Annotated in this window: 52 protein-coding genes, 4 tRNA genes and 3 pseudogenes (1 of these 59 cut by a window edge); 22 read left to right on the top strand and 37 right to left on the bottom strand. The window is 63.2% G+C overall.

What is annotated here, in order from left to right; all coding sequences use genetic code 11:
* Together pabB and B4L76_RS20085 are read left to right on the top strand one after the other, a co-directional pair.
* Window positions 1–119, top strand: the 3' end of a protein-coding gene (gene pabB / locus B4L76_RS20090) for an aminodeoxychorismate synthase component I (protein WP_296234927.1). 1225 nt of this gene lie to the left of the window's left edge; the window shows 119 of its 1344 coding nt (coding positions 1226–1344); the start codon falls outside the window, past its left edge; it ends in the stop codon at window positions 117–119.
* An 80-nt stretch (window positions 120–199) separates the two neighbouring features.
* Window positions 200–934: a phosphoadenylyl-sulfate reductase gene (locus B4L76_RS20085; RefSeq protein ID WP_296234926.1), complete on the top strand. Its 735-nt coding sequence runs from the start codon at window positions 200–202 to the stop codon at window positions 932–934.
* 120 nt (window positions 935–1054) lie between these two features.
* On the opposite strand, the gene cysB is transcribed toward B4L76_RS20085, so the two are convergent.
* The 3 genes from cysB to B4L76_RS20070 all read right to left on the bottom strand — a co-directional run bounded on the left by cysB (window position 1055) and on the right by B4L76_RS20070 (window position 3706).
* Complete coding sequence (gene cysB, locus B4L76_RS20080) at window positions 1055–2029, bottom strand: HTH-type transcriptional regulator CysB (protein WP_225777172.1); 975 nt, start codon at window positions 2027–2029, stop codon at window positions 1055–1057.
* 128 nt (window positions 2030–2157) lie between these two features.
* Window positions 2158–2655 (bottom strand): universal stress protein, encoded by a 498-nt coding sequence (locus tag B4L76_RS20075; RefSeq protein WP_225777171.1) that lies wholly within the window; start codon window positions 2653–2655, stop codon window positions 2158–2160.
* A gap of 103 nt (window positions 2656–2758) precedes the next feature.
* A complete protein-coding gene (locus B4L76_RS20070) occupies window positions 2759–3706 on the bottom strand; it encodes a putative 2-dehydropantoate 2-reductase (RefSeq protein WP_296234923.1) in 948 nt (315 codons plus the stop codon).
* Window positions 3707–3937: 231 nt separating this feature from the next.
* Here B4L76_RS20070 and B4L76_RS20065 point away from each other — a divergent pair, with 231 nt between their 5' ends.
* Window positions 3938–5014, top strand: a complete 1077-nt coding sequence (locus tag B4L76_RS20065) for a 3-deoxy-7-phosphoheptulonate synthase (protein ID WP_296234921.1) — start codon at window positions 3938–3940, stop codon at window positions 5012–5014.
* Between the two features lie 88 nt (window positions 5015–5102).
* Here the strand turns inward: B4L76_RS20065 and B4L76_RS20060 are convergent, their stop codons facing one another.
* The gene (locus B4L76_RS20060; RefSeq protein WP_025338432.1) at window positions 5103–5384 is read right to left on the bottom strand and encodes a GNAT family N-acetyltransferase; all 282 of its coding nucleotides are present in this window, start codon (window positions 5382–5384) and stop codon (window positions 5103–5105) included.
* A gap of 508 nt (window positions 5385–5892) precedes the next feature.
* Here B4L76_RS20060 and oprI point away from each other — a divergent pair.
* A complete protein-coding gene (gene oprI, locus B4L76_RS20055; protein WP_003259780.1) occupies window positions 5893–6144 on the top strand; it encodes an outer membrane lipoprotei OprI in 252 nt (83 codons plus the stop codon).
* Window positions 6145–6276: 132 nt separating this feature from the next.
* Here the strand turns inward: oprI and B4L76_RS20050 are convergent, their stop codons facing one another.
* The 3 genes from B4L76_RS20050 to B4L76_RS20040 form a co-directional block, all read right to left on the bottom strand.
* Window positions 6277–7254: a L,D-transpeptidase family protein gene (locus B4L76_RS20050; RefSeq protein ID WP_296234911.1), complete on the bottom strand. Its 978-nt coding sequence runs from the start codon at window positions 7252–7254 to the stop codon at window positions 6277–6279.
* Between the two features lie 111 nt (window positions 7255–7365).
* Window positions 7366–7656 (bottom strand): hypothetical protein, encoded by a 291-nt coding sequence (locus B4L76_RS20045; RefSeq protein WP_225777168.1) that lies wholly within the window; start codon window positions 7654–7656, stop codon window positions 7366–7368.
* A 58-nt stretch (window positions 7657–7714) separates the two neighbouring features.
* Window positions 7715–8320 (bottom strand): arylesterase, encoded by a 606-nt coding sequence (locus B4L76_RS20040; protein ID WP_296234910.1) that lies wholly within the window; start codon window positions 8318–8320, stop codon window positions 7715–7717.
* 10 nt (window positions 8321–8330) lie between these two features.
* Between B4L76_RS20040 and B4L76_RS20035 the strand changes: the two genes are divergently transcribed.
* Together B4L76_RS20035 and B4L76_RS20030 are read left to right on the top strand one after the other, a co-directional pair.
* Window positions 8331–9014, top strand: coding sequence for an ABC transporter ATP-binding protein (locus B4L76_RS20035; protein ID WP_296234909.1), 684 nt, complete (start codon window positions 8331–8333; stop codon window positions 9012–9014).
* Window positions 9014–11521 (top strand): ABC transporter permease, encoded by a 2508-nt coding sequence (locus tag B4L76_RS20030; protein ID WP_296234907.1) that lies wholly within the window; start codon window positions 9014–9016, stop codon window positions 11519–11521. Before B4L76_RS20035 ends, B4L76_RS20030 begins: the two co-directional genes overlap by 1 nt.
* A 43-nt stretch (window positions 11522–11564) precedes the next feature.
* Here B4L76_RS20030 and greB read toward each other — a convergent pair whose 3' ends face one another.
* From greB to B4L76_RS20010, 4 genes are all read right to left on the bottom strand, one after another.
* Complete coding sequence (gene greB, locus B4L76_RS20025) at window positions 11565–12038, bottom strand: transcription elongation factor GreB (RefSeq protein WP_289132577.1); 474 nt, start codon at window positions 12036–12038, stop codon at window positions 11565–11567.
* An 11-nt stretch (window positions 12039–12049) separates the two neighbouring features.
* Complete coding sequence (locus B4L76_RS20020) at window positions 12050–12358, bottom strand: hypothetical protein (protein ID WP_296234906.1); 309 nt, start codon at window positions 12356–12358, stop codon at window positions 12050–12052.
* Window positions 12359–12596: 238 nt separating this feature from the next.
* On the bottom strand, window positions 12597–13034 hold the full coding sequence (locus B4L76_RS20015) for a DoxX family protein (protein ID WP_296234904.1): 438 nt from the start codon (window positions 13032–13034) through the stop codon (window positions 12597–12599).
* A 110-nt stretch (window positions 13035–13144) separates the two neighbouring features.
* Window positions 13145–14551, bottom strand: a complete 1407-nt coding sequence (locus B4L76_RS20010; protein WP_296234903.1) for a transglycosylase SLT domain-containing protein — start codon at window positions 14549–14551, stop codon at window positions 13145–13147.
* A 152-nt stretch (window positions 14552–14703) separates the two neighbouring features.
* On the opposite strand from B4L76_RS20010, the gene B4L76_RS20005 reads away from it, so the two are divergent.
* The 3 genes from B4L76_RS20005 (at window position 14704) to B4L76_RS19995 (ending at window position 17542) form a co-directional block, all read left to right on the top strand.
* Window positions 14704–15504, top strand: coding sequence for a TatD family hydrolase (locus B4L76_RS20005; RefSeq protein WP_296234902.1), 801 nt, complete (start codon window positions 14704–14706; stop codon window positions 15502–15504).
* 116 nt (window positions 15505–15620) lie between these two features.
* Window positions 15621–17099, top strand: coding sequence for a methyl-accepting chemotaxis protein (locus B4L76_RS20000; protein WP_296234901.1), 1479 nt, complete (start codon window positions 15621–15623; stop codon window positions 17097–17099).
* A 74-nt stretch (window positions 17100–17173) separates the two neighbouring features.
* Window positions 17174–17542, top strand: coding sequence for an Mpo1-like protein (locus B4L76_RS19995; protein ID WP_296234900.1), 369 nt, complete (start codon window positions 17174–17176; stop codon window positions 17540–17542).
* 39 nt (window positions 17543–17581) lie between these two features.
* Here B4L76_RS19995 and B4L76_RS19990 read toward each other — a convergent pair whose 3' ends face one another.
* The 3 genes from B4L76_RS19990 to B4L76_RS19980 form a co-directional block, all read right to left on the bottom strand.
* The gene (locus B4L76_RS19990) at window positions 17582–18379 is read right to left on the bottom strand and encodes an acyl-CoA thioesterase (protein ID WP_296234899.1); all 798 of its coding nucleotides are present in this window, start codon (window positions 18377–18379) and stop codon (window positions 17582–17584) included.
* Window positions 18380–18454: 75 nt separating this feature from the next.
* Window positions 18455–19234: a CHAD domain-containing protein gene (locus B4L76_RS19985; RefSeq protein ID WP_296234898.1), complete on the bottom strand. Its 780-nt coding sequence runs from the start codon at window positions 19232–19234 to the stop codon at window positions 18455–18457.
* A gap of 17 nt (window positions 19235–19251) precedes the next feature.
* Window positions 19252–19530 (bottom strand): hypothetical protein, encoded by a 279-nt coding sequence (locus tag B4L76_RS19980; RefSeq protein WP_003259403.1) that lies wholly within the window; start codon window positions 19528–19530, stop codon window positions 19252–19254.
* Window positions 19531–19710: 180 nt separating this feature from the next.
* Here B4L76_RS19980 and B4L76_RS19975 point away from each other — a divergent pair, with 180 nt between their 5' ends.
* Window positions 19711–20751 carry a patatin-like phospholipase family protein gene (locus B4L76_RS19975; RefSeq protein WP_296234897.1) on the top strand — a complete coding sequence of 347 codons (1041 nt, stop codon included), beginning with the start codon at window positions 19711–19713 and terminating at the stop codon, window positions 20749–20751.
* A 67-nt stretch (window positions 20752–20818) separates the two neighbouring features.
* Here B4L76_RS19975 and B4L76_RS19970 read toward each other — a convergent pair whose 3' ends face one another.
* The 11 genes from B4L76_RS19970 to B4L76_RS19920 all read right to left on the bottom strand — a co-directional run bounded on the left by B4L76_RS19970 (window position 20819) and on the right by B4L76_RS19920 (window position 30543).
* A complete protein-coding gene (locus B4L76_RS19970; protein ID WP_296234895.1) occupies window positions 20819–22690 on the bottom strand; it encodes a SurA N-terminal domain-containing protein in 1872 nt (623 codons plus the stop codon).
* 183 nt (window positions 22691–22873) lie between these two features.
* Entirely contained in the window at window positions 22874–23146 is a 273-nt protein-coding gene (gene hupB / locus B4L76_RS19965) for a nucleoid-associated protein HU-beta (RefSeq protein WP_011533117.1), read from the bottom strand.
* A gap of 152 nt (window positions 23147–23298) precedes the next feature.
* A complete protein-coding gene (gene lon / locus B4L76_RS19960) occupies window positions 23299–25695 on the bottom strand; it encodes an endopeptidase La (protein WP_296234891.1) in 2397 nt (798 codons plus the stop codon).
* Window positions 25696–25858: 163 nt separating this feature from the next.
* Window positions 25859–27142, bottom strand: coding sequence for an ATP-dependent Clp protease ATP-binding subunit ClpX (gene clpX, locus B4L76_RS19955; RefSeq protein ID WP_003250242.1), 1284 nt, complete (start codon window positions 27140–27142; stop codon window positions 25859–25861).
* Window positions 27143–27250: 108 nt separating this feature from the next.
* Window positions 27251–27892 (bottom strand): ATP-dependent Clp endopeptidase proteolytic subunit ClpP, encoded by a 642-nt coding sequence (gene clpP / locus B4L76_RS19950; RefSeq protein ID WP_003259400.1) that lies wholly within the window; start codon window positions 27890–27892, stop codon window positions 27251–27253.
* Between the two features lie 91 nt (window positions 27893–27983).
* Window positions 27984–29297, bottom strand: coding sequence for a trigger factor (tig, locus tag B4L76_RS19945; protein ID WP_296234886.1), 1314 nt, complete (start codon window positions 29295–29297; stop codon window positions 27984–27986).
* Window positions 29298–29543: 246 nt separating this feature from the next.
* Window positions 29544–29843 (bottom strand): DUF6388 family protein, encoded by a 300-nt coding sequence (locus B4L76_RS19940; protein WP_025338418.1) that lies wholly within the window; start codon window positions 29841–29843, stop codon window positions 29544–29546.
* Between the two features lie 259 nt (window positions 29844–30102).
* Window positions 30103–30178 (bottom strand) — tRNA-His (locus B4L76_RS19935).
* Window positions 30179–30214: 36 nt separating this feature from the next.
* Window positions 30215–30299, bottom strand: a tRNA-Leu gene (locus B4L76_RS19930).
* 52 nt (window positions 30300–30351) lie between these two features.
* Window positions 30352–30427, bottom strand: a tRNA-His gene (locus B4L76_RS19925).
* Between the two features lie 39 nt (window positions 30428–30466).
* Window positions 30467–30543 (bottom strand) — tRNA-Arg (locus B4L76_RS19920).
* Between the two features lie 271 nt (window positions 30544–30814).
* Between B4L76_RS19920 and folD the strand changes: the two genes are divergently transcribed.
* Window positions 30815–31669: a bifunctional methylenetetrahydrofolate dehydrogenase/methenyltetrahydrofolate cyclohydrolase FolD gene (folD, locus tag B4L76_RS19915; protein ID WP_296234884.1), complete on the top strand. Its 855-nt coding sequence runs from the start codon at window positions 30815–30817 to the stop codon at window positions 31667–31669.
* A gap of 182 nt (window positions 31670–31851) precedes the next feature.
* On the opposite strand, the gene B4L76_RS19910 is transcribed toward folD, so the two are convergent.
* From B4L76_RS19910 to B4L76_RS19885, 6 genes are read right to left on the bottom strand one after another with little or no spacing between them, the layout of a single operon-like run.
* The gene (locus tag B4L76_RS19910) at window positions 31852–33591 is read right to left on the bottom strand and encodes an ABC transporter substrate-binding protein (RefSeq protein ID WP_296234883.1); all 1740 of its coding nucleotides are present in this window, start codon (window positions 33589–33591) and stop codon (window positions 31852–31854) included.
* A 39-nt stretch (window positions 33592–33630) separates the two neighbouring features.
* Entirely contained in the window at window positions 33631–33903 is a 273-nt protein-coding gene (locus B4L76_RS19905; protein ID WP_296234882.1) for a DUF2160 domain-containing protein, read from the bottom strand.
* A 12-nt stretch (window positions 33904–33915) separates the two neighbouring features.
* Window positions 33916–34716, bottom strand: coding sequence for a carbohydrate ABC transporter permease (locus B4L76_RS19900; RefSeq protein ID WP_296234880.1), 801 nt, complete (start codon window positions 34714–34716; stop codon window positions 33916–33918).
* Between the two features lie 3 nt (window positions 34717–34719).
* Window positions 34720–35583 carry a carbohydrate ABC transporter permease gene (locus B4L76_RS19895; protein ID WP_296234878.1) on the bottom strand — a complete coding sequence of 288 codons (864 nt, stop codon included), beginning with the start codon at window positions 35581–35583 and terminating at the stop codon, window positions 34720–34722.
* Window positions 35580–36677 (bottom strand): ABC transporter ATP-binding protein, encoded by a 1098-nt coding sequence (locus tag B4L76_RS19890; RefSeq protein WP_296234876.1) that lies wholly within the window; start codon window positions 36675–36677, stop codon window positions 35580–35582. Before B4L76_RS19890 ends, B4L76_RS19895 begins: the two co-directional genes overlap by 4 nt.
* Window positions 36677–37771, bottom strand: a complete 1095-nt coding sequence (locus tag B4L76_RS19885; RefSeq protein WP_296234874.1) for an ABC transporter ATP-binding protein — start codon at window positions 37769–37771, stop codon at window positions 36677–36679. Before B4L76_RS19885 ends, B4L76_RS19890 begins: the two co-directional genes overlap by 1 nt.
* Before the next feature lie 225 nt (window positions 37772–37996).
* Here B4L76_RS19885 and B4L76_RS19880 point away from each other — a divergent pair, with 225 nt between their 5' ends.
* Window positions 37997–39793, top strand: coding sequence for a sigma-54-dependent Fis family transcriptional regulator (locus tag B4L76_RS19880; protein WP_296234873.1), 1797 nt, complete (start codon window positions 37997–37999; stop codon window positions 39791–39793).
* 35 nt (window positions 39794–39828) lie between these two features.
* On the opposite strand, the gene B4L76_RS19875 is transcribed toward B4L76_RS19880, so the two are convergent.
* The 3 genes and pseudogenes from B4L76_RS19875 to B4L76_RS24440 all read right to left on the bottom strand — a co-directional run.
* Entirely contained in the window at window positions 39829–41517 is a 1689-nt protein-coding gene (locus tag B4L76_RS19875; protein WP_296234872.1) for a putative bifunctional diguanylate cyclase/phosphodiesterase, read from the bottom strand.
* Between the two features lie 13 nt (window positions 41518–41530).
* Complete coding sequence (locus tag B4L76_RS19870) at window positions 41531–42700, bottom strand: methyl-accepting chemotaxis protein (protein WP_414707238.1); 1170 nt, start codon at window positions 42698–42700, stop codon at window positions 41531–41533.
* Window positions 42701–42814: 114 nt separating this feature from the next.
* Window positions 42815–43096 (bottom strand): annotated as a pseudogene (locus B4L76_RS24440) (PAS domain-containing protein); the annotation flags it as partial.
* Window positions 43097–43552: 456 nt separating this feature from the next.
* Here B4L76_RS24440 and B4L76_RS19865 point away from each other — a divergent pair.
* From B4L76_RS19865 to B4L76_RS19850, 4 genes are all read left to right on the top strand, one after another.
* On the top strand, window positions 43553–44863 hold the full coding sequence (locus B4L76_RS19865) for a C4-dicarboxylate transporter DctA (RefSeq protein ID WP_296234870.1): 1311 nt from the start codon (window positions 43553–43555) through the stop codon (window positions 44861–44863).
* A 44-nt stretch (window positions 44864–44907) separates the two neighbouring features.
* Entirely contained in the window at window positions 44908–45612 is a 705-nt protein-coding gene (locus tag B4L76_RS19860; protein ID WP_296234869.1) for a FadR/GntR family transcriptional regulator, read from the top strand.
* A gap of 16 nt (window positions 45613–45628) precedes the next feature.
* Entirely contained in the window at window positions 45629–46297 is a 669-nt protein-coding gene (locus tag B4L76_RS19855; protein WP_296234868.1) for a GntR family transcriptional regulator, read from the top strand.
* Between the two features lie 91 nt (window positions 46298–46388).
* Window positions 46389–47450, top strand: a complete 1062-nt coding sequence (locus tag B4L76_RS19850) for a hypothetical protein (protein WP_296234867.1) — start codon at window positions 46389–46391, stop codon at window positions 47448–47450.
* Window positions 47451–47489: 39 nt separating this feature from the next.
* Here the strand turns inward: B4L76_RS19850 and B4L76_RS19845 are convergent, their stop codons facing one another.
* Window positions 47490–47918 (bottom strand): PACE efflux transporter, encoded by a 429-nt coding sequence (locus B4L76_RS19845; RefSeq protein ID WP_296234866.1) that lies wholly within the window; start codon window positions 47916–47918, stop codon window positions 47490–47492.
* A 103-nt stretch (window positions 47919–48021) separates the two neighbouring features.
* Between B4L76_RS19845 and B4L76_RS19840 the strand changes: the two genes are divergently transcribed.
* The 5 genes and pseudogenes from B4L76_RS19840 to B4L76_RS19830 all read left to right on the top strand — a co-directional run bounded on the left by B4L76_RS19840 (window position 48022) and on the right by B4L76_RS19830 (window position 52115).
* On the top strand, window positions 48022–48900 hold the full coding sequence (locus tag B4L76_RS19840) for a LysR family transcriptional regulator (RefSeq protein ID WP_296234865.1): 879 nt from the start codon (window positions 48022–48024) through the stop codon (window positions 48898–48900).
* A gap of 143 nt (window positions 48901–49043) precedes the next feature.
* Window positions 49044–50075 (top strand): annotated as a pseudogene (mcpA, locus tag B4L76_RS24435) (methyl-accepting chemotaxis protein McpA); the annotation flags it as partial.
* 114 nt (window positions 50076–50189) lie between these two features.
* Window positions 50190–50930: a methyl-accepting chemotaxis protein gene (locus B4L76_RS24430; protein ID WP_372241569.1), complete on the top strand. Its 741-nt coding sequence runs from the start codon at window positions 50190–50192 to the stop codon at window positions 50928–50930.
* A gap of 166 nt (window positions 50931–51096) precedes the next feature.
* A pseudogene (locus B4L76_RS24250) lies at window positions 51097–51177 on the top strand (XRE family transcriptional regulator); the annotation flags it as partial.
* Between the two features lie 152 nt (window positions 51178–51329).
* Window positions 51330–52115: a sulfite exporter TauE/SafE family protein gene (locus tag B4L76_RS19830; protein WP_296234863.1), complete on the top strand. Its 786-nt coding sequence runs from the start codon at window positions 51330–51332 to the stop codon at window positions 52113–52115.
* Between the two features lie 3 nt (window positions 52116–52118).
* Here B4L76_RS19830 and B4L76_RS19825 read toward each other — a convergent pair whose 3' ends face one another.
* A complete protein-coding gene (locus B4L76_RS19825; RefSeq protein WP_296234934.1) occupies window positions 52119–52658 on the bottom strand; it encodes a histidine phosphatase family protein in 540 nt (179 codons plus the stop codon).
* A gap of 186 nt (window positions 52659–52844) precedes the next feature.
* Between B4L76_RS19825 and B4L76_RS19820 the strand changes: the two genes are divergently transcribed.
* Entirely contained in the window at window positions 52845–54047 is a 1203-nt protein-coding gene (locus B4L76_RS19820; RefSeq protein ID WP_296234862.1) for an MFS transporter, read from the top strand.
* Window positions 54048–54088: 41 nt separating this feature from the next.
* Here B4L76_RS19820 and B4L76_RS19815 read toward each other — a convergent pair whose 3' ends face one another.
* Complete coding sequence (locus B4L76_RS19815; protein ID WP_296234861.1) at window positions 54089–55897, bottom strand: ABC transporter ATP-binding protein/permease; 1809 nt, start codon at window positions 55895–55897, stop codon at window positions 54089–54091.
* Window positions 55898–56062 lie beyond the last annotated feature (165 nt).

Raw genomic sequence — 56062 nt, 5'->3', positions numbered from 1 at the left:
GTGGCCAAGTCTGCTGCTGGGGCGGCGGAGCGGTGGTGGCCGATTCCGAGTGGCAGGCAGAATATGAAGAATCGATTGCCAAGGTCCGGGTGTTGATGGAGACGCTGCAAGGCTTGTGACCGGCGTCTACCCCGCCATTTTTTGTTACCATCAGCCTACTACGAGCGCACAGCGCCACAGCCAAGATGGAAACCGCCTGATGAGCCAACCCTTCGACGTCGCCGCCCTGGCCGCGACCTACGCCAACAAGTCCCCGCAGGACATCCTCAAGCTCGCCTTCGAGCACTTCGGAGATGACCTGTGGATTTCCTTCAGCGGTGCCGAGGACGTGGTGCTGGTCGACATGGCCTGGAAGCTGAACAAGCAGGTCAAGGTGTTCAGCCTCGACACCGGGCGCCTGCACCCGGAGACCTACCGGTTCATCGACCAGGTGCGCGAGCAGTACAACCTGCCGATCGAGATCCTCAGCCCCGACCGCGCCAAGCTCGACCCGTTCGTCAAGGAAAAGGGCCTGTTCAGCTTCTACAAGGACGGCCACGGCGAGTGCTGCGGCATCCGCAAGATTGAGCCGCTGCGGCGCAAGCTGGCGACCGTGGGCGCCTGGGCCACCGGCCAGCGGCGCGACCAGAGCCCGGGCACCCGCAGCCAGGTAGCGGCACTGGAGATCGACAGCGCCTTTTCTACCCCCGAGCGCACCTTGTACAAGTTCAACCCGCTGGCGCAGATGACCAGCGAAGAGGTGTGGGGATATATCCGCATGCTTGAACTGCCTTACAACAGCCTGCATGAGCGCGGCTTCATCAGCATCGGCTGCGAACCCTGCACCCGGCCGGTCCTGCCGAATCAGCATGAGCGCGAGGGGCGCTGGTGGTGGGAAGAGTCGACCCAGAAGGAATGCGGGCTGCACGCGGGCAACCTGATTACCAAGGCTTGAAATTGCCGGGCCGCTTCCTGCCCCTCACGACACAAGGCCACCCCTACAGGTAAACGCATGCCCCTGTAGGAGCGGCCTTGTGTCGCGAGGGGGGCGCAAAGCGGCCCCGACAGTCTCGAATCAGTGCACCGGCAGTTCGACCCCTTCGAACAGCTCTTCCAGCTCCTGCTTGTTATGGCACTGTATGGCCTTGGCCATTACTTCACGGGTCAGGTGCGGGGCGAACTTCTCGATGAAGTCGCACATGAAGCCACGCAGGAAGGTGCCACGGCGGAAGCCGATCTTGGTAATGCTGGCCTCGAACAGCTCGCTGGCATCCAGTGCGACCAGGTCATTGTCCAGCTTGGCGTCCACCGCCATGCCGGCAACGATGCCCACGCCCAGCCCCAGGCGCACATAGGTCTTGATCACGTCGGCGTCTGCTGCGGTGAACACCACTTTCGGTGTCAGGCCACGATGATTGAAGGCCTCGTCCAGCTTCGAGCGCCCGGTAAAGCCGAACACATAGGTCACGATCGGGTATTCGGCGACGGCTTCGAGGGTCAATTTGGGCAGCTTCGCCAGCGGGTGACCCTGCGGCACCACCACGCAACGGTTCCACTTGTAGCACGGCATCATGATCAGGTCGCCGAACAGCTCCAGCGCCTCGGTCGCGATGGCGAAGTCAACCGTACCGTCCGCAGCCATCTCGGCAATCTGCATGGGCGAGCCCTGATGCATGTGCAGGGACACTTCCGGGTACTGCTTGATGAAGCTGCTGATCACCGGCGGCAGGGCATAACGCGCCTGGGTGTGGGTGGTGGCGATGGACAGCGTGCCCTTCTTCTCGTTGGAGAATTCCTGGGCGATCTGCTTGATGCTTTCGACCTTGCGCAGGATCTCGCCGGCAGTATTGATGATGCGCTCACCGGCCGGGGTGACACGGGTCAGGTGCTTGCCGCTGCGGGCAAAGACTTCAACACCCAGCTCATCTTCGAGCAGGCGGATCTGCTTGCTGATACCCGGCTGGGAGGTATACAGGCTCTGCGCCGTCGCGGACACGTTGAGGTCATGGTGCGCCACTTCCCAGATGTAGCGCAGTTGTTGAAGCTTCATAGGTTCCCCTCGGTTCAGCAATGAGTCCGCGGCAGCAGGCAGCGTCGATATATAACTATATTAGTGGTTCTGGAAATAAATCTAGAACTATTTTGTTACATACCGACGGAAATGGCCTACGGCCATATTCATGCCTTCCTACGCCCCAAGTGCTGTGCCAACGGCACCATGTACACCGGCACCGGCGATAGCTGCAGCAGCCGCACCGCCGTGCGCCCCAAGGGCACGTCCACGCCCGCACCGGCGCTGTGACTGCCGAAAATCAGCAGGTCGACACTCAGCCGCTGCGCCTGGTCGAGGATCACCTGTGCCGGGTCGCCCTGGCGCACCCGCACCGCCTTGATCACCGCCAGGTCGGCCTCCTCGCCAAGCTCGTCGCGAAAGTTCTCCAGCACACGCTGCTCGATGTTGGCCATCACCGTGTTCACCCCCTGGCTGTGCAACTGGTCGAGCGTCTGCTCGTCGAGGTAGCTTTGCAACAGCGATTCGGCGAACTGCCCCATGGGCTCCACTGCATGGATCACATACAACTCGGCGCCGAAGGTACGCGCCAGCGCCAACGCGTGCTGCATGACAAAAGGGGCGTACACACCGAGGTCAGTGGCGTACAGCATGGAGCGGATCATTCGACCTCCTCGACTGCCGCTGCGGCAGAGCAAGCTTCAGCTTAGCAGCGCCCCGGACGCGCGCCTGGCCGTCCGGCGCACTGCCGGCCAGCCCGAAGCGCGCTCAGCAGGCCTGGCCACCGCGCCCCATGAAGGCCAGCGCCTGGTACAGCATCTCCATGCGTGGCAACTGGCAACCGGCCGCCCGTGCCCGTGCCAGTGGCTCGGCATAGATGGCCTGCAGTTCCAGCGGGCGCTGGTGGGCATGGTCGTGGTACATGCTGGGCCAGTAATCGGGCATGCGCTCGGTGACGTCGAACAGGTGCTCGGCATAACCCTCGGGCAACACATGACCACACGCCGCCGCACCCTGCACCACCTCGGCCATCAAGGCCCGGATCAGCGCACGGCTATTGCTGTCGGCCATCAGCGGCGTGGTACTGGCGCCGAGCAGCACCGACAGGCCGTTGTAGGGTACGTTCCATACCAGCTTCTGCCAGCGCGCCTGGGCCAGGTCGGGCATGGCCTGCGAATCGATGCCCGCAGCCTGGAACAACCCCGCCCCCTCCTTGACCAGCGCGGCACCGCCATCGCTGGCCGGCCCGCTGTGGTAGCCCAGGTTGACCGCACCCAGCGCCTGGTGACGAATCACCCCAGGTGCCTGGCGGTTGACGCAGATGAAACACAGGCCGCCAAGCAGATGGATGTCGTTGCGCAATACCGGGCGCAACTGCTCCTCCACGCCCAGGCCGTTCTGCAACAGCACCACCTTGGCGCCAGGTGCTGCCGCCTGTACGATCAGCGGTGCCAGCTGGTCATTGCTGGTGGCCTTGGCTCCCACCAGCAGCCAGTCGCAGGGCGGCAGGTCGGCGGCGCTGGCATAGGTTTGCACGTTCATCTGCAGGGTGCCGTGCACGGCACTGTCCAGGGTCAGCCCCTGCTCACGGATGACCTGGTACTCGCTGCGCAACAGAAAATGCACATCGAAGCCGGCCCGCGCCAGCATCAACCCATAGAAACCGCCGATGGCGCCACTGCCGATAATGCCAATGCGTGGTGTGTGCGTGTGCATGCCGATCTCCAGGTAAAAGTCAGCCCTCTTTATTACACAGGTTGCGTAGCGCTGGGCAGCCTGTTTGCGGCAAACCCCTGCCATCTCGGAAAAACCCCACGCGGACGGGGCCCAGCCCATTGTCCCGCCACCAGTAACGCGCTAAGGTTCGGCTCCCCGCTGCGATTATTCTTGCTGCTGGGCCGCACGGGGACAGTTGGCGGCCGGCACCGTGACCTGACGAGTAACACGATGGCTGATTTACCGATCGATGACTTGAACGTTGCCTCCAACGAGACGCTGATCACCCCCGATCAGCTCAAGAAGGAAATTCCCCTCAGCGCCAAGGCCCTGCAGACCGTGACTGCCGGCCGTGAAGTGGTGCGCAATATTCTCGACGGCAAGGACCATCGCCTGTTCGTCGTGGTCGGCCCTTGCTCCATCCACGACATCAAGGCTGCCCACGAGTACGCCGAGCGCCTCAAGGCACTGGCCGAGGAAGTGTCCGACACGCTGTATCTGGTCATGCGGGTGTATTTCGAAAAACCGCGCACCACTGTCGGCTGGAAGGGCCTGATCAACGACCCGTACCTGGATGACTCGTTCAAGATCCAGGATGGCCTTCACATCGGCCGCAAGCTGCTGCTGGACCTGGCCGAAATGGGCCTGCCAACCGCCACCGAAGCGCTCGATCCGATTTCCCCGCAGTACCTGCAGGACCTGATCAGCTGGTCGGCCATCGGCGCTCGCACCACCGAATCGCAGACCCACCGCGAAATGGCCTCAGGCCTTTCCTCGGCGGTCGGCTTCAAGAACGGCACCGATGGCGGTCTGACCGTTGCCATCAACGCCCTGCAGTCGGTGTCCAAGCCGCATCGCTTCCTCGGCATCAACCAGGAAGGCGGTGTATCGATCGTCACCACCAAGGGCAACCCGTACGGCCACGTGGTGCTGCGCGGCGGCAACGGCAAGCCGAACTACGATTCGGTCAGCGTCGCCCTGTGCGAGCAGGACCTGGCCAAGGCCCGGATCAAAGCCAACATCATGGTCGACTGCAGCCACGCCAACTCCAACAAGGACCCTGCCCTGCAGCCGCTGGTGATGGAAAACGTTGCCAACCAGATTCTCGAAGGCAACCAGTCGATCATCGGCCTGATGGTCGAGAGCCACCTGAATTGGGGCTGCCAGTCGATTCCGAAGAACCTGGATGAATTGCAGTATGGTGTGTCGATCACCGATGCCTGCATCGACTGGTCGGCTACCGAGAAGACCCTGCGCAGCATGCGTGCCAAGCTGAAGGATGTGCTGCCGCAGCGCAAGCGCGGCTGATAGCGGATATAAAAAGGCGGGGCCGCTTTGCGCCCCATCGCTGGCTTACCGGCGATGGGATGCAAAGCGGCCCCGCCTTTTTTTAGAATCAGACCTTGCTGGAATGCCGCTGCTGGCGCTCCATATAGCGCTCCACATACGAGCAGGACGGAATCACCGTGTAGCCCATCTGTTCGGCGTACTCCAGGGCCCGCTCGGTCAGCGCGGCTGCAATCCCGCGGCCGCGCAGTGCGTTGGGCACGAAGGTGCGATAGATGTCCAGCGTCTGCTTGCCCAGATCCATGTACGTCAGATAGGCACGATGACCGTCCACGTTGGTCTCGAACTGATGACCGGCCTGGTCATGGTGGATGGTCAGCGCTTCGCTCATCACTACTCCTTGCAGGTCTTCTCGGCAGACCCATACCTTAACCGATGGTGGTTTATCCGGCACAGAATCCTCTACGCCACCTGTTGCCCCTTCGACCACCGAACGATTGCAATCGTTCGGAGCCTCTGGCACTCACAAGATAGTAGGCGCCGCAACCGGGATTGCTCAAGGTGGGGCGGTTGAAAATGGCGAAAATGCAGCCACAGCGACTCTTGGCCGCATGCCGGCAGGCCCACTGGATGTACTAGGGCTTAAGACGCTGAAGGACAGTTAAAGTCACCGTTAGTTCAGCAAAAAAGTTGCCGCAGTACAAACGCTTGCGCGCCCTGCGCGTTTTTTACACAGTACCTGTCGCGAATCTTGTCAGGACGGCACCAAGCAACATTTTTTTTGCAGTTCTTGCGCTTAGTCAGTTTACTTACTACAAGTAATGGGTACTATGTACGCCGGCCAGTTTCTCTTTTCCGAGAGATGGCTATTTAATAGAAAGTCCTTGAAGGGGAACACGATGAACAACGTTCTGAAATTCTCTGCTCTGGCTCTGGCCGCAGTTCTGGCTACCGGTTGCAGCAGCGTATCCAAAGAAACCGAAGCTCGTCTGACTGCGACTGAAGACGCAGCAGCTCGCGCTCAAGCTCGTGCTGACGAAGCCTACCGTAAGGCTGACGACGCACTGGCAGCCGCTCAGAAGGCTCAGCAGACCGCTGACGAAGCCAACGAGCGCGCTCTGCGTATGCTGGACAAAGCCAGCCGCAAGTAATAATCCTCACGGATTGTTATGGAGCCGACCCACTTGTGGGTCGGCTTTTTTATTGCCCACACAAAAGGCAAACGCGGCAGACAGAAACGAAAAGGCCTGCACTAAGGCAGGCCCGGGTGTGTCGCAATTAGCCTACTGCAGTTCTGCAGGAATGCTCGACACCATTGGTGCGCCGCCCTGGTTCTGGGTGGGCACGGCAATTTCCACCGGCATGCCATCTTCCGCAGCCACCACGTCACGCACCATGTCCCAGTTCATGCGCAGGTTGTTGGCCAGGTCTTCGCGCTTGAGCAAGGCATTGATAACCGCCGTGTGTTTGTCGACTACCGACGGATTGCCCTGGTCGTCCAGCGGCGTGTGCGCCTCCAGGTAGACCTTGCCGCCACTGATACCGAACTTGTACGGCTCGTTGATGATGCGCACCGGCGTACCCACCGGCACCATCTTCGACAATTCCAGCACATTGTTGTTGAGCATACGGAAGCAACCGTGGCTGGTACGCATGCCGATGCCGAACTTCTTGTTCGAACCGTGGATCAGGTAGCCCGGTACGCCCAGGGTGAACTTGAACGGCCCCAGCGGGTTGTCCGGACCAGCCGGTACCACGCTCGGCAGGATGTCGCCGTCAGCGGCGTGTTCGGCACGGATGGACGCGGGAGGGGTCCAGGTCGGGTTCGGCGTCTTGGCGGTGATTCTGGTGTTGGCGATCGGCGAACCCCAGCCCTCGCGCCCGATGCCCAGCGGGAAGGTATGCACCACGTTCTGCCCTTTCGGGAAGTAATACATGCGGTACTCTGCCAGGTTGATGACGATACCCTCACGCGGGCCAGGCGGCAGGATGTAGCGCGTCGGCAGGATGATTTCGGTGCCTGCGCCCGGCAACCACGGGTCTACACCCGGGTTGGCAGCGATCATTTCCAGGTAGCCGAGGTCGTTGGCGGTGCCAATGTCGGCGAAGGTGTCCTCGTACTTGGCCTTGATCACCTGCACCTGGCCGACGATGTCTTCACCGGGCGGTGGCAGTGGCAGCTCCAGCGCAGCAGCGGGGCCTGCTACCAGCAGGGCGGCCAGGGACAGGCTACGGGTGACGGCAGGAAAGCGCGGCAACATCCGGTAAATCCTTCGAAAGATGGGTCAAGAGAATCGATTGTACACCTGTGCCGATGCAAGCGGGAGGCATTGCCGCGATGCAAGCGTTTCAGATGATGAAAGGTGTGACGCTCAGCCGCTCTGCAGCTCCGGCCACACCGGGCGCATGCCACGCCGCTGGGCATCGAGAATGGCGCGGCACAGGTCGCACAGGCGGCCGTCGCGGTAGATTGAGCGCGGCACCCCCGACCAGCGTGGCTGCGCCGGCAGCAGGCCACCGCACAGGGTACGGTCGACCGGCACGCCCAGCTCCAGCTGACGAGCCACCAGATGGACGCGGATTTCCTGGCAGGCGAACAGATCGAGCTGCTCATCGGGCTCGATCAGTTGGTAGGCATACAGGGACCAGGCAGGGCGCGGCATCGGGGGCACTCGAAACGGGGGGCGCAACATTAGCCGAAAGCCGGCGCCGTTTAAAGCATCACAGCAAGGGTTTTATCGCCGGCCAGGCATTTTCCAGCAGGCGCTGCTGGGCGGCCTGGGCCGGGTGGATGCCATCCGCCTGCATCATCCCCGTCACACCGCCCACCCCTTCGAGGAAGAACGGCACCAGCGGTACCTGTTTTTCCGCCGCCAGCTGTTCATACACCTGGGCGAATGCGCTGGTGTAGCGCACGCCGTAATTGGGTGGCAAGCGCATGCCCAGCAGCACCACCTTGGCGCCGGCCTCGCGCGCGCGCTCGATCATCGAAGCAAGATTTTGTTGCAATTGCGCCGTCGACTGCCCGCGCAGACCATCATTGCCGCCCAACTCCAGCACCACAAGGCTCGGCTTGTGCGCTGCAAGCAGCGCCGGCAGCCGCGCCTGACCACCTGCGCTGGTATCGCCACTGATCGAGGCATTGACTACCTGATCGTCGAAACCTTCGTCCCTGAGCCGGGTCTGCAACAGGGACACCCAACCCTGGCGGGTATCCAGGCCGAAACCGGCGCTGATACTATCGCCAACAACCAGCAACGTTCCCGCCGCCGCGCTCTGGGCCAGGCAATACAGGGCCAGACCGGCACTCAACCACCACACTCGCATCGGATTCTCCATGGGCCCCAGCATTCTCGTTGCGCAGAACCTTAGCAAAGTGGTCCCCAGCGCGGAAGGTGACCTGACTATCCTGCATGCGCTGTCCCTCGACCTGGCCCGGGGCGACAGCCTGGCCATCGTCGGCGCCTCGGGCTCGGGCAAGTCGACCCTGCTTGGCCTGCTCGCCGGGCTCGACCGGCCCAGCGCCGGCCAGGTCCTGCTCGCCGGCCACGACCTCGGGCCGCTGGATGAAGACCAGCGCGCGCGGGTGCGTGCCGAACACGTGGGCTTCGTATTCCAGTCGTTCCAGCTGCTCGACAGCCTCAACGCCCTGGAAAACGTCATGCTGCCGCTGGAGCTGGATGGCCGCCGCGATGCCAGAGAACAGGCGCGCACGCTGCTCGAACGGGTCGGCCTGGGCAAGCGCCTGAGCCATACCCCGCGCCAGCTCTCGGGTGGCGAACAGCAACGCGTGGCCATTGCCCGTGCCTTCGCCGCCCAACCGGCAGTGCTGTTCGCCGACGAGCCCACCGGCAACCTCGACAGCCACACCGGCGAACGCATCAGCGACCTGCTGTTCGAGCTGAACAAGGAACGCGGCACTACCCTGGTGCTGGTGACCCATGACGAACGCCTGGCCCGGCGCTGCCGCCGCCAGATCCGCCTGGACGCAGGCCGCCTGGTGGCGCCGGTGGAGGCCTGATGACCCACATGCCGCTGTCCCGCCTGTGCGGCCTGGCCCTGCGCCAGTTGCTGCGCGACATCCGTGCCAGTGAAGTGCGCGTGCTGTTCTTTGCCCTGCTGGTGGCCGTCGCGGCCAGCACCGCCATCGGCTATTTCGGCGCCCGCCTCAACGGCGCCATGCAACTGCGTGCCAGCGAGTTCCTCGGCGCCGACCTGGTGTTGCAGGGTAGTTCCCCGCCCCGCGAACAACAGCTCACTGCCGGCAAGGCGCTTGGCTTGCGCCATGCCCAGGTGGTCGAGTTCACCAGCGTGGTGGGCGGCGACAACGGCATCCAGTTGTCCAGCGTCAAGGCCGCCGACGGCGCCTACCCGCTACGTGGGCAGGTGCGTAGCGCCGCACAACCTTACGCCACGGAAACCCCAGGCGGTGGGCCGGCGCCGGGCGAGGCCTGGGTCGAACCGCGCCTGCTGGCAGCATTGGGGCTGCCGGTCGGCGCCAGCATCGACGTCGGCATGAAAACCCTGCGTATCAGTCGCGTGCTGACCTACGAACCGGACCGCACCAACAACTTCTACAGCCTGACTCCGCGCGTGATGATGAACCTGGCTGACCTGCAAGCCACCGGCGTGATCCAGCCAGGCAGCCGGGTGACCTACCGCGACCTGTGGCGCGGCGAACCTGAGGCGCTGGCGCGCTATCGTCAGGCCGTGGAGAAAGACCTGGCCGCCAACCAGCGCTTGCGCGATACCCGCGATGGCAACCAGCAGATCGGCGGTGCCTTGGGCAAAGCCGAGCGTTACCTGAACATGGCAAGCCTGGTAGCAGTGCTGCTGGCCGGGGTCGCCGTGGCACTGTCGGCGAGCCGCTATGCGGCACGCCGCCTGGACGCCAGCGCCCTGCTACGCTGCCTGGGCCTCTCCCGCCGCCAGGCACTGGGCCTGTATTGCTTGCAACTGGCCATGCTCGGCCTGGCCGCGGCGCTGCTGGGTGCCCTGCTCGGCTGGCTGGCGCAGCTTGGCCTGTTCCGTCTGTTGCAGGGTTTGTTGCCAAATGTGGTACCCGCCGGCGGCATCGTTCCGGCGCTGGCTGGCAGCGCCACCGGGCTGGTAGCCCTGGCAGGCTTCGCCTTGCCGCCAATTGCCGCACTGGGCAAGGTGCCGCCACTTCGCGTACTGCGCCGCGACCTGCTGCCGATACCGACCAGCAGCTGGCTGGTGTATGGCGCTGCCCTGCTCGCCCTTGGCCTGATCATGTGGCGCCTCAGCCTCGACCTGCTGCTCACCTTCACCCTGCTCGGCGGCGGCCTGGTCGCCGCACTGCTGCTTGGCGGCCTGCTGTTGCTCGGCTTGCGCAGCCTGCGCCGGTTGCTGGCCGGAGCAACGCTGACCTGGCGCCTGGGGCTGGGGCAACTGCTGCGTCACCCCATGGCTGCCGCCGGCCAGGCCCTGGCCTTCGGCCTGATACTGCTGGCCATGGCGCTGGTTGCCCTGCTTCGCGCCGAACTGCTCGACACCTGGCAAGCGCAGTTGCCCAAGGATGCGCCCAACCACTTCGCCCTGAACATCCTGCCAGATGACCGCGAACCTTTCGCCCGCCAGTTGCATCAGGTCAACGCGACCTCGGCGCCACTGTACCCGGTGACACCGGGTCGCCTGGTGCAAATCAATGCGCAGCCGGTGCAGCAGGTGGTCAGCAAGGATTCGGCCGGCGAGCGCGCCGTGCAACGTGACCTCAGCCTGACCTGGGCCGCCGACCTGCCGGAAGGTAATGAGCTGACTGCAGGCAGCTGGTGGCAGAACCTGCCCGCTGCAGAGGAAATCCCTGGTGTATCGGTGGAAGCGGAACTGGCCAGCAGCCTGAAGCTGCAGTTGGGCGACCTGCTGACCTTCGACATCGGCGGCCAGCAGCACCAGGCCAGGGTCAGCAGCCTGCGCAGCGTGCATTGGGACAGCTTCCAGCCGAACTTCTACATGATCTTCCAGCCTGGCACGCTGCAAGGGTTGCCAACCACCTACCTGACCAGTTTCTACCTGGCGCCTGGCCATGACCTGGACGTTGTGGCGCTGTCACGAGCGTTCCCGGCAGTGACGATCCTGCAGGTGGACGCCCTGCTCGATCAACTGCGCAGCATTCTCGCCCAGGTGACCTTGGCGGTGGAATACGTATTGCTGTTCGTGCTGGCGGCGGGGCTGGCGGTTTTGTTCGCGGGCCTGCAGGCGACCCTGGACGAGCGTATCCGCCAAGGCGCCTTGCTGCGCGCACTAGGTGCGGCGCGCCCATTGCTGGTCAAGGCCCGGCGGATCGAGTTCGGCTTGCTGGGTGCCGCCAGTGGGCTGTTGGCGGCGATAGGCTGCGAACTGATAACGCTGGTGCTGTATCGCTATGCGTTCGACCTGCACTGGAGCCCGCATCCGTGGCTGCTGGTGTTGCCGCTGGCGGGCGCACTGCTGGTGGGTGCAGCGGGCGTGCTGGGGACGCGACGAGCGTTGAATGCCAGCCCGTTGGCGGTGTTGCGGGAAAGTTGAGAGTTGCCTGTAGCCGTGAAGCGGCCGGCCCAGGCAACACAAATTACTGGCCGTAGCTGATGCTGTTCACATACCAGGTGGCTTCCCCAGCAGGGGTCTGTACCACCACCTCGTCACCCTCCTGCTTTTTCAGCAGGGCACGGGCCATGGGCGAATCGATCGAGATGTAGTCGTTGCGCCCATAGATCTCGTCGTAGCCGACGATGCGAAACTTCATGGCCTCGCCCTCGTCGTTCTCGATTTCCACCCAGGCACCGAAAAACACCTTGCCTTCCTGCTGTGGCGAGTAGGCCACCACCTTCACATCTTCAAGGCGCTTGCGCAGGTAGCGCACCCGGCGGTCGATCTCGCGCAACAGCTTCTTGTTGTACTGGTAGTCCGCGTTCTCACTACGGTCGCCCAGCGACGCCGCCCAGGCAACTTTCTGGGTGATCTCCGGGCGGTACACCCGCCACAGGTGATCAAGCTCTTTCTTCAGCGCCTCATGGCCTTCCGTGGTGATGATGTTGGTACTCAACAGCGCACTCCTCAGCGGCGGGTAATCAGGCCTTGGCGCGCGATGCGGGTGAGATGACCGATGACTTCGGCGGCCTCTTCCGGCACCGGGGCCTGGATCACGGCCAGGTCGAAACGGTCAGCGCCATACTGCGCGAGGTGGCAACCGGTATCGGCGAACTGGATCAGGAAGGCACGCGCCTGCCCCTTGCGCCGGGACAGGCCTTCGAGGTGACGCAAAAGAGTGGGCTGATGCTGGCCGCCGAGCAGGATGCGCGGGGTGCGGGACGCCTGGCTGGCTGGCAAAGGGCTCAAACAGACACTGGTACGTGGGCAACTCATGGAGCTTCTCTCCGCCTCGCGAATCCCGCTGGGCAGCGGTGGGAGGCGTCACCGAACCAGCGCTTTAGCGGTATTTCGGATGACCCGGAGGGGGCTGTCCCGCGCCCCGCAAGTAGCTGTTTAAATCGGCGCAGGCGGTATGCTAGAGCGAGCAGCAGTAAGTTGCAAGCCGCAGGCACAAGCAGATCGATCCCGGGCTGCTCTTGCTTGCGGCTTGCGGCTGGCAACTCGCGGCGGGTTACCGGGCGATCAGGCGGTCCAGCGAGAACCGCCCGGCGCCTTCGATCAGCACTGCGACGGTACCGGCCAGCAACGCCAAGGCGAACTCATAGCCGTTGTTGGACATGAACAGGCCGTTACCGATATGCACCGAGAAGATCGCCACCGCCAGGGTCACGGTCAACGCCAGGGCCGCCGGGCGCGCCAGCAGGCCGACCAGCAGGGCCAGACCGCCGAAGAACTCGGCGCTACCGGACAGCAAGGCCATCAGGTAACCCGGAGCCAGCCCGATGCTTTCCATCCACTGGCCGGTGCCCTCCAGGCCATAGCCGCCAAACAGACCGAACAGTTTCTGCGCGCCGTGCGCCATGAAGATGATGCCGACCAGGATACGGATGACGCTGAGGCCAGCGCCGGCACGGGTGGAGACCAGCGCGTTGAGGATGGTGTGGTTCATGTCGAAGCGTCCTTGAAAGGGAAGTTGTGTTGAGATGGCGCCATCATAATCAGTTATGCAGATATGAAAACCGCAAAAAACCCAACATAACAATCGATAAAATCGATATTCTAGCGCTTCACCACAGGCTCCAGCTGAGCACGCTCCCGGTTGAAGGCCAGAAAGTACTTGTTCACGCTGTTGACGAAGTTGACCGGCCCCATGCCCACCTGCTCCATGGCAATGCGTTCGGTCTGGAAAAACCACTGGTTGCCGTTCAGCCCACGCCGCCGCGCTTCGGCGCGCATGGCCTGGACCCGTTCGGGGCCGAGGTTGTAGGCTGCCAGCACGAACGCCATGCGTTCACGCTCGTTGATCTTCGCGCTGGCAAAGAACTTGCGCCGGATCAGCGCCAGATAACGGGCGCTGGCCTGGACATTGCCATCCACCGTGGCAGTGTTGCTCACCCCCACGCGCTGCGCTGCCGAAGGCGTGATCTGCATCAGGCCATGGGCGCCGCCGGTGCCGCGAGCCGTCGGGTTGAGCGTCGATTCCTTGAAAGCCAGCGCGGCCAGGTTAAGCCAGTCGATCTGCTGTGCCTCAGCGTGTTTCTGCAGCACCGGCCGTAGCGCGTTGAGCCGCTGGCGGTCCTTGCTGGCCAGCGGGTTGTGCACCCGGTACTGGCGGCGGTAGATGCGCTCGAACGCGGCATCCTGGTTGTCCGGCGCTCGATAGCCCTGTAAAAAGCGGTCGACCGTTGCCAGCAACTGTGGCGCATCGCGGCCTACATACCAGCGCACGGCTTGCGGCGTCCCCAGCTGTACACGACTGTCCAGGCGCAGGCGCGGCATCACCCGGGCCCAGCGCCGGGCAATCGGCTGCTCGATCACGGTCAGGTGATAGATGCCGGCCTGGACCATCTCCAGCACGTCCTCCACTGCCAGGGTCGAGTCGACCCATTCCACCTTGATCGGCGCACGTTTACGCAGTGCCAACTGCTGGTTCAGCTGCTGGATCAGCGGGCCGGCGGCGCTGGCGCTGGTCAGCGCCACGGTGCGCCCGGACAACTGCTCGACGTGGCTGAAGCTGCGTTCACCCTTGCGCCCGACCAGCACCAGCGGCACCTGGTCGAGCACCGGCGCGCTGCTGCTGACGCTACGAACCGTGCCAGGGTCGAGCAGCTCGCCCGGTACGGCCAGGTCGCCCTCGCCACGCGCCAGGGCGCCCAGCAGTTGTTCCTTGGCGCGCGGAATCAATTTCAGCTGGATCTCCTGGCCGTCAGCGGCGCGGGCATTGAGGTAATGCTCCAGCGCGCGCAGGCGATAGTATTCGATGCCGACCGGCTCGCCCTTGACCTCACCCGAGCTGTTGCGGCTCTGGTTGACCAGCACCCGCAGCACCTGACTGCTGCGAATCTGTTGCAGGTCACGCACCTTGGCAGGAGGCGTGCTCTGCTGCGGTCCCGGCAGGCGCGCATGTGCCGGCCCGGTCAAGGCCAGACCAAGCGTCAGCAGTAGGATGAGCCAGCATCGCGGCATGCAGAATGTCCGTGGTCGGTGGCGACACCATGGGAAGCGCCGCCAAGTGAGAAAGACGGCAAAAGACCATGGCAACAGCATGAAGTTCTTGGTTTTTTTCGCAAAAACATGGTTTTTGCTATGCTGGCCGCCCCGCGGCACGAGGTAGCACCATGCAACTGATCGATATTGGCGTCAACCTGACCAACAGCAGTTTCCACGACCAGCAGGCAGCTGTCGTCGAGCGCGCCCTCGAAGCCGGCGTTACACAGATGATACTCACCGGCACCAGCCTGGCAGTCAGCGAGCAGGCGCTGGAACTGTGCCAGCAGCTGGATCCGAGCGCTGCCCACCTGTTCGCCACGGCGGGTGTGCACCCGCACGATGCCAAGGCCTGGGATGCCGCCAGCGAGCACCGGTTGCGCCAATTGCTGGCTGAGCCGCGTGTGCGCGCGGTGGGCGAATGTGGCCTGGATTTCAACCGCGACTTCTCCCCTCGCCCGCAACAGGAAAAAGCCCTGGAAGCTCAACTGGCACTGGCTGCCGAGCTGCACCTGCCAGTGTTCCTGCATGAGCGCGATGCCAGCGACCGTTTGCTGGCCATCCTCAAGGGCTACCGTGACCACCTGACCGGCGCGGTGGTGCACTGCTTCACCGGCGAGCGTGATGCGCTGTTCGCCTACCTGGACATGGACCTGCATATCGGCATTACCGGCTGGATCTGCGACGAGCGCCGCGGCACCCACCTGCATGGGCTGGTGGGCAACATTGCCGAAGGGCGGTTGATGCTGGAGAGCGATGCACCTTACCTGCTGCCGCGAAGCCTGCGACCCAAACCCAAGAACGGGCGCAACGAGCCGGCGTTCCTGCCAGAGGTGCTGCGCGAGGTCGCCTTGCATCGCGGGGAGTCGACCGAGCAGACGGCCGCGCATACCACGGCGACCGCGCGAGCTTTTTTCCAGATCCAGAGCTGACGCAATGAGGGCCTCGGATTTTTCTTGATGCACATCAACACCAGGTCAGGCTGACGCAGGCACAATGATGGCACCTTGCCAATATTGTTTTCGCTCAACTCAGAGAAGACCTGCCCATGGGTGCCTGGCTTAGCAATGTTTCCCTGAAGTACAAGTTCTGGGCCGTCAACGCGGTGGCCTTTGTCACGACCTTGCTGCTGGTGCTCTATGCCGTGCACCTCGAGCAGCGCGCCCGTGCCGAAGCAGCGCAGGCCCAGGCCGCCGCACAAGCGCAATTGCTGGCTGCCTGGCCAGCGGGTCAGCCGCTGCCGCGCGCGGCCAACGTCATCAGCTGGCCGGCAGGGCAAACGCCCAGCTTCGCCGGCGAGCCCCTCGATGGCCTGCGCAATGCTCTGGGCTGGGTCGAACTGCCAAGCGCCTGGCTCCTCGGCGACAACCCGTTGCGCGGCGCGCAGGTGCTGCGCAGCGGCACTCAACAGGTGGCGGTGCTGGCCCGGTCGCCAAGCCTGCGTCAGGTGTTCTTCGACCGTTTCAGCAACTACGCCGTGTGCGTGCTGATTCTCATGCTGGCCATGCTGGGTGCCTCGCAACTGCTGATCCGCTTCCTGCTCAGCCAGCTCAACACCCTCAAGGACGTGATGCTGCACGTGGAAAAAACCGGCGATCTGGCGGCCCGCGTGCCACTGGCCTGTGGCGACGAGGTCGGCCAGATGGCCGGGGCCTTCAATGCCATGCAGGCCACTTACCACCGGGTGGTCAGCACCGTCGCCCACACCGCCGCTCAACTGGATTCCGGTGCCGCGCGCCTGGCGGCGAGCATGAGCGACGTCCGCCACGGCATGCTTGGCCAGCAGAGCGAGACCGACCAGGCGGCTACTGCCATCAACGAAATGTCGGCGACTGTGCACCACATTGCCCAGCATGCCGGCGCCACCCGCGACCTGTCACAAACGGCTGACAGCCTGGCCGGTAGCGGTCAGGAGGTGGTCAGCCGGGTGCAAGATTCGATTTCCGGGCTGTCCAGCGGCGTGCAACAGACTGCGGAGATGATTCGCCAGCTCGCTGAAGACAGCCAGAAGATCAATGGCGTGGTCAACGTGATCCACAGCATCGCCGAGCAAACCAACCTGCTGGCACTGAACGCCGCCATCGAAGCCGCGCGCGCCGGCGACCTTGGACGCGGATTTGCCGTGGTGGCCGATGAAGTGCGCAACCTGGCCAAGCGCGTGCAAACCTCCACCGACGAAATCACCACCATGGTCTCGGCCCTGCAGTCAGGCACTCGCGATGCAGTGGAATTCATGCAGGAAAGCTCGTACAAGGCCGACGATTGTGTCAGGCAGGCGCGAGAGGCCGGTGAAGCACTGGCCGAGATTACCGGGGCCGTGGCACAGATGCGCGAAAGCAACACGCAGATCGCCGTGGCCGCCGAGCAGCAAAGCCAGGTGGCAGAAGAAATGAACCGTGCGGTGGTGAGCATCCGCGATGTCACCGAGCAGACCGTACAGCAGACTGTCGGCTCGGCCACCACCAGCAGCGAACTGGCGACGCTGGCCGGCGAACTGAACAAGGCTATTGGCCAGCTCAAGCTATAGTCACCATAGCCAGCCTCGATTGGCCCCCGTTCGGGGGCCGCACTAAGCTTTGGGCACAGCGAGAGGAAATGCCCATGAGCAAACGTCTGCCCAACCTGCCCGCCTGGCAATGGCGCGGCTACCATCAGAACCACCGCCACCCGACCAACCTGGTGCTGCACCTGATCGCCGTGCCGTTATTCATCCTTGGCGCGTTGCTGGTCCTGTCCGGGCTGCTCAGCCTGGATCTCGGCCAGCTTGCCGTCGGCATCATTGCCTTGATCGCCGGCCTGGGCCTGCAACGCCAGGGCCATCGGCTGGAGGCGGAACAGCCAGAGCCGTTCGCGGACCGCAAGGACGCCGTACAGCGCCTGCTCACCGAGCAGTTCATCACCTTTCCGCGCTTCGTGCTCAGCGGCGCCTGGTGGAAGGCCTGGCGCGAGCGACATAAACATCGCCGGTGATCCGGTGCGAGGCCGCTGCCCTGCGACGGTCGAGTCTGGCTAGGCGAAAACCGTCACAGTCTGGCGGCTCAACGCCAGCAACTCGCCTTGGGCCGTCCACAGTGCCGCGGCGGCATGCCCGTAACCATCGCGCGCATATTCGGTTTCCACGCGATAACGACACCAGTCGAGGCTCGACAACTGCGGGGCGGGCTGGACGAATTCAATGGTCCATGTCAGGGTGCTGCCCGCAGCGGGCTTCTTGAGGAACGGCATCAGGCTTGGCGGCCAGGCATCGACCAACGCCAGCAGGTGCGCCTCGCTGAGCGGCACTTCAGCCAACCCACGCAAACGCACCCAGCCGCCCATATGGCGCGACGGGTTGCCACTGAACGGAAGCCCGCCGACCGCCCAGCGCAAAGCCACGTGCTGCATGAACTCAGGGGTAATGCCTTTGACATGCGGCAACTCGGGGGCCGAATCGTCGAGCGCTTTCATGTCCATCGCCGGCAACGCCGGCACATCGACCACAGACGGCCGTCCCGTACCGAAATTGCCCTGCACCAGGGTCACCACCTGGCCATTCTGAACGGCACGCCCGAGCAAGGTACTGACCGCCTTGCCTTCGCGCAGCACCTCTGCCTCGAAGCGGATTGGCACATCCGCTGCCGCCGGTGCGACAAAACTGATAGCCAGTGACCGCACAGGGCGACCATCGGTGATTTTCCGGCGCATGGTCTCATACACCAGCGCCGCCATCAGCCCGCCGAACACGGCGCGCCCCTGAGCCCAGCTCGGCGGGATGCTGACTGCATCGGGGCTGGCCCGCACGGCGTCGAGCAATTGGTTGAAGTTCATAGGCTGGCTCCTGCATGCCGCGAAAGGTCTGCCCATCCTAGCCAGCAAGCCCTTGGCGATCAGCCCGCATATCGGTCATTTTTCGGGCTTTCGCCGCGCCAACGCCTGCTGCAGGGCATCCAGGGTCACATCCGACTGGTGCTCTGCCTCATGCAGCTCCTGCTCCCAGGCTGCCTTGCAAGGCGCCAGATCGCCCTGCTCGCGCGCCTGCAATAGCCATTGCAGACGATCATGCCAGTCACCCAGGTCGCCTTGGGCCTGCTTCAGCAGGCGCCGCAGTGCGTTGCCCGCATGGTCGAGCTGGGGGTAGGCCTCGTCGCCGTAGCGCGCGCGCTTGATCAGCAAGCGCAGGCGGTGGCGATCGTGTGCCGGGTCCTGCAGCGCCTGGCGCAGTTTGCGCCACTGTTTGACCAGGCGTTTGTCGATACGCTTTTCCAGCGCTTTGGTCAGGCCTTCGCGACCGGCCGCACGCAGGAACAGCGGAAACGCGTCGACAATCGCCAGCACCCGCGCCAATTGCGGGCTGTCAGCGACACTGGCGAATGTCCTGTCGCGCCCTTCCACGCGACGTTGCCCGGCCTCGGCAAAACCACGTCCGATCAGTTCGGCCGCCAGTACTTCGCGGTCACGCAGCGGCGTCGTCAGTGCCCCCAGCGCCCTGGCGGCATCCTCCAGCTGCTCGACCCCGGGCAACCCGCGCAATGGCCGCAGCAGGCTGCGCAGGCGCCGCAGCGTGGTGCGCAGGTCGTGCAGGGCCTCGCTGTCGGTGTCGGCAGCCAGGCGTTCGCGGCAGGCCAGCAGACGCACCTGCAAGGTCAGTATCTGGGCCACTACATGGTCGAGCATGGCAGGCATTCAACGATGCTCCCTGATCAGCGCCCGGCGCGGGACTCACGGATGTAGAAGCGCGCCTTCTCGGCTTTGCGGGTACAGCTTTCATAGCCTTCGAATTGCTGCTGGGTCTTGGCCCCGGTCAACAGCGACAGGGCCTTGGAATAGCTCACGGCACCGGCAAAGCCTTCGGCCTTGGCCAGGTCCAGCTCTTTCCAGGCAGCATCCAACTGGGTTGCGCAGCTCTCACGATAGGCCGTCTTGCCCGCACAGCCAGCAAGGGCCAAGGCAATCAGTGGAAGGCAGATCCAGGCTTTCATCAGTTATGACCTCAATGGGAAAAAACAGTGGCCGTTCGACGCTCCGGATGCTCAAAAGTGCCGCTCCCGGACAGCTTTGTCTTGCCAGTTTTATTACAGTAGCTCAGCGCGGTCTACATTGAAGCACAGGCAGCGATGGGTGCATTGTAGAACCAGGGTTGCACTGGCCGGGGAACATTCATGAGCAAACGCGTGGCACTGGTACTGGGATCGGGTGGAGCCCGAGGATATGCACACATCGGGGTGATCGAGGAAATCGAGCGACGCGGCTACGACATTGCCTGTATTGCCGGCTGCTCGATGGGCGCCGTGATCGGGGGGATCTACGCCGCGGGCAAGCTGGGAGAGTACCGCAACTGGATCGAGAGCCTCGACTACCTGGATGTGCTACGCCTGGTCGATGTCAGCTTTCGTCTCGGCGCGATTCGCGGCGACAAGGTGTTCGGGCAGATTCGCAAGATTGTCGGCGAGATCAACATCGAGCAATTGCGCATCCCTTACACGGCGGTTGCAGCCGACCTCACCAACCAGCAGGAGATCTGGTTCCAGGAAGGTTGCCTGCACCAGGCCATGCGCGCCTCGGCGGCCATCCCCAGCCTGTTCACGCCGGTGATGCAAGGCAACCGCATGCTGGTCGACGGCGGCATCCTCAACCCGTTGCCGATCGTACCGGTGGTGTCCAGCCACTGCGACCTGATCATTGCCGTCAACCTCAACGCCACCAACCAGAAGCAGTACCAGTTGCCGGTGATCGAACGCCCCGCCGCATTCAAGATGCGTTTCGATGCGTTGCTCAGCTCGCTGGGGTCACGCCTGCCGTTCCGGCGCAAGCCGGCAGAAGAGTTGATCCGCATCGAACAGGAAATCATCGCCGAAGGGCTTGCACCGCCAAACCCGTGGCTGGCCGATGCCGCCGCCCCGGAAGCCCAGCAGCCGGCAGCGGCGCCAGAACGCGAGGGCGCGCCCAAGTCGGCGACCGGCTCGTTCATCATCGACAACGTGGGGCCCGCTTCGCTGCTGGACCTGATCAACCAGAGTTTCGAGGTGATGCAGACGTCGTTGGCGCAGTACAAGATCGCGGGCTATCCACCGGATGTGCTGATCAACGTGCCCAAGCGGGTATGCCGGTTTTTCGAGTTCTACAAGGCGCCTGAGCTGATTGCCCTGGGGCGAGAGATTGCGCGGGATACGCTGGATAATCATGAAGGGGTGAAGCGCTAGGCCGGAACAGGCGGCAGAGATAGAACAGGCCGCACTAGGCGGCCTGTCCGTTCATCCGTCCATCACCTTAGTAGCGGGTGATGTCGGCTTTGGCTTCCAGTTGCTTGCGGTAGGCCGCAAAGTCCTGCTGGCCAGCACGCGACGCGAGGTAGCGGCGAATCTGCTGCTTCTCTTCATCGGTAGCGGTAGCGCCTTCGTTGACGCCTTTGAGCTGCAGTACTACCAGGCTACCGTCACGCAGCACCACGCTGCCATACACCGGCTTGTCCTTGGATTGCGGCTTGGCCAGGCGGAACAGCGCTTGCAGCTCGGCCGGGTCAATGCCGTCCGCGCCGCGGGTGACCGCCTCGTAAGCCTTCCAGCCCTGCCCTTCGTGCACGCCAGCAGCGCTGACGGAACCGTCACGCAGGCCGGCAATCAGCTTGTCGGCCTTGGCCTTGAGCTCGGCAGTGGCCTTTTCTTTGGCCAGGTGTTCGCGAATGTTGTTGGCCACCGCGTCCAGCGGCAGTTGCGCCGGCTTGCGGTGCTCCTTGACGCGCAGCACCACGGTGGTTTCCGGGTCGAGTTCGATGGCAGTGCTGTTGGCACCCTCATCCAGCACTTCTTCGGAGAACGCAGCCTGCACCACCGAACGGTTGGCAGTGATGCCTTCGCCGCCCTCACGACCGAAGGCTGCAGAGGTATGCACCTTCAGGTTCAGGTCCTGGGCCGGCTGGGCCAGGTCGGAGGCCTCGTAGGCAGCATCCTGCAACTGCTTGCTGGCATCGACGTAACGCTGCTCGACCAGGGGAATCTTCAGGTCCCGGGTCAGCTTGTCCTTGAGGCTGGCAAAGCTCGGTACTTCCGGCGCCTGCACGCCCAGCAGCTTGATCAGGTGATAGCCGAACTGGGTACGCACCGGCGCGGACACCTGCCCATCCTGCAGTTTGTACAGGGCATCCTCGAACGCCGGGTCATAAACACCTGGGCCGGCGAAACCAAGGTCACCACCGCTACCGGCCGAACCAGGGTCCTGCGAGAACTCCTTGGCCAGTGCGGCAAAGTCCTCACCCTTGGCCAGGCGCTGCGCGATCTCTTCGGCACGGGCCTTGGCCTGGGCGTCGGTGACCTTGTCGTTGACCTCGATCAGGATGTGCGCAGCGTGACGCTGCTCGGCGAGGTTGGCGATTTCCTTCTCGTACTGGGCCTTGAGCTCTTCGTCGCTCACCTTGACCTGGTCGAAGAACGCCGACTTCTTCAGCTCGACGTAGTCGATCACAACCTGGTCAGGCGACATGAACTCCTTGGCGTGCTGGTCGTAGTGCGCCTTGACTTCTTCATCGCTGACCTTGACCGCAGCCGGGTCGGCCTTGAAGGTCAGGGAGGCGAAGTCACGGGTCTGCTTCTCGAGGCGGGCAAAGGCATCGACCTGCTGGTCAGTGACGAAGCTGCTGCCGGCCAGGCCGGTGCGCAACTGGCCAATGAGCATTTCCTCGGCCAGCATGTCGCGGAACTGCATGCGGCCGTAGCCCATCTGGCGGATGACCTGGTCGAAGCGGTCGGCGCTGAACTTGCCGTCCACCTGGAATTCCGGTGTCTGCAGGATGACCTGGTCCAGCGCAGCCTCGGAGAAGGCGAACTTGGCGTCTTCGGCGCCTTGCAACAGCAGCTTGCGGCTGATCAGGCCTTTGAGTGCCTCTTCACGCAGCAACTTGTCATCCAGCAACGCCGGGTCGAAATCCTTGCCCAACTGTTGCATCAGCTGGCGGCGCTGCATGTCGGCCGCCTGGCTCAACTCGTTCTGGCTGATGGTCTGGCCATTCACCTTGGCGGCGTCCTGGCTATGAGTAGCGGCCTGGAAAATGGCTTCGAAGCCGGTCAACGCCATCAAAACGACAATAAGGCCGATGATGGTCTTGGCAATCCAACCTTGTGAATTGTCCCTGATATTTTGCAGCATGCGTCCCCCAGAAACGGCTGTACCACTGCGTCGACAACCGCGGAGCGTGGGTAGAAACCTGATAAAAGAAAGGCGCATCCGAGGATGCGCCTTTTCTTAGCAAACGTGTCAGGCGGGAACGTTTGCGCCCCCGCCGTCAGCGTGCTCGGACCTGGCCAGGCCGGGTCCGGCTGAAGAGACGACTTAGTTGACGGCGTCTTTCAGGCCTTTGCCAGCCTTGAAACCTGGAACCTTGGCGGCTGCGATCTTGATTGCCTTACCGGTTTGCGGGTTGCGGCCGGTGCGCTCAGCGCGCTCCTTGACCGAGAAGGTACCGAAGCCAACCAGTACCACATCGTCACCTTGCTTCAGGGCGCCGGTGACGGATTCGATGACTGCGTCCAGCGCACGGCCGGCTACAGCTTTCGGGATGTCAGCAGATGCGGCGATAGCGTCAATCAGTTCCGACTTGTTCACTCTAAGTCCCCTTATTTCTCAATTGAGTTTGTTTCTAAGTATGTAATGAAAAGCTTATGAAACGTGCGCTGGGTGGCCTGATGACACTAGCGTGCCGCTTTATAGCAAGGCCCCGAAAAAACTGTCAAGGAACGCCCCCCAGCCAGAAACTACTAGTGCGTGCTGATTCTTTCCTTAGCATCGCCGTCGCGCTTTTCATCTTTCGCGACAATCTCCGGAGCCACATCTGGCAAGGGCTCCGGGGCGTATTGCAGCGCAATTTGCAGGACTTCGTCAATCCATTTGACCGGTTTGATCTGTAGATCCTGTTTGATATTTTCCGGAATCTCCTTCAGATCGCGAACATTCTCCTCGGGAATGATCACCGTCTTGATACCGCCACGGTGTGCCGCCAGCAGTTTTTCCTTCAAACCGCCAATCGCCAACACCTGGCCACGCAGGGTGATTTCGCCGGTCATCGCCACGTCGGCCCGAACCGGAATCTGCGTCAGCGCCGAGACCAACGCCGTGCACATGCCGATACCAGCGCTCGGGCCGTCTTTCGGCGTGGCGCCTTCAGGCATGTGGATGTGCACGTCGTGCTTCTCGTGGAAGTCGGCGGCGATCCCCAGGCTGCGGGCGCGGCTGCGCACCACGGTCTGTGCGGCGGTAATCGATTCGACCATGACATCGCCCAGCGAACCGGTCTTGATCAACTGGCCCTTGCCAGGGATGACCACGGCTTCGATGGTCAGCAGCTCGCCACCGACCTGGGTCCAGGCCAGGCCGGTGACCTGGCCGATCTGGTCCTGCTGCTCGGCCAGGCCATAGCGGAACTTGCGCACGCCCAGCAGGTGCTCCAGCTGCTCGCTGGCGACCTTGACCTTGACCTGCTTCTGCCCGGCATGTTCCTTGACCACCTTGCGGCAGACCTTGGCAATTTGCCGCTCCAGCCCACGCACACCCGCTTCGCGAGTGTAGTAGCGGATGATGTCGCGAATCGCCGAAACGTCGACCTCCAGCTCTTCCTTTTTCAGGCCGTTGGCCTTGACCTGCTTGGGCACCAGGTACTTGACCGCAATGTTGATCTTCTCGTCCTCGGTGTAGCCCGGCAGGCGGATGACTTCCATCCGGTCGAGCAGCGCCGGCGGAATGTTCATCGAGTTCGAGGTGCACAGGAACATCACGTCCGACAGGTCGTAGTCGACCTCCAGATAATGATCGTTGAAATTGTGGTTTTGCTCGGGGTCGAGCACTTCGAGCAGTGCCGAGGCCGGATCGCCACGCATGTCGCTGCCCATCTTGTCGATTTCGTCCAGCAGGAACAGCGGGTTGCGTACACCCACCTTGGTCATCTTCTGGATCAGGCGACCAGGCATGGAACCGATGTAGGTCCGGCGGTGACCGCGGATCTCGGCCTCGTCACGCACGCCACCCAGGGCCATGCGCACGAACTTGCGGTTGGTGGCCGCAGCGATCGACTCGGCCAGCGAGGTCTTGCCGACGCCAGGCGGGCCGACCAGGCACAGTACCGGGCCACGGATCTTCTTGACGCGCTTCTGCACGGCAAGATATTCGAGAATGCGGTCCTTGACCTCTTCCAGCCCATAGTGGTCGGCATCGAGGATTTCCTCGGCCTTGGCCAGGTCCAGGCGCACTTTGCTCTGGGCCTTCCACGGCACCTGCACCAGCCAGTCGAGGTAGGAGCGGACCACGGTGGCCTCGGCCGACATCGGCGACATCTGCTTGAGCTTGTTCAGCTCGGCCTGGGCCTTGGCCAGGGCATCCTTGGGCAGGCCAGCGGCTTCGATGCGCTTTTTCAGCTCTTCGACTTCGTTGTGGCCTTCGTCGCCATCGCCGAGCTCTTTTTGAATGGCTTTCATCTGCTCATTCAGGTAGTACTCGCGCTGGCTGCGCTCCATCTGCTTCTTGACCCGACCGCGAATGCGTTTCTCAACCTGCAACAGATCGATTTCGGCATCCAGCAGCGCCAGCACATGCTCGACACGGGTCGGCAGGTCGACGATTTCGAGAATTTCCTGCTTCTGCTCGATCTTCAAAGCCATGTGCGCGGCCATGGTGTCGACCAGGCGCCCAGGCTCTTCGATGCTGTTCAGCGACGACAGCACCTCGGCAGGGACTTTCTTGCCCAATTGCACGTACTGCTCGAACTGCGACAGCAGGGTGCGCACGAAGACTTCCGATTCACGCTCGGCGGCATCGGCTTCGTCGATCAGGGAAACCTCGGCACGGATGTGCCCTTCTGCTTCGCTGAAGCGCTCTACGGCGCCACGCTGCTCGCCCTCGACCAGCACCTTGACGGTGCCATCGGGCAGTTTCAACAGCTGCAGCACGGTGGCAACGGTACCGACGCGATACAGAGCGTCTTCGCCCGGGTCATCGTCGGCCGGGTTTTTCTGGGCCAGCAGGAGGATCTGCTTGTCGCCCGTCATCGCCGCCTCAAGGGCTTCGATGGACTTTTCGCGCCCCACGAACAGCGGGATGACCATGTGCGGGTAAACAACGACATCGCGCAATGGCAAAAGAGGCAAGTCGAGGGTGGTCTTCATGATTTCGCCTCTACAGCGGCCTTGTGGCCGGAAACCGGTGGAAATGATGCTTGGAGCTAATGTGGGGGCATGCCTGGGAAATTACAAGCGCTAGCGCAGGAAAAGCAGAAAGGGGCCCGTAGGCCCCCTTCTTGCTCGCAACCGTCAGCGGCCATCGCCTGGATCAGGCGTCCGGCGCAGCCTTGGCCTGCGGCTCGCTGTTTTCGTAGATCATCAGCGGCTGCGAAGTACCCTCGATGACGCTCTCGTCGATCACCACCTTGCTGACATCCTTCTTCGAAGGAATCTCGTACATGGTGTCGAGCAGCACGCCTTCGAGGATCGAACGCAGGCCACGGGCGCCGGTCTTGCGCTCCAGGGCCTTGCGCGCAACGGCCTTGAGCGCATCGCTGCGGAACTCGAGGTCGACGCTTTCCATCTCGAACAGCTTGGCATACTGCTTGGTCAGGGCGTTCTTCGGCTCGGTGAGGATCTGCATCAGCGCAGCCTCATCCAGCTCGTCGAGGGTTGCCAGTACCGGCAGACGACCGACGAATTCCGGGATCAGGCCAAACTTGACCAGATCGTCCGGCTCGACCTCACGCAGGGACTCGCCAACCTTCTTGCCTTCTTCCTTGCTGCGTACTTCGGCGCCAAAACCGATGCCACCCTTGGTGGAGCGGTTCTGGATGACCTTTTCCAGGCCCGAGAAGGCGCCACCGCAGATGAACAGGATGTTGCGGGTATCAACCTGCAGGAATTCCTGTTGCGGGTGCTTGCGGCCGCCCTGCGGCGGTACCGAGGCTACGGTGCCTTCGATCAGCTTCAGCAGTGCCTGCTGCACGCCCTCGCCCGAAACGTCACGGGTGATGGACGGGTTGTCCGACTTGCGCGAGATCTTGTCGATCTCGTCGATGTAGACGATGCCCATCTGGGCCTTTTCCACGTCGTAGTCGCACTTCTGCAACAGCTTCTGGATGATGTTCTCGACGTCCTCACCCACGTAACCGGCTTCGGTCAGGGTGGTGGCGTCAGCAATGGTGAACGGTACGTTCAACAGACGTGCAAGGGTTTCGGCGAGCAGGGTCTTGCCCGAGCCGGTCGGCCCGATGAGCAGGATGTTGCTCTTGCCGAGTTCGACTTCGTCACCCTTCTTGTCACGCTGGTTCAGGCGCTTGTAGTGGTTGTATACCGCTACGGCCAGCACCTTTTTCGCGCGCTCCTGACCAATTACGTACTGGTCCAGGATGCCGCTGATTTCTTTCGGCGATGGTAATTTGTGCGCGCTGCTTTCGGCCTGGGCTTCCTGCACCTCCTCACGGATGATGTCATTGCACAGGTCGACGCACTCGTCGCAGATAAATACCGAGGGCCCGGCAATCAATTTGCGCACTTCGTGCTGGCTTTTGCCGCAGAAGGAGCAATAGAGCAATTTGCCGCTGTCCTCGCCGTTACGGGTGTCAGTCATTCGATCGATCCAATCCGGTAGGCTTGCAACACAAGATGAAGGCAATTGCGGGCTTTTTCAAGTCCGCAGGTAGGCGCTTTCCGCACCCACCTGCTCTGGCACCCCGGTTCAGGAGGCCAGTTGCCGCTTGTCGTAGACCGAGTCGATCAGGCCGTACTCGGCCGCGCGCGAGGCGCTCATGAAGTTGTCACGCTCGGTGTCACGCTTGATGGTTTCGAGGTCCTGGCCGGTGTGATAGGCCAGCAGCTCGTTCAGACGGGCCTTGATATTGAGGATCTCCTGGGCGTGGATCTCGATATCGGTGGCCTGACCCTGGAAGCCGCCCAGCGGCTGGTGGATCATCACGCGCGAATTCGGCAGGCAGTGGCGCTTGCCCTTGGCACCTGCGGCCAGCAGGAAGGCACCCATGCTGCAGGCCTGGCCGATGCAGATGGTCGAGACGTCCGGCTTGATGAACTGCATGGTGTCGTAGATCGACATGCCGGCGGTAACGGAACCGCCCGGCGAGTTGATGTACAGATGGATATCCTTGTCCGGGTTTTCTGCTTCCAGGAACAGCAGTTGCGCCACGACGAGGTTGGCCATGTAGTCCTCTACCGGGCCAACCAGGAAGATCACACGCTCCTTCAACAGGCGCGAGTAGATGTCGTAAGCGCGTTCGCCACGGGCGGACTGCTCGATAACCATCGGGACCAGGCCGCCTGCGGCCTGGATGTCAGAGCTCTGCTGAATATAAGAATTGCGGGACATGTCCTGCGCTCACTCCCAAATAGTCATGGCTTGAATACGCACAAGCCAGCTCGAAGGCTGGCTTGTGGGGGTTTCCTACGAGAGAAGCCTGTTACTCAGCGGCGGCAGGAGCCTGTGCTGGCTTAACGGCATCTTCGTACGAGACCGACTTGTCGGTCACAGTCGCTTTCTGCAGAACAGTATCTACAACTTGCTCTTCCAGCACAACCGAACGGACTTCGTTCAGTTGCTGGTCGTTCTTGTAGTACCAGGCGATAACCTGCTCAGGCTCCTGGTAGGCTGAGGCCATTTCCTCGATCATTTCGCGAACCTTGCCTTCATCCGGCTTCAGTTCGAACTGCTTGACCACTTCGGCGACGATCAGGCCCAGGACCACGCGACGCTTGGCTTGCTCTTCGAACAGCTCGGCCGGCAGTTGCTCAGGCTTGATGTTGCCACCGAACTGCTGAACAGCCTGCACGCGCAGACGGTTGACTTCGTTTTCCAGCAGCGCTTTCGGTACTTCAATCGGGTTGGCGGCCAGCAGACCGTCCATGACCTGGTTCTTCACCTTGGCCTTGATGGCCTGGCGCAGTTCACGCTCCATGTTCTTGCGAACTTCGGCGCGGAAGCCTTCCAGGGTGGTTTCCTTGATGCCGAACTGGGCGAAGAATTCCTCGTTCAGTTCTGGCAGCACCGGGGCAGCAACGCTGTTGACGGTGATGGTGAACTCGGCGGCCTTGCCGGCCAGGTCCAGGTTCTGGTAGTCCTCGGGGAAGGTCACGTTGACAACGCGCTCTTCACCCGCCTTGGCGCCAACCAGGCCGTCTTCGAAGCCCGGGATCATGCGGCCGGAGCCCAGCACCAGCTGGGTACCCTTGGCCGAACCGCCGGCGAACACTTCACCGTCGACCTTGCCGACGAAGTCGATGTTGACCTGGTCGTCTTTCTGCGCAGCGCGCTCGACGGCCTCGAAACGGGTGTTCTGCTTGCGCAGCACTTCCAGCATGTTGTCCAGGTCGGCTTCAGCCACTTCGGCGCTCAGGCGCTCGACGCTGATCGACTCGAGGCCGGCAACGGTGAACTCAGGGAACACTTCGAAGATGGCGACGAATTCCAGGTCCTTGCCCTTCTCGAAGGACTTCGGCTCTACCGCAGGGGCACCAGCCGGGTTCAGCTTCTGCTCGACGATGGCCTCGTAGAAGGAAGCCTGGACCAGATCACCGAAAGCCTCTTGACGGGCATCGGCCTCGAAGCGCTGACGGATCACGCTCATCGGCACCTTGCCTGGGCGGAAGCCTGCAACCTTGGCGCGCTTGGCAGTCTGTTGCAGACGCTTGTTGACTTCGTTCTCGACGCGCTCGGCCGGAACGGCGATGGTCATGCGGCGCTCGAGAGCGGAAGTGTTTTCAACAGAAACTTGCATGGATATTCCTCGTTGCACAGACGTTAGCCGGCGTTAGCCCGACTCCAGAATCAAGGGCAAGCATTCTAGTGAGTCGCGCAGCAGAAGTCACCCCACCCGGGACGATGGGAAGCCACGCCGGTCGATTAGCTTTCAAGGCCCGTACGGCATGCCGCGGGGCCTGTTTCAAAAAGGGCTGCACGGCGCCTTGGGCGCCCCACAGCCGAAATACCTTGTCAAACAACTGCCGCGACGAATTCGCTTCCTTTATTCAGGATCGATCTCGTTGAACTGGCAGTACTCTTCCCATTCCATCCCCAGCGCTTCAGCCACCTCGCGGTGTGTCTCCAGGCGCATGGCCTGCAGTTGCTCAGGGGTTTCGGCGATCAGTTGCAGGGCCAGCTCCCAAGGCTGAATGCCCTGCTCCTCGGCTGCATCTTCGAAGGCCCACTCGATCTGCTGGGCCTGCTCACGCGCATCCAGCTCGCGGATCTCTTCGAGCAGTTGCGGATTGGCCTCGGCAAAACGCTGCAGCGCCAGTGCCTGACGGGCTTCTTTTGCGATCATCGGGTTGTTCCTCTGCCGGCCAGCTGGGCCGGTGCTTCAACCGGCTGAAATCTAACAGCTTTTATTGGGGTGCTACCAGAGGATTGCAAGGGGGAGATTGAGTTTAATGGCTGCGAAGCTCATGGCCTGAGCCTTGTAGCGCCCGCGGGACCGAGCGCCGCGCGGACACTTGATAACACAGCCACCAAAACCATCAAGGCACACACCCCAGAAACAACAAAGGCGCCCAGTCTCACGACCAAGGCGCCTTCGAAGAATATGGGGTGGACGATGGGAATCGAACCCACGACAACTGGAATCACAATCCAGCGCTCTACCAACTGAGCTACGCCCACCATATAGCGGTCTTGCGGTACAACCTTACAGAAGCATGGTGCGGACGAAGAGACTCGAACTCTTACAGCTTGCGCCGCTGGAACCTAAATCCAGTGTGTCTACCAATTTCACCACGTCCGCGTAACGCTTAAAACAAAGGCGCCAGATGCTATCGCGGCGCCTTTGAAGAATATGGGGTGGACGATGGGAATCGAACCCACGACAACTGGAATCACAATCCAGCGCTCTACCAACTGAGCTACGCCCACCATATTGCATTACAACCACTTGTTGCCAAAGCTGCCTAATGGCGCACCCGGCAGGACTCGAACCTGCGACCATCCGCTTAGAAGGCGGATGCTCTATCCAGCTGAGCTACGGGCGCTTAAGCTTGAAGCCTAACCGAACGAGACCTTAACAGGTAACTGTCAAACCACTCATTCTGCCCGACTTCGCCAACCAGTGCTAGGCTGTGCCCGACAAGTGCGGCGAATCTTATAGGCGAGCCTGAATGTCGTCAACACCTTTCTCAAAAAAATTTAAATTATTTAAGGGCTTAGGGGATTTGCCCGACCACCCGCCTTTGCCCTTGGCCCGTGTCGTGCGAGAATGCGCCCTCTTTAATTGTTTCCTTCTCGATGGTTAATCACGCGTCTATGACTGCACACCTAATCGATGGCAAGGCGATCGCCGCCAGCCTGCGCCAGCAGATCGCTCAACGTGTCGTGGAGCGTCGCCAGCAAGGCCTGCGTACACCCGGCCTGGCAGTGATCCTGGTCGGCACCGACCCCGCCTCCCAAGTCTATGTCTCGCACAAGCGCAAGGACTGCGAAGAGGTCGGTTTCATTTCGCAGGCGTTCGACCTGCCCAGCGACACCACGCAGCAGGCCCTGACCGAGCTGATCGACCGCCTCAATGACGACCCGGCCGTCGATGGCATCCTCCTGCAACTGCCGCTGCCGGCGCACCTGGACGCCTCGCTGCTGCTCGAACGCATTCGCCCGGACAAGGACGTGGACGGTTTCCATCCGTACAACATCGGCCGCCTGGCCCAACGCATCCCGCTGCTGCGCCCGTGCACGCCGAAGGGCATCATGACCCTGCTGGAAAGCACTGGCCAGGACCTGTACGGCATGAACGCGGTCATCGTCGGCGCATCCAACATCGTGGGCCGCCCGATGGCCATGGAACTGCTGCTGGCCGGCTGCACCGTGACGGTCTGCCACCGCTTCACCAAGGACCTGGCCGGCCATGTCGGGCGCGCCGACCTGGTGGTCGTGGCTGCCGGCAAGCCGGGCCTGGTCAAGGGCGAATGGATCAAGCAAGGGGCCATCGTCATCGACGTCGGCATCAACCGCCAGGACGACGGCAAGCTGGTCGGCGACGTGGTCTACGAGACCGCCCTGCCGCGCGCGGGCTGGATCACCCCGGTGCCGGGTGGCGTCGGGCCGATGACCCGGGCATGCCTGCTGGAGAACACCCTGTATGCGGCGGAAGAGCTGCACAAATAACACCGCGTGATATGAAAACGGCACCTCTGACAGGTGCCGTTTTTTCCTGACCTTTGTCGGTGACTGACCCGGCCTTTTCGCGGGTGAACCCGCTCCCACAGGATGCGCGCCGTCCCAGAAGATGGCGCTCGCTCTGTGGGAGCGGGTTTACCCGCGAAGAAGCCAGCGCGGTGCTCAGCCGATCATTTCCTGGCCGCCTCCCACGACTTGAGCAGTTCGCTGTAGCTGACGGTCTCGCCCTTGGGCTTCTCGTTGGCCAGTTTCGGTTTCGGTGCACCAGGCTGGTCGAACCAGTACTGGGCATCCTTCTCCGGGTTCAACTTCGGCGCGCAGGTGGCCTGGGCGTTGGAACGCTGCAAGCGCTCCATCATCCGGTCCTGGTCGCGGGCCAGGCCGTCCAGGGCCTCCTGCGGGGTTTTCTCGCCGCTCGCCACCTCGGCGATATGGCTCCACCACAACTGCGCCAGGCGCGGATAATCCGGCACGTTGGTACCGGTCGGGGTCCACTGTACCCGCGCCGGGCTGCGATAGAACTCCACCAGCCCGCCCAGCTTGGGCGCCAAGTCGGTCATCGCCTGGGAGTTGATGTCCGATTCACGAATCGGCGTGAGGCCGACGATGGTCTTTTTCAGCGACACGGTCTTGGATGTGACGAACTGGGCGTACAACCAGGCCGCCAGTCGTTGCTTCTCCGGGGTAGACTTGAAGAAGGTCCATGAACCGGTGTCCTGGTAGCCCAGCTTCATCCCCTCCTCCCAGTACGGCCCCTTCGGCGACGGCGCCATGCGCCACTTCGGCGTGCCATCGGCATTGACCACTGGCAAGCCGGGCTTGGTCATGTCGGCGGTGAACGCGGTGTACCAGAAGATCTGCTGGGCAATGTTGCCCTGGGCGGGCACCGGGCCTGCCTCGGAGAAGGTCATGCCCTGGGCTTCCTTGGGCGCATAGGCACGCATCCAGTCCACGTACTTCTGCGTGGCATAGACCGCAGCCGGGCCGTTGGTGTCGCCACCGCGAGTCACGCTGGAACCCACCGGGTGGCAGTCCTCCACACGAATGCCCCATTCGTCCACCGGCAGGCCGTTGGGCAGGCCCTTGTCGCCGCCACCGGCCATGGAGAACCAGGCGTCGGTGAAGCGCCAGCCCAGCGACGGGTCTTTCTTGCCATAGTCCATGTGGCCATAGACGCGCTTGCCGTCGATTTCCTTGACGTCTTCGGTGAAGAACCGGGCAATGTCCTCGTAGGCCGACCAGTTCACCGGTACACCCAGCTCGTAACCGTACTTTTCCTTGAACCTGGCCTTCAGCTCGGGCCGTTCGAACCAGTCGGCACGGAACCAGTACAGGTTGGCGAACTGCTGGTCGGGCAACTGGTAGACCTTGCCATCAGGCGCGGTGGTGAAGGAGATGCCGATGAAGTCCTTCAGGTCGAGGGTCGGCGAGGTGTAGTCCTTGCCCTCGTTGGCCATCAGGTCGGTGATTGATTCCACCTTGCCATAGCGAAAGTGCGTACCGATCAGGTCGGAATCGTTAACCCAGCCATCATAGATGTTCTTGTCCGACTGCATCTGGGTCTGCAGCTTTTCCACCACGTCGCCTTCCTGCAGCAGGTCGTGGGTCAGCTGGATACCGGTGATTTCACTGAAGGCCTTGGCCAGCACCTTGGACTCGTACTCATGGGTAGTGATGGTTTCGGACACTACATTGATCTTCATCCCACGGAACGGCTCGGCTGCCTTGATGAACCACTGGAGTTCGGCGAGTTGCTGTTCAGGGGTAAGGGTCGACGGCTTGAACTCGCTGCCGATCCATTTCTTCGCCGCGTCCTCGTACTGGTCGGCCCAGGCTGTGCCCTGCATGCTGGCCAGCACCAGCAACACGGCCAGGGTCAAATGTCGCCTGTTGTACTTGTTGTCGAACATTGTGATCTCCCGTTTCAGTTATCCCACAGGGCCGCTCGCTCAGCCCCAGCGCAGTACCACCAGCAGCCACACCAAAGACAGCAGCGAGGCCACCCACAATGGCCACTCGCTGACACCAACCACCAGCAGATGCAGGTAGGCGCAAGCCAGCAGGCCGATGAACAAGCGGTCGCCACGGCTGGTAACCAGTGGTAGAAAGCCGCGTCGCTCCACGCAAGGCCGGCGCAGCTCGAGCAAGGTCATGCCCAGCAGCAGTACAGCCACGGCGGCGAAGAACAACGCCGTCGGCAAGGTCCAGGCCATCCACTCCATGCCCTACCCTCCTCAGACCCGGCCAAGGGCAAAGCCCTTGGCCACATGGTTGCGAACGAACCAGATCACCAGCATGCCGGGCAGGATGGTCAGAACGCCTGCCGCTGCCAGCACACCCCAGTCGATACCCGATGCCGACACGGTACGGGTCATCACCGCGGCGATCGGCTTGGCATTCACCGAGGTCAGCGTGCGCGCCAGCAACAGTTCGACCCAGGAGAACATGAAGCAGAAGAACGCCGTGACGCCGATGCCGGAGCCGATCAGTGGAATAAAAATTTTCATAAAGAAGCGCGGGAAGCTGTACCCATCGATGTAGGCCGTTTCGTCGATTTCCTTCGGCACACCCGACATGAAGCCCTCCAGGATCCACACCGCCAGCGGCACGTTGAACAGGCAGTGGGCCAGGGCCACGGCGATGTGGGTGTCGAACAGGCCGATCGACGAGTACAGCTGGAAGAACGGCAGCAGGAACACCGCCGGCGGTGCCATGCGGTTGGTCAGCAGCCAGAAGAACAGGTGGCGGTCGCCGAGGAAGCGGTAGCGCGAGAAGGCGTACGCCGCCGGTAGCGCCACCAGCAGCGAAATCAGCGTGTTCAGGCACACGTAGTACAGCGAGTTGATATAACCGCTGTACCAGCTGGCATCGGTGAAGATCACCCGGTAGTTGTCGAGGGTGAATGCCTGCGGCCACAGGGTCAGGCTACCGAGGATCTCGGTATTGCTCTTGAACGACATGTTCAGCAGCCAGTAGATCGGCACTAGCAGGAAGAAAAAGTACAGCAGCAGGGCCAGCGATTTGCGCGTGCTCATGGCCTAGTCCTTGTCGGCATGGGTCATGGCTGTGTAGAACAGCCACGACACCAGCAGGATGATCAGGAAGTACACCAGCGAAAACGCCGCCGCCGGGCCCAGGTCGAACTGGCCCACAGCCATGCGCGTGAGGGTCTGGCTGAGGAAGGTGGTCGCGTTGCCGGGCCCGCCGCCGGTCAGCACGAAGGGCTCGGTGTAGATCATGAAGCTGTCCATGAAGCGCAGCATTACCGCGATCAGCAACACGTTCTTCAGCTTCGGCAACTGTATATGGCGGAACACCGCCCAGCCCGAGGCGCGGTCGATGCGCGCGGCCTGGTAATACACGTCGGGGATGGCGCGCAGGCCTGAATAGCACAGCAGCGCGACCAGCGAGGTCCAGTGCCAGACGTCCATCACCAGCACGGTGAGCCAGGCGTCGAACGGGTCGCCGGCGTAGTTGTAGCTGACCCCCAGCCTGGCGAGCGTGGCGCCGAGCAAACCGATGTCGGCACGGCCGAAGATCTGCCAGATGGTGCCGACCACGTTCCATGGGATCAGCAACGGGATGGCCATGACGATCAGGCACACCGACGCCATGCGCCCCTTGGTCGGCATGGTCAGGGCAATGCCGATGCCCAACGGGATCTCGATCAGCAGCACGCAGGCGGAATAAATGAACTGGCGCAGCAACGCCTCATGCAGCGCTGGGTCGCGCAGCACCTGGCGGTACCAGTCGGCACCGACGAAGTAGCGGTTGGACTGGTCGAAAATATCCTGCACCGAGTAGTTGACCACGGTCATCATCGGCACCACGGCACTGAATGCCACCAGCAGAAACACCGGCAGCACCAGCCACCAGGCCTTGTTGTTGGGCACCTTGTTCATGGCGCGACCTCCAGCAGCACATCGTCGAGGTACAGCATCAACCACTGCGTCGGCAGGCTGACCCAGGCCTGAGCCAAAGGCAGTGGGCGGTCCTCAGCCTGGCGCGCCTTGAGCGCGACGCCGCCCAGCTCTAGGGTGACAATGCGGTAGGTGCCCAGGTCCTCGACGTCCAGCACCCGTGCCGGGTAGGCATCATCGAACGGGCTGTCCCACAGCTGCACGAACTCGGGGCGGATGCCGACCTGCAAGCGCCCGCCTGCCGTCGCCGCCAGACGCTCACGCAAGCCATCCGGCAGTGGCAGGTGGATATCGCCGAAGCTCACCCCGTCCGCCTCGGCACGCACCTCGATCAGGTTCATCCCCGGGCTGCCGATGAAGTAGCCGACGAAGGTGTGCCGCGGCCGCTCGAACAGCTCGCGCGGGGTGCCGAACTGGACAATGCGCCCACCGTGCATTACCGCGATCTTGTCGGCAAAAGTCGAGGCTTCCAGCTGGTCGTGGGTGACGTAGATCATGGTGATGTTGAACTGCTCGTGGATCTGCTTGAGCTTGCGCCGCAGCTTCCACTTCAGATGCGGGTCGATCACCGTCAGTGGCTCGTCGAACAGGATCGCCGACACGTCGTCGCGCACCAGGCCACGGCCCATGGAGACTTTCTGCTTTTCGTCGGCACTGAGGTTGCGCGCCTTCTTGCGCAACGCCGCGGTCAGGTCGAGCACCTCGGCAATCTCCTCCACCCGGGTGCGCACGCGGGCTTCGTCGAGCCCCTGGTTGCGCAGGGGAAACGCCAGGTTGTCGTACACCGACAGGGTGTCGTACACCACTGGAAACTGGAACACCTGGGCGATGTTGCGCGCCTGCGGCGGCAACTGGTTGACCGGCTTGCCATCGAACAGCACCTCGCCATGGGACGGCGTCAAAAGCCCGGAGATGATATTGAGCAAAGTCGATTTGCCACAGCCCGACGGCCCCAGCAAGGCATAGGCACCGCCCTGCTCCCACACATGGTCCAGTGCGTGCAGGGCATAGTCCGTCTCGCTGGCGGGCTGCAGGCTGTAACTGTGCGCCAGTTGGCGCAGACGGATTTCGGCCATCACCCTCTCCTCGCCTGGCGCAGCCCGGGGGCCTGCACCAGCGCCCCGGCACTGTCGAATACGAACAGCTTGTGGGTGGGAATGAACACACGGATCGGCGTGTCCACCTGATATTCGTGCACCCCTGGCAAATGCAGGGTCATGCGCCAGTGGTCGTTGCGCACATGCAGGAAAGTCTCCGAGCCACTGATCTCGGCAAGCTCGACCAGCACCGCCAGCTCCAGGTCATCGTCGTGGGCCGGCACCAGGCTGATGTGGCTGGGCCGCACGCCAAAGCGGTAATCGCCCTCGGCAAGCGACTGCAGGTCGGCATTGCGGGCGAAGTGCACGGCCTGGGCCAGGCTCACCTCGTTACCGCTGATTTGGCCGGGTACCAGGTTGATCGGCGGCTCGGAAAACAGTTCGGCGGCCAGCACGCTGCCGGGGCGCTGATAGACCTCGGCGGTGGCCCCGCTCTGGACGATCCGGCCTTCGTGCACGAGGGTCGTGGTGCCGCCCAGCGCCAACGCCTCGTTGGGTTCGGTGGTGGCATACACGGCAATGCAGTGGCGCGCCGCGAACAGTTCGCGCAGTTCCTGGCGCAGGCCCTCGCGCAGCTTGTAATCGAGGTTGACCAGCGGCTCGTCGAACAGGATCAGCGAAGCATCCTTGACCAGCGCCCGGGCCATCGCGGTGCGTTGCTGCTGGCCACCCGACAGCTCCAGCGGCAGGCGTTGCAGGTAGGCTTCGATGCGCAGCATCTCGGCGGTTTCCTGCACCCGCCGGCGGATCTCCGGTTCGGCGATGCGCGCCTGGCGCAGCGGCGAGGCGATGTTCTCGTACACGCTGAGGGTAGGGTAGTTGATGAACTGCTGATACACCATCGACACATTGCGCTGGCGCACCGGCACGCCGGTCACGTCCTGGCCATCCATCAGCACCCGCCCGCAGTCCGGGCGGTCGAGCCCGGCCATCAGGCGCATCAGGCTGGTCTTGCCGGCCAGGGTGCGGCCCAGCAGTACATTGAACGAGCCGGGTTCGAAGCGCAGCGAGGCATCGACGATCCAGGCCTGGTTGTCGACGCTGCGGCTGACCTGTTCCAGCACCAGGGACATGGCGTGGCCTTCTTGTGATTGTTGTTTGCCCGGGTACAGCCAGTTTCGTGCCAGTTACGCCGGCCCCGTCTGGCCCGCGCCCTGCGCGGGAGCCTCGTCGGGGCACAGGTTCAGAATTGAACACAATCGCTGAACAACTGAACACTCGCGGGTTTGACATTGAACAACTGTGAACGACACTGAACAGCGGTCGGCTCCATTACAACAATCACACAGGACAGGCCCATGGCCGCATCCGCTTCGACCCATGCCCAACTGATCCAGGCCTCCTGGGCCCGCTGCCGCGACCACGGCCTGCAACCCCAGCACGCCCCGGATTTCGACTGCCTGACCCGCGCCGAGCTGAGCGCCCTGCTGGAGCGGCGCCAGGTCCTGCTGCGCCTGACCCGCGAGGCGGTATTGCCGCATTACGCACACCTGCTGGGCAATGCCAGCTACCTGGTGATGCTGGCCGATGCCAGTGGCTGCCTGCTCGATACCTGGGGCTCGCGGCGCTTCATCGAGCCGCGTCAGCAGCACGGCTTCAGCGCCGGCGCCCACTGGCACGAGCGTGGCGTCGGCACCCACGCCCTGGGCACCGCACTGGTCTGCGCCGAGGCAATTCACGTGGGCCAGGACGAGCACTTCTTGCGCCAGAACCGCTATATGTCCAGCGCCGCCGCGCCACTGTTCGACGCGACACGGCAGCTGGTCGGAGTGCTCGACGTCGCCAGCGACGGCTACCTGCCCGCCAGCCAGACCCTTGGCCTGGTACGCATGATGAGCCAGAGCCTGGAGAACCGCCTGATCCTCGCCGAACATGGCGGCCGGCATGCCCAGCTGATGTTCAACAGCGCTTCCGACAACCTCGACAGCCCCTGGGCCGGCCTGCTGGTGTTCGACGAACAGGGCCAGGTGCTGGCGGCCAATCACCGGGCCGACAGCCTGCTCGGCGGCAACCCGCTCGGGCAGAACGTCGAGCAGCTGTTCCAGCTGCCGCTGCGGCAACTGCTCAGCCACCCCCGGCAACAACCCTTCGCCTTGCAGGCTACCGGGCGCAACCGCTTTCATTGCCAGTGGCAGCCTGCCCCGGAGGCCGCCTGCCGCCCCACCGCCGGCAGCACCGACCCGCGCCTGGAGAGGGCCCTGGCGCAGGCCAGCCTGCTGCTGGAGAAGGACATCCCGGTGCTGGTGCAGGGGGAAACCGGCGTCGGCAAGGAAGTGTTCGTCGACACCTTGCACCGCGCCAGCAGCCGCGCAGGCCAGCCGCTGGTCGCGGTCAACTGCGCGGCAATCCCCGCCGAGCTGGTGGAGTCCGAGCTGTTCGGCTACGACAGAGGCGCGTTCACCGGTGCCCACCACAAGGGCAACCCGGGGCTGATCCGCAAGGCTGACCACGGCATCCTGTTCCTTGATGAAATCGGCGACATGCCGCTGCCGACCCAGGCCCGCCTGCTGCGCGTCCTGCAGTCACGCAGTATCCAGCCACTGGGCAGCGGCGAGCCGGTAGCCGTGGATATCCGCGTGCTGTCGGCGAGCAATCGTGACCTGGTCGAAGAGGTGCGTTCCGGGCGCTTTCGGCAGGACCTGTACTACCGCATCGCCGGGCTGGCAGTGCTGCTGCCGCCGCTGCGTGAACGCAGCGACCGGCGCCAGCTGATCGAGCAGGTGCATGCCCGATACCGCGACCCCCGGCAACCTGCACGGCTGCCGCCAGCCATTGTCGAGCTGTTCGACCAGCATCCTTGGCCAGGCAATATGCGTGAACTGGTAAGCGTGCTACAGGTCGCGCTGGCCTTGGCCGGCAGCGGCCCGGTCGGCCTGGAACACTTGCCTGCGGGTTTCCTGGCCGAAGCGCAGTTGCCAGTACCCCTGGCGCCAGCAGAAGCGGACTTGCAAGCGCTGGTGCAGCAGGCCAATGGCAATCTTTCGGCAGTGGCACGTGCCCTGGGGATCAGCCGCACCACGCTGTACAAGCGACTGCGGCAACTTCAGCCACCCGCAATGGCGCCGCAGCGCGCCACTCAACGCACCGGCCGCTGACCAGCAGACTCATGCTTGCCGCGCCGACCGACCTGTCAGGGGTCGCGCCACTGCGTTGGCTGCCGGTAGGCCTGTGCCCAGTTCCCGACCTCACTGGCCGGCATCGGCCGGGCGATGCAGTAACCCTGCGCCAGTTCGCAACCCAGGCCCATCAGCACCCGGCCGTGCTCGACGCTCTCAAGCCCTTCGGCAATTACTTCGCGGCCGAATGCCCGCGCCAGGCCGATCACCGCTCGGGTCAGGGCCAGGTCGTCCTGGTCGTGCAGGATGTCGCGCACGAACGACTGGTCGATCTTGATCGTCTGGGTCGGCAAACGTTTGAGATAGCTCAGCGACGAGTAGCCGGTACCGAAGTCATCCAGGGAAAAGCGCACGCCCAGCGCGCGGCAGGCGTCGAGGCAGCGGCCGACGTGCTCCAGGTTATCGATGGCCACCGACTCGACGATTTCCAGGTCCAGCCGCGCCGGGTCCACCTCCGGGTGCTCCGTCAGCAGCTGCCGCAGACGCTCGGCGAAGTCATTGCGCTGCAAGTGTCGCGCAGCGATGTTCACGCTCAACGACCATGGCCGTCCTTCGCGCTGCCAGGCTTGCAGCTGGCTCAGCGCCTGGTCGAGCACCCATTCGCCGATCTCGACGATCAGGTCGGTCTGCTCGACCCAGGGCAGGAAGTCGCCGGGCGGCACCAGCCCGCGCCCTGGCCGCTGCCAGCGCAGCAAAGCTTCGAAGCCCAGCACCTGACCGCTGCGCAGGTTGACCTTGGGCTGGAAATGCAGGCACAGCTCGTTGTTGTGCAGCGCACGGCGCACCCGCGCCACGGTCTGGTGAGTAGCCTTGAGCTCCTGCTCCTGGGTCACGTCGAACAGGTGGTAGCGGTTGCGCCCGCGCTGCTTGGCCACGTACATGGCCTGGTCGGCATGGCGCACCAGGGTGTCGGCATCCTCGTCGTCCTGTGGGTACAGGGTCACGCCGATACTGGCGCTGAGCGACAGGTGCTGCTCACGCACCACATAGGGCGCCGCCAATGCCCGCAGCACCCGGCCCAACGCCGCCGGCAACTGGCGACCTTCATCGACATCGCGCAGGATCAGCACGAACTCGTCTCCCGACAGGCGCGCCACGGCATCCCCTTCGCGCAGGATGTGCTTCAGGCGCTGCGCCACCTCAACCAGCAGCAAGTCACCCATGGCATGCCCGTAACCGTCGTTGACCGCTTTGAAGCCATCGAGGTCGAGCATGCACACCGCCAGCGCAAAGCCTTCGCGGCGCGAACAGGCCAAGGCCTGGTTCAGCAGGTCGGACAGATAGGCGCGGTTGGGCAGGCCGGTAAGCACGTCGTGGCCCACCCGCCATTGCAAGGTGTGCAGCAGCTGACGTTTCTCGGTGACGTCGAAGCGGATCGATACATACTTGCGCACCTGGCCGCTGAGCGGGTCGACCAGCGGCACCATGGTGCTGTCGACCCAGTACAACGAACCGTCCTTGGCGCGGTTGCAGATTTCGCCTTTCCATACACGGCCAGCGGCCAGGGCCCGCCACATGCCGACGAAGAACGCCGGTTCGTGCAAGCCGGAATTGAGGATGCGGTGGTTGGCGCCAAGCAGTTCTTCGCGGCTGTAACCCGAAATGCTGCAGAACTGCTGGTTGACGTAGGTGATGTTCCCGCGCAGGTCGGTTTCGGAAAAAATCGCGGCCGCGTCCACGGCCGCGCGATAGTTGTCATCCATAAAGCATCCTGCCTTAACGGTTGAAACGCTCCACAAGGGCACGCAATCCGGCGCACACCTGTTCCAGTTCGGCGCCGCGCGAGGCGGCGGCGTTGGCGCTGTGGGCGCTGTGCTGGGCGATGCCGGCCACGCCATTGATCTGCCGCGAGACGTCTTCGGCCACGGCCGACTGCTGCTGCGAGGCCGTGGCCATCTGCTGGCTCATGGCGCTGATGCGCTGCACCGCTTCACGGATGCCATGCAGCGCCTGGCGGGCTTCCTGCACTTGGGCGACGCCCTGCTCGGCACCGTCGATGCCTTGGCTGGCGATTGCCACGGCCTCCTCGGCACCACTGCGCAAGGCATCGATAATAGCCTGGATATGCAGGGTCGACTGCCGGGTTTTATCTGCCAGTGCCCGCACTTCATCCGCCACCACGGCAAAGCCGCGGCCCTGCTCGCCGGCACGGGCCGCCTCAATGGCGGCATTGAGCGCCAGCAGGTTGGTCTGCTCGGCGATGCCGCGGATCATCCCGGTGGCCTCGGCAATCGAGCCAGTCTGGCCAGCCAGCTGCGTGACCGCCTGGTTGATCTGCGTCACGGTACCCGCCAGGGTGCGAATCGCCGCGCCGCTGGCATCGGCCACCTGGCTGCCCTGCTCGGCCAGCAGGTGCGCGGTATGCGCTTCGGCAGCGGTCAGCTGTACATGGCTAGCCACTTCGCCGATGGAGGCTGCCATCTGGTTCATGGCGGTCGCGCTCAGGTCGGTTTCTGCACGCTGCTGCAGCAGCGCCGCCTCGGTACTGCGCGACAGTTCACCGGCATCATGGGCAGCCACGGCCATCTGTGCCGCCAGGTCGCTCAACCGGGTCAGCGCAGTCTTCAGCCGCGCCTCCTCGCTGATCAGCATCAGCTGCAGTTGCCCGGCAGCACCGGGCAAGTCGCTGTAGGTCAAGGCGGCGACCGGGTCGGCGAAAGCGCCGTCGGCGCCCTGCACGATCAACTGCAACTGGCGCCCCACGGTATTGCGTGCCAGCCACCCACAGGCCAGGAACAACCCCAGGGTCAGCCCTTGCGCTACCGGGCCAGGCCACAGCTGGTTGGCCCCCAGCGCCACCCCCCCGCCCGCAAGCGGCACGGCCAGGTCGCGCGCCAGCAACAACAGGCGCCGTGGCCACGGCAACACGGCCTGGCCGTTGCGCATGCGCGCATACAGGGCCTCGGCCCGGGCTACCTGTTCACGCGTCGGGCACACCCGTACCGACTCATAGCCCACCACACGCCCGGCCTCGAAGATCGGCGTGACGTAAGCGTTGACCCAGTAGTAATCGCCGTTGCGGCAGCGGTTCTTGACGATGCCCATCCAGCTCTTGCCGGCCTTGAGGTGCCGCCACATCAGTTCGTATACCGCAGGCGGCATGTCCGGATGGCGCACCAGGTTGTGCGGGCTGCCGATCAGTTCGGCCTCGCTGTAGCCACTGATGGCGGCGAATTCAGGGTTGCAGTAGGTGATCAGGCTGGCCGTGTCGGTTGCAGAAATCAGCCGCTGATCAGCGGGGAAACGTTGCTCGACCGGGGTGACCGGGAGATTGAGACGCACTATGAGACTCCATTCATATAAACGCCAGACGCCAGCTCGCGGCCGATTATTGGGATAACCACCCCAAGCATCGGCCGCTTCGTGACTGGCCGGTCGCGCGCGGATTCTACGAGTTCAGCGGCATAAAGCAAATAAACCTTATGAATCATGGCGTTATCGAAAAAAACGAGGTCGGCTGCAGCCTGGCAAGCGGATTGCAGCGGTGTGACAGGCACTCGCTGAGGCCTTGTCTGATTCGCGCAAATGCCTGTACGGCATGCACTGAACTAGAGCCTCGCAGGCGAGCACGTCCGAAACTGGTCAGACCGGTAAGGCCAAAAATCCTTGCAATGTGAGATTTTTCGCGCTTTTATGGCTTCGCGCTGAACAAACCGGTAAGACCACAATAATTAAGTCCTGCGCTCTTTCGCCCCGTGCGGCTACCGAAGCAAGGACACCGATCAGAGACTCCTCCCCATGCTCAAATGGTGCTCGCGTTCGATCTTCCTTCAAGTCGTGCTCGGCCTTGCCCTCGGCATCGCCTGCGGCCTCAGCTTCCCCGACCTTTCCCTGCAACTGAAACCGCTTGGCGACGGCTTCATCAAACTGATCAAGATGCTCATCGGCCTGATCGTGTTCTGTGTGGTAGTCAGCGGCATCTCTGGCGCTGGCGACCTGAAGAAGGTCGGGCGTATCGGCCTGAAGTCGGTGATCTACTTCGAAGTGCTGACCACCCTGGCGCTGGTGATAGGCCTGGTGTTTGCCTTCAGCAGCGGCATCGGCAGCGGCGCCAATATCCACCTGGACCAGCTGTCCAGTGCCGATGCCAGCAGCCTGGCCGAACGCGGCCAGCACATCCACGGTGCCACGGCGTTCTTCCTGGAGCTGATCCCCACCTCGGTAATCGGCGCCTTCGCTGACAACAACATCCTCCAGGTGCTGCTGTTCTCGGTACTGTTCGGCAGTGCGCTGAACCTGGTCGGCGATTCGGCAGCCGGCATCTCGCGGCTGATCAACGAGCTGAGCCACGTGATCTTCCGCATCATGGGCATGATCGTGCGCCTGGCGCCGCTTGGCGTGTTCGGCGCCATCGCCTTCACGACCAGCAAGTACGGCCTGGAATCGCTGCAACACCTGGGTGGGCTGGTGGCACTGTTCTACCTGACCTGTGCCGGCTTCGTGCTGATCGTGCTGGGCACGGTCATGCGCCTGTCGGGCCTGAAGCTGCTGCCGCTGATCAAGTACCTGCGCGAAGAGCTGACCATCGTCCTCGGCACGGCCTCTTCCGACGCCGTGCTGCCACAGGTCATGCGCAAGCTCGAACACCTGGGGATCGGTACTTCCACCGTCGGCCTGGTGATCCCTACGGGGTACTCGTTCAACCTCGACGGCTTCTCCATCTACCTGACCCTGGCCATTGTCTTCATCGCCAATGCCACCGGTACACCGCTGGCAATGACCGACCTGCTGACCATCCTGCTGGTGTCGCTGGTGACTTCCAAGGGCGCTCACGGCATCCCAGGCTCGGCGCTGGTGATCCTCGCCGCCACCCTGACCGCCGTGCCGGCGATACCGGTGGTCGGCCTGGTGCTGGTGTTGGCGGTGGACTGGTTCATGGGTATCGGCCGGGCGCTGACCAACCTGATCGGCAACTGCGTGGCCACCGTGGCCATTGCCCGCTGGGAGAAGGACATCGACCTGGAGCGGGCGCACAACGTGCTGGACGGCAAACCTGGTTTCGCGGCCACGCCGCGCAGGCAACCCAACAACCATCAACAGGAATTCTGAGCGAACGTGGCCGGCATTGGTGCCGGCCCTTCCAGGAGCAAACCGTGATCAGCTCATCGACCGTCGTCAACTCAGTGGTGGAAAAACTGCGCCAGGCCCTCGCCCGTGGCCAGTGGCGCAGCGGTGACATGCTGCCGGGCCAGCGCGAGCTGGCCGAACAACTGGGCATCAGCCGGCCGAGCCTGCGCGAAGCGGTGACCGTGCTGGAAACGCTGGGCCTGGTGCGCTCGCTGCCAGGCAAGGGCGTGCTGGTGCTGGACGCCGATGTCGCCGTTCAGGAGCCCATCCCGGACTCCAGCGCCGCGGCCAGCCTGGCCGACGTGCTGGAGCTGCGCTATACCCTCGAACCGTTCATCGTCGGCCTGGTGGCACAGTCGGCCAACAGCCAGGACATCGGCCAACTGCGCCTGACCCTCATGGATATGCGCGAAGCGCTGGAAGCCGCAGACAGCGAAGCCGGGGTCAGGGCCTACATTGCCTTCCATGAAGCCCTGTTCGCCCTGACCACCAACCCGATCTTCCAGAGCGTGGTGCAGCAGACCGGCAATGCCCTCAAGCAGAGCGCCGACATGCTGCGCAAGTCGCCAGAGCACCTCGCCGCCCGGCTGCAGGAAAACGAAGCGGTGGTGCGTGCCATCCGCGCACGCAATAGCGCCCAGGCCAGTGTCCAGATGCGCCAGCATATCCTCGCCGAAGGCTTGCGCATGGGCATCGCCCTGAACATTCCGGACGAACACCCGCATCCATGACCCCAGGAGAGCGACCATGAATGCCGCCCCTCACTTGCCGGCCCTGCTCGCGGCCGGCGAAACCCGCCTGTCGGCCGAGCAGATCTACCCGCGGCTGTTCGATGCCATTCTTGAACAGCGCCTGCCTCCCGGCAGCCTCCTGCCCGAACAGGCGCTGGGCCATGCGTTCGGCGTCAGCCGTACGGTAATCCGCCGCGTGCTCGGGCGCCTTTCCGACCAGCAGGTGGTGGTGCAGCGCCCCAGCCACACCGCGCACCTGGCCGCGCCCGACCCGGCGCAGGCACGCCAGGTACTGAGTGCCCGGCGTCTGGCCGAAACCACCTTGATCACCCTGGCCGCCCAGCGCGCCCGGCCGCTGCAGATACGCCAATTGCGGCAATTGGTGGAGCGCGAGCGCCAGCACCATGAAAGCGGTGAGCGCTGCGCAGCGATCCGCCTGGGCGGCGAATTTCACCTGAAGCTGGCCCAGGTGGCTGCCAATACGCCACTGGCACGCTTTCTCAATGGGCTGGTGCCGATGACCTCGCTGATCATCGCCCGCTACGAATCGCCGTGCTGCGACCACTGCGCGTGGCAAGAGCACGCGGCGATCATTGATGCCGTGGAGCAAGGTGACGCCGAAGCGGCCCTGGCGCTGATGCACCAGCACCTCGACCGCCTGGAAGAAAAACTCGACCTGGAATAAAGCCTGCAGGAGCCGATGGGCTGCACGCAGCCCCCTCCAGGCGGCCCTATACTGCAATGACCACCTCGGCCTCTACCAAGGAGGCAGTTGCGTGAGCGTTCGAGTTCTTCTGCTGCCATGCTTGCTGCTGGCCCTCGCCGGTTGCGCGGGCAAGCGTCCGCCTGCCCCGCCGCCACCAGTGGTACTCACCGTCGCCACCTGGCAACGCATCGACCAGGAACTGATCGAGGCTTCGGCCGGTGCTGCCGGTTCGGCCAACGACTATGCCCGGCGCTCGATGCGAGTATGGAAGGAACAAGTACAGCAGCGTACCGAAAGCGACTTCATCCCATGGTTTACCGGCTACTGGACCCAGCAATGGCTGACCCTCAAAGTGGCCTGGTACAAGCTCGACAGCGGCGAAGGCCGCGAGCCGGCAGAAAAACGCCTGGCGGTGTACCTGCAGGAGCAGTACCACAAACGGGTGATCGAGCCAGTGGCCGAGCAGGTCAACCCAGAGGGCATTCGCGACCGTGCCTGCGAGCTGTACCTGCAACTGCTCGGCCAGCAACTGCCAGCTATCATCGGCCGCTACAACGCCCCTCCCGAGCAGTTCAGCCAACGCCTCAACCGCATTCCGGCCATCGCACTGGGACCACCGGATGCACGCAACGCCAGCCTGTACCAACTGCTACGGGCCAAGTCACTTGCCCAGCAACCGGCCTGGCAAGCCCTGCGCCAGCACTTGCATCAACAGGCGAGCAAAGGCCCCGGCAGGACAGATGTCGGGCTGAATTCAGTGGCCACACAGGCCAGCGAGAAGCTCGGCGCAACCTTGGCCCCACGCGGTATCGCCAGCGCCGTGGCGTCGGCCGTAGGCAAGGTGGCGGGGGCGATGATTTCGCTTGCCGCAGCCGGCTACGGGATGATGACCCATGACCGCGAACACCCGCAGATGGTCGAGCAGTTGCGGGTGATCCTCAACGTGGCGTTGAACCAGGAATGGCAAGAGCTGATGGAGAACCGCCAGAGTGGTGCCATGGCGGGCGTGTACTACCTGTCCGGGCAGGTTGAGGACAGCCTGCTGGCGAGTGCGCCACGGCCAGCCGAACAAGCAGTCGAGCAGCAGGTGAAACAGCAACAGGAGCCTTTGATCATACGCCTGCCGCCTTAGAGCCCGCCTGTACCGCCCCTGTCGCTGACACAGGCGGCATCAGGCTGGCGCCATGGCCGAGCTGGGCAAGCCGAAGATCCGGTCGAACGCCCAGTTGTAGGCAAAGGTGTAGCACGGCACCAGCACAATGAAGGCCATGTCCACCAGTAACGCCTGCAACAGTGTCATGTCCAGCCACCAGGCAATCAGCGGTATCAGGTAGACCACCAGGGTCAGCTGGAAGCCGATGGCATGCGCCAGGCGTCGCGCCACGCTGCGCCCGCGCGTGGCCTGGCGGCTTTCCCAGCACTCGAACAGCGTGTTGTAGATAAGGTTCCAGAGCATGGCGATGGTGGTGATCATGACCGCCAGAGGCCCGGTATGCGAAGCCTGGGTATCCGACAGGTAGGCCAGCCCGAGGGTCGACATGCACAACCCGATCAGTTCATAGAAAGCCACGTAGACCAGTTTGCGTTTGAGTCCCTGCACGGGGTTACCTCTTGATGTCGAAAAAACGATGGGGTGCGATCATGCTTCATCGTTCTTGACAGAAAAAGTCAGCAGCTGTCAGATCCACTGAAAGGAGGCTGCCATGAACTTTTCCAGCGACAACATCCAGCTGTTTCTCGCCGTGCTCGACCGCGGTTCGTTTTCCGCCGCCGCGCGCATGCTGCAGCGCGTGCCTTCGGCGGTGAGCATGGCCATTGCAAACCTTGAGGCTGAACTGGGCTACAGCCTTTTCCAACGTGGACCGCGCGAGGTGCGTCCGACCGCACAGGCGCTGGCCCTGGAACCCCACGCCCGGCTGATCGCCGAGCAATTGGGGCTGCTGCAGGTACATGCACTGGAGCTGTCCCAGGGCCTGGAAAGCAGCCTGACCCTGGCGGTAGTGCCGGATGTCGACCACCGTCCACTGCTGGCCGCCATCGCCAGCCTCGGTGAACGCCACCCGCTGTTGGACATCGCCCTGCTCAGCGCCCCGCAGGAAGAAGCCCTGCAGCTCCTGGACAGCGGCCGTGCCGACCTCTGCGTGGCCTTTGCCGGGCTGCAGGTCGATGTCCGCCGCGGCTTCCAGCACATTGGCATGGAGTCGCTGGTAGCCACCTTGTCCCCTGCCCACCCGGCCTTGCACGATGGGCGCATCCAGTACCTCGAGGACCTGACCCGGGTGCGCCAGATCCTGGTTCGCAGCCGAGACTTGCCGCTGAGCGACCCGCGCCCGCTGATCGGTGCCACGCACTGGTCCACTGACAGCTTCGACCTCGCCCTGCAGATGGTCGAGGCCGGGCTGGGCTGGGGCGACCTGCCGCTGTCGCGGGTCGCGCCATTGCTGGCCTGCGGTCGCCTGGTGCGGCTGGATTTCCACAACACGCGCAACGAGTTGCAGTTACCGGTACACATCCTCTGGCGCAAGCAACAACCGCTGCGACAGGGCGCTCGCCTGTTGATCGAGCAGCTGTGCAGCCAGTGAATACCGCCCGTCGAAACGGCTGTCAGAAATTTCCTTAGGCGCTTCAACCTTTTACCGCGCACGCCGATATCCCTAACGATAGGTTCCGCAGTGTGTCATGAGCGCGCTGCGCTCCTCCCCTCAATGGCCCAAGGTCTCGAAACATGAACCTGAAATTTCGCCACAAGATCCTGCTCAGCGCCTGCGGTGTCGTGGTCCTGGCATTCGCCCTGTTCACGCTCTACAACGACTACCTGCAGCGCAACACCATCCGCCAGAACATCGAGGCCTCGGTACAGCAGTCCGGTGCACTGACTGCCAGCAGCGTGCAGAACTGGATGAGCGGGCGCATCCTGGTGCTGGAAAACCTGGCCCAGGATATCGCCGAGCAAGGTGCCGGTGACAACTTGGCGGGGCTGATCGAGCAACCTTCCTACACACGCAATTTCCTGTTCACCTACCTCGGCCAGGCCAACGGCGCATTCACCCAGCGCCCCGATGCGCAGATGCCCGCTGGTTATGACCCACGTCAGCGGCCCTGGTATGGCGCTGCAGCCAACGCCGGGCAGACGGTACTGACCGCCCCGTACCAAGGTGCTGTTGGTGGCCTGATGGTCACCATTGCCACGCCGGTGAAGAGCAAGGCCAGTGGCGAGCTCATGGGCGTGGTCGGCGGTGACGTGACCCTCGATACCCTGGTCGAGATCATCAACTCGGTCGATTTCGGCGGCATTGGCCATGCCTTCCTGGCCGACAGCAATGGCCAGGTGATCGTCAGCCCCGACAAAGACCAGGTGATGAAGAACCTGAAGGATATCTACCCTGGCAGCAACCTGCGGGTTGCCACCGGCATGCAGGACGTCATCCTCAATGGCCAGGACCGCATCATCTCCTTCGCCCCGGTGGCCGGCCTGCCTTCGGCGCAATGGTACATCGGCCTGTCGATCGACAAGGACAAGGCCTACGCCGCGCTCAGCCAGTTCCGCACCTCGGCGATCATCGCCATGCTGATCGCCGTGGCTGTCATCGCCGGCCTGCTCGGCTTGCTGATCCCGGTGCTGATGAGCCCGCTGACCACCATGGGCCGCGCCATGCGTGACATTGCCGAGGGCGAAGGTGACCTTACCCGTCGCCTGACCGTGCAGAACAAGGACGAATTCGGCGAGCTGGCCAGCTCGTTCAACCGCTTTGTCGAGCGCATTCACGCCTCGATCAGCGAAGTGTCCTCGGCCACCCGCCTGGTGCACGACCTGTCGGAGAAAGTGATCAACGCCTCGAACGCTTCGATCATCGGCTCTGAAGAGCAGAGCATGCGCACCAACAGCGTCGCAGCGGCAATCAACCAACTGGGGGCTGCCACCCAGGAAATCGCCCGCAACGCCGCCGATGCTTCGCAGCATGCCAGTGGTGCCAGCGAACAGGCCCATGGTGGCCGTGAGGTGGTCGAAGAGGCGATCAATGCCATGACCGCGCTGTCGCAGCGCATCAGCGAATCCTGCGCGCAGATCGAAACGCTCAACGCCAGCACCGACGAAATCGGCAAGATCCTCGATGTGATCAAAGGCATCTCGCAGCAGACCAACCTGCTGGCGCTGAACGCCGCCATCGAGGCAGCCCGTGCCGGTGAAGCCGGCCGTGGCTTTGCCGTGGTGGCCGACGAGGTCCGTAACCTGGCGCACCGTACCCAGGAATCGGCGGAAGAGATCCACCGCATGATCACCAGCCTGCAGGTCGGCTCGCGGGAAGCGGTGCACACCATGAACACCAGTCAGGTTTCCAGCGAGCAGACCGTGCAAGTGGCCAACCAGGCCGGCGAGCGCCTGGCCAGCGTGACCCAGCGCATTGGTGAGATCGATGGCATGAACCAGTCGGTGGCGACCGCTACCGAGGAACAGACCGCCGTGGTCGAGAGCCTCAACCTGGACATCACCCAAATCAACGCGTTGAACCAGCAAGGGGTGGAAAACCTCAACGAGACCCTGCGCCATTGCGACCAACTGGCCCAGCAGGCCGGGCGTCTGAAGCAGCTGGTGGGCAGCTTCAGGATCTGACCCTTGGGCCCAGGCGGCAACAACCGGTTGCCGCCTGGGCCGCCTCTACGCCACCGCCGCTTTCACAGCCCTGCCCCGCCGTACCGACAACATCGGCATCGGCAGGTCCGCCACGCTGTCCAGACGTGACATCGCCCCACTCAAGGTGGCCATGGCTTCGATGTTGCACCCGATCGCTGGCGACTTTCCCGAGCGCCACATGACACCGAACCATGCACGTATCATCGCGCGCGAGCGTGGCCATTTCGGTGTTGACCGATCGCTGAGCCGCGCTGTCGGGCAAACTGGGCGGGGCCAACCTCGGTTATAACCTAATAACGAACAAGTCTATTTGGCTATAAAAAAATCTATATGCTGGCTGCATCCGATAACGGGCAAAGTTGGGCAGTCGAGTAGCGTATGGATGTAGGTTCTTTCGGTTTCACCATTGCGGGACTGATCGTGGGTTTCATCGTCGGCATGACCGGCGTCGGTGGCGGTTCGCTGATGACCCCGATCCTGTTGTGGTTTGGCATCAGCCCGGCAACGGCCGTCGGTACCGATCTGCTCTATGCTGCCGTGACCAAGGCCAGTGGCGTCTGGGTGCATGCACGCAACAACAACGTCGACTGGAAGATTACCGGCCTGCTCAGCCTTGGCAGCGTGCCCGCAGCGGCGCTGACCCTGTGGTTCCTCAGCACCCTGCATACCGACACCTCGGCACTCAACGCCATCATCAAGCAAGGCCTGGCGGTGGTGCTGATCCTGACCGCGCTGGCCATCCTGTTCAAGTCGCGCCTGCAAGCCTTCGCCAGCCGTCATGCCGGTGACCACTATCACCTCAGCGACCGCAGCCTCAACGTCCTCACCGTCCTCACTGGCGTGGTGCTCGGGGTAATGGTCACCCTCACCTCGATCGGTGCCGGCGCCCTGGGTACCGTGGCGTTGTTCCTGCTGTACCCGTTCCTGGTCACGCGCCGCCTGGTCGGTACCGAAATCGCCCATGCCGTGCCGCTGACCCTGGTGGCGGGCCTGGGCCACGCAGGTATGGGCAACATGGACTGGTCGCTGCTGGGTTACCTGTTGCTGGGCTCGCTGCCGGGCATCTACCTGGGCAGCCACCTCACCGGGAGGGTTTCCGACCGCGTGCTGCGCCCGTGCCTGGCGGCGATGCTGTTGCTGATCGGCTACAAGCTGGCGTTCTGAACCTCATACCAGGCGCAAACGCCACTGCCCGGTAAAACTCAGCGCTAGCCGCGACAGCGGCAACACGTCGATCCGCTGGGCGGCACTCAACGGGCAGCCGAGTACCTCTACCAGCACCGCGCGCATGACCAACGGGTGGGTGACCGCCAGCCATTCTCCCGGCCTGTCGAAAGCCGCCAACCAGGCGGCCATGCGCTGGCAAAGCGTAACGAACGATTCACCCCCATGCACGTTGCTGGTCGGGCTCTGCAGCCACTCGGCCAATGCCTGCGGTTGCTCGGCCTGCAACTGCTTCAGTGTCAGCCCGTGCCAATGCCCCAGGTCGCAATCGGCCAGCGCCGCCTCGACCTCCACCGGGCCCGACAACAATGCTGCCGTTTCGCAGGCCCGCCGCTCCGGCGCAGTCAGCACCGACACCCCGGAAAGGTCAGCGAAAGGCTGCTCGGCCAAGGGCAGGATACCGTCGTCGGCATGCTGCAGACGTCCGGTCTTCTGGGCGTGGGTCAGGGCATGGCAGATCAGGGTCAGGCGCACGGCTTTCACCGGTTTTTTCTCACGCGTGGCAGGGGATGCATGGTTTACCATGCCGGAGCAGTTCTTGCCGCTACAATCGTGCTCGGGAGCCACTGTCGCGACACAAGAAGCCTGGCGGGTAGGTGCCAGCCAGCATTTGCATCCTGCGCGCTGACTCCTACAGTTTTGAGCGTAGCGATCCTGCAGATACCCGCGATGCACAGCCGCGAGCAAAGCCGCCCGATGGGCGCCAGCAAACACCTGCTGAAGATCCCCCGCAGCGTCTGGGCGTTGGGCTTCGTGTCGATGTTCATGGATATTTCTTCGGAAATGATCCACGCCCTGCTGCCGTTGTACATGGTCACGGTGCTCGGCACCTCGGTGGTAGCAGTGGGTGTGATCGAGGGCATCGCCGAGGCGACCGCCTCGATCACCAAGGTGTTTTCTGGCGCCCTGAGCGACCGCTTGGGCAAACGCAAGCTGCTGACAGTGCTGGGCTATGGCCTGGGGGCGCTGACCAAGCCGGTATTCCCCTTGGCCTCGGGGCTGGAGTGGCTGGTCGCGGCGCGTTTCGTCGACCGGGTCGGCAAAGGTATCCGCGGAGCGCCGCGGGACGCGCTGGTGGCCGATGTCACGCCGGTCGAACTGCGCGGCGCCGCCTTCGGCCTGCGCCAGGCACTCGACACCGTCGGTGCCTTCCTTGGGCCGTTGCTGGCGATCGCCTTGATGTGGTTCACGGCAAGCCATTTCCAGACGGTGTTCTGGGTGGCGGTGATTCCGGCGTTTCTGGCGGTGTATATCCTCATCGCCTTCGTGCATGAGCCCGAAACGCCAGCCACCTCCAGACCGGTGCGATCACCGCTGGCAGTGCATGCCCTGGTCCGCCTGGGGCCGGCGTATTGGCGGCTGATCAGCCTGGCCACCCTGTTCACCCTTGCTCGCTTCAGCGAGGCGTTTTTATTGCTGCGCGCACAGGACATGGGCCTGGCGCCGTTGTGGGCACCGGCGGTGCTGGTGCTCATGGCCTTGGCCTACTCGCTGTCGGCCTACCCCGCAGGTGCCCTGTCGGACCGCCTGGGTCGCCGGGCCGTATTGATGTTGGGGCTGGGCCTGCTGATCGCCGCCGACCTGCTGCTGGCCTTGCTGCCAGGCTGGGCCGGGCTGGCCCTGGGGGTTGCCGCCTGGGGGCTGCACCTGGGTTTCAGCCAAGGCATTTTTGCCGCCATGATTGCCGACAGCGCCCCCGTCGACTTGCGCGGTACGGCTTTCGGACTGTTCAACCTGCTGACCGGAGTGGCGCTGCTGGCGGCCAGCGTGGTCGCTGGACTGCTGTGGGATGCAGCCGGTTTCCATGCAACCTTCCTGGCCGGCGCGGGGTTTGCCGGCTTCACGCTGCTGGGCATGGCATTGCTGCGCTGAAGCCGGCTGAAGGCCCATTCACGGTTGTGCGCTGAAACCCACTACACCAGCGCCGGGTGCTGCTCCAATAGTGACCATCCACCCTGCCCATCCACCTCCAGACGATGAGTATGGAACTCGGCCAACGTGCTGCGGTGCCCGACACTGACCAGCAAGGTGGTTGGCATTTCCGTGCGCAACAGCGAGTACAAGGTATGCTCGAGACCTTCGTCCATGGCGGATGTGGACTCGTCGAGGAAAACCACCTGGGGCCGATTGAACAGCACCCGGGCGAACGCCAGGCGCTGCTGTTCGCCAACCGAGAGAATGTGTGACCAGTCACAATTGACTTCCAACCGCTCGGCGAGATGGCCAAGATTGACCTGGCGCAGCACCTGCTGCATGCGTGTTGCGTCTTCCGGGTTGCCAGCCTCCGGGTAGGCAATGACAGCGCGCAGATCGCCCAGCGGCAGGTAAGGCCGCTGCGACAGGAACAATGCCTGATGGCCCATCGGCCGCCTGACCATGCCTTTGGCATACGGCCAGAGGCCCGCCAGCGCACGTAGCAGCGTGGTCTTGCCGCTGCCGGACGGGCCCTTGATCAGCAGGGCCTGGCCGGCGCGCAGGTCAAGATCCAGATCGGCGATCAGGGTGTGCCCGTCCGGGCGCAGCACCTGCAACTGAGTGATCTCCAGGGCGTGCGCCTGGTCTTGGGTAGTAATACGTGGCAAGGCACTCGCCTGCTCGTTGGCATCGAGGAAACCGGTAAGACGGTCGAGGGTCGCCCGATACTGGGCGAACGCATCATAGGATTCGCGGAAAAACGACAACGAATCCTGCACCTGGCCGAAGGCCTGGGAGGTCTGCATGACATCGCCCAGCTTGATCGCCCCGCTGAAAAAGCGTGGGGCCTGGAGAATGAACGGAAATACCACCGCAACCTGACTGACACCCAGGTTGAAACCGCTGAACTTGAGGTTTCGGTAAACCAGTGCCCAAGCGTTCAGGATCAAGGCGCCAAAGCGACCCAGCAAGGTGCCACGCTCTACTTGCGCCCCCTGGTAGAAGGCAATGTTCTCGGCGTTCTCGCGCAGGCGCATCAGGGCATAACGGAAGTTGGCGGTGAGCTTCTCATTGAGGAAGTTCAGGCGAATCAGTGGACGGCCGAGGCGGAAGGCAATCCAGGTAGCTACGATGACATACAGGTACACAGCAAATACCATCGCCCGCGGGATCTCCATGCCGGCGACCGCCAGTGGGGCGGACAACCCCCAGAGGATTCCGGTGAAGGCCACCAACGACACCAGCGCACTGACCGCGCCCAGGGCCAGGGTTACCGAGTTGCTGACGAAGGCGTTGACGTCGAGTTCGATACGCTGGTCAGGGTTGTCTACCGGCTCAGCGAGGAACTGGCCACGGTAGTAGGCATCACCCTGCATCCAGTCGTGGGTAAGGCGCTCGGTCAGCCAGACCCGCCATTTGATGCTGAACGCCTGGCTTACATAAAAGTTGAACAGCGAGCGTAGTACATGGATGGTGGCCAATATCGCGAAGACACCGAGCAGGTACCAGAAGGCAGCTTGGTCAAGGCCCTGCAAGGCGCTGTAGAAGCCGTTGTACCAGAACGAGAACAGCACGTTCAGGCGCACCGAGAACAAGGTCAGTACGAGTAGCAGTGCGAATACCAACAGCGGTTGCCAGCTGCGTCTGACATTGAAATATGGCCCGGCAAGCTGCCAGAACTGCCTGCCCCAGCGCGTATAGCGGGCGGCCAGCGTGGCGATTGCAGCAAAACAGACAAAGGTGGTGAACGAGGCGATTGCCAGCCAGCTCAGGCTCTCTTGCAGGGCCTGGTGCCAGTTCATTTCCATGGTGGGTTTCCGTGCTGAGTGTTTCCGTGAGCGTAACACTGTGCGCGGATTCCTCAGCCCTAAATGACGCACTTTTCATGATTGCGGTTCAGCGCTGCGCGTACTTGGTGCAGGAGCGCGCATGCCTGAGGACTTTTGCGCCAAAAAGACAAAACCCCTACCTGC

This window comes from Pseudomonas sp. UBA4617, assembly GCF_002386445.1.
Taxonomy (GTDB): domain Bacteria; phylum Pseudomonadota; class Gammaproteobacteria; order Pseudomonadales; family Pseudomonadaceae; genus Aquipseudomonas.
This window is presented reverse-complemented; position numbering and strand designations above follow the sequence as displayed.

Coding starts and splice junctions, on each gene's coding strand:
- B4L76_RS19995 (WP_296234900.1), top strand. CDS start 17,174: ATGAGCAAACGTCTGCCCAACCTGCCCGCCTGGCAATGGCGCGGCTAC.
- B4L76_RS19890 (WP_296234876.1), bottom strand. CDS start 36,677: ATGGCCGAAATCCGTCTGCGCCAACTGGCGCACAGTTACAGCCTGCAG.
- B4L76_RS19885 (WP_296234874.1), bottom strand. CDS start 37,771: ATGTCCCTGGTGCTGGAACAGGTCAGCCGCAGCGTCGACAACCAGGCC.
- B4L76_RS20065 (WP_296234921.1), top strand. CDS start 3,938: ATGGCTGATTTACCGATCGATGACTTGAACGTTGCCTCCAACGAGACG.
- B4L76_RS19875 (WP_296234872.1), bottom strand. CDS start 41,517: ATGGATGACAACTATCGCGCGGCCGTGGACGCGGCCGCGATTTTTTCC.
- B4L76_RS20015 (WP_296234904.1), bottom strand. CDS start 13,034: ATGAACCACACCATCCTCAACGCGCTGGTCTCCACCCGTGCCGGCGCT.
- B4L76_RS19870 (WP_414707238.1), bottom strand. CDS start 42,700: ATGCGCAACGGCCAGGCCGTGTTGCCGTGGCCACGGCGCCTGTTGTTG.
- folD (WP_296234884.1), top strand. CDS start 30,815: ATGACTGCACACCTAATCGATGGCAAGGCGATCGCCGCCAGCCTGCGC.
- B4L76_RS20035 (WP_296234909.1), top strand. CDS start 8,331: ATGGGCCCCAGCATTCTCGTTGCGCAGAACCTTAGCAAAGTGGTCCCC.
- B4L76_RS19905 (WP_296234882.1), bottom strand. CDS start 33,903: ATGGAGTGGATGGCCTGGACCTTGCCGACGGCGTTGTTCTTCGCCGCC.
- cysB (WP_225777172.1), bottom strand. CDS start 2,029: ATGAAGCTTCAACAACTGCGCTACATCTGGGAAGTGGCGCACCATGAC.
- B4L76_RS20030 (WP_296234907.1), top strand. CDS start 9,014: ATGACCCACATGCCGCTGTCCCGCCTGTGCGGCCTGGCCCTGCGCCAG.
- B4L76_RS19895 (WP_296234878.1), bottom strand. CDS start 35,583: ATGAACAAGGTGCCCAACAACAAGGCCTGGTGGCTGGTGCTGCCGGTG.
- B4L76_RS19940 (WP_025338418.1), bottom strand. CDS start 29,843: ATGATCGCAAAAGAAGCCCGTCAGGCACTGGCGCTGCAGCGTTTTGCC.
- B4L76_RS20070 (WP_296234923.1), bottom strand. CDS start 3,706: ATGCACACGCACACACCACGCATTGGCATTATCGGCAGTGGCGCCATC.
- B4L76_RS19900 (WP_296234880.1), bottom strand. CDS start 34,716: ATGAGCACGCGCAAATCGCTGGCCCTGCTGCTGTACTTTTTCTTCCTG.
- B4L76_RS20040 (WP_296234910.1), bottom strand. CDS start 8,320: ATGCGAGTGTGGTGGTTGAGTGCCGGTCTGGCCCTGTATTGCCTGGCC.
- B4L76_RS19990 (WP_296234899.1), bottom strand. CDS start 18,379: ATGAACTTCAACCAATTGCTCGACGCCGTGCGGGCCAGCCCCGATGCA.
- clpX (WP_003250242.1), bottom strand. CDS start 27,142: ATGACTGACACCCGTAACGGCGAGGACAGCGGCAAATTGCTCTATTGC.
- B4L76_RS19820 (WP_296234862.1), top strand. CDS start 52,845: ATGCACAGCCGCGAGCAAAGCCGCCCGATGGGCGCCAGCAAACACCTG.
- B4L76_RS19975 (WP_296234897.1), top strand. CDS start 19,711: ATGAGCAAACGCGTGGCACTGGTACTGGGATCGGGTGGAGCCCGAGGA.
- B4L76_RS19970 (WP_296234895.1), bottom strand. CDS start 22,690: ATGCTGCAAAATATCAGGGACAATTCACAAGGTTGGATTGCCAAGACC.
- clpP (WP_003259400.1), bottom strand. CDS start 27,892: ATGTCCCGCAATTCTTATATTCAGCAGAGCTCTGACATCCAGGCCGCA.
- B4L76_RS19855 (WP_296234868.1), top strand. CDS start 45,629: ATGAATGCCGCCCCTCACTTGCCGGCCCTGCTCGCGGCCGGCGAAACC.
- tig (WP_296234886.1), bottom strand. CDS start 29,297: ATGCAAGTTTCTGTTGAAAACACTTCCGCTCTCGAGCGCCGCATGACC.
- B4L76_RS20020 (WP_296234906.1), bottom strand. CDS start 12,358: ATGAGTTGCCCACGTACCAGTGTCTGTTTGAGCCCTTTGCCAGCCAGC.
- B4L76_RS19910 (WP_296234883.1), bottom strand. CDS start 33,591: ATGTTCGACAACAAGTACAACAGGCGACATTTGACCCTGGCCGTGTTG.
- B4L76_RS19980 (WP_003259403.1), bottom strand. CDS start 19,530: ATGAAAGCCTGGATCTGCCTTCCACTGATTGCCTTGGCCCTTGCTGGC.
- B4L76_RS19815 (WP_296234861.1), bottom strand. CDS start 55,897: ATGGAAATGAACTGGCACCAGGCCCTGCAAGAGAGCCTGAGCTGGCTG.
- B4L76_RS19840 (WP_296234865.1), top strand. CDS start 48,022: ATGAACTTTTCCAGCGACAACATCCAGCTGTTTCTCGCCGTGCTCGAC.
- B4L76_RS19830 (WP_296234863.1), top strand. CDS start 51,330: ATGGATGTAGGTTCTTTCGGTTTCACCATTGCGGGACTGATCGTGGGT.
- B4L76_RS20010 (WP_296234903.1), bottom strand. CDS start 14,551: ATGCCGCGATGCTGGCTCATCCTACTGCTGACGCTTGGTCTGGCCTTG.
- B4L76_RS20060 (WP_025338432.1), bottom strand. CDS start 5,384: ATGAGCGAAGCGCTGACCATCCACCATGACCAGGCCGGTCATCAGTTC.
- B4L76_RS19985 (WP_296234898.1), bottom strand. CDS start 19,234: ATGCCTGCCATGCTCGACCATGTAGTGGCCCAGATACTGACCTTGCAG.
- B4L76_RS20085 (WP_296234926.1), top strand. CDS start 200: ATGAGCCAACCCTTCGACGTCGCCGCCCTGGCCGCGACCTACGCCAAC.
- oprI (WP_003259780.1), top strand. CDS start 5,893: ATGAACAACGTTCTGAAATTCTCTGCTCTGGCTCTGGCCGCAGTTCTG.
- B4L76_RS20005 (WP_296234902.1), top strand. CDS start 14,704: ATGCAACTGATCGATATTGGCGTCAACCTGACCAACAGCAGTTTCCAC.
- B4L76_RS20050 (WP_296234911.1), bottom strand. CDS start 7,254: ATGTTGCCGCGCTTTCCTGCCGTCACCCGTAGCCTGTCCCTGGCCGCC.
- B4L76_RS20000 (WP_296234901.1), top strand. CDS start 15,621: ATGGGTGCCTGGCTTAGCAATGTTTCCCTGAAGTACAAGTTCTGGGCC.
- B4L76_RS19880 (WP_296234873.1), top strand. CDS start 37,997: ATGGCCGCATCCGCTTCGACCCATGCCCAACTGATCCAGGCCTCCTGG.
- B4L76_RS24430 (WP_372241569.1), top strand. CDS start 50,190: ATGCGCACCAACAGCGTCGCAGCGGCAATCAACCAACTGGGGGCTGCC.
- B4L76_RS19865 (WP_296234870.1), top strand. CDS start 43,553: ATGCTCAAATGGTGCTCGCGTTCGATCTTCCTTCAAGTCGTGCTCGGC.
- B4L76_RS20045 (WP_225777168.1), bottom strand. CDS start 7,656: ATGCCGCGCCCTGCCTGGTCCCTGTATGCCTACCAACTGATCGAGCCC.
- B4L76_RS20075 (WP_225777171.1), bottom strand. CDS start 2,655: ATGATCCGCTCCATGCTGTACGCCACTGACCTCGGTGTGTACGCCCCT.
- lon (WP_296234891.1), bottom strand. CDS start 25,695: ATGAAGACCACCCTCGACTTGCCTCTTTTGCCATTGCGCGATGTCGTT.